At 45.9% G+C, this 55,732-nt stretch carries 65 protein-coding genes, 1 pseudogene and 1 riboswitch (2 of these 67 cut by a window edge); of the genes and pseudogenes, 50 read left to right on the top strand and 16 right to left on the bottom strand.

All coding sequences use genetic code 11. The features are described from left to right. The 4 genes in view from purM to purD are tightly spaced (at most 24 nt apart) and all read left to right on the top strand, a layout consistent with a single transcriptional unit that may run on beyond the window. Positions 1 to 979: the 3' portion of a phosphoribosylformylglycinamidine cyclo-ligase gene (gene purM, locus AS030_RS20035; protein ID WP_061974997.1), read on the top strand. Its footprint begins 62 nt before the window's first position; only the last 979 of its 1,041 coding nucleotides appear in the window; the start codon falls outside the window, past its left edge; its stop codon occupies positions 977 to 979. Further along, the gene (gene purN / locus AS030_RS20030) at positions 976 to 1,566 is read left to right on the top strand and encodes a phosphoribosylglycinamide formyltransferase (RefSeq protein WP_061974996.1); all 591 of its coding nucleotides are present in this window, start codon (positions 976 to 978) and stop codon (positions 1,564 to 1,566) included. Before purM ends, purN begins: the two co-directional genes overlap by 4 nt. After that, positions 1,563 to 3,101: a bifunctional phosphoribosylaminoimidazolecarboxamide formyltransferase/IMP cyclohydrolase gene (gene purH / locus AS030_RS20025; protein WP_061974994.1), complete on the top strand. Its 1,539-nt coding sequence runs from the start codon at positions 1,563 to 1,565 to the stop codon at positions 3,099 to 3,101. Before purN ends, purH begins: the two co-directional genes overlap by 4 nt. A 24-nt stretch (positions 3,102 to 3,125) precedes the next feature. Then, positions 3,126 to 4,394, top strand: coding sequence for a phosphoribosylamine--glycine ligase (gene purD, locus AS030_RS20020; RefSeq protein WP_061974992.1), 1,269 nt, complete (start codon positions 3,126 to 3,128; stop codon positions 4,392 to 4,394). Here purD and AS030_RS24725 read toward each other — a convergent pair. Together AS030_RS24725 and AS030_RS20015 are read right to left on the bottom strand one after the other, a co-directional pair. After that, complete coding sequence (locus AS030_RS24725) at positions 4,372 to 4,473, bottom strand: EYxxD motif small membrane protein (protein ID WP_338082342.1); 102 nt, start codon at positions 4,471 to 4,473, stop codon at positions 4,372 to 4,374. The genes purD and AS030_RS24725 overlap by 23 nt on opposite strands. 427 nt (positions 4,474 to 4,900) lie before the next feature. Beyond that, on the bottom strand, positions 4,901 to 5,161 hold the full coding sequence (locus AS030_RS20015; protein ID WP_061974989.1) for a YgaP family membrane protein: 261 nt from the start codon (positions 5,159 to 5,161) through the stop codon (positions 4,901 to 4,903). A 120-nt stretch (positions 5,162 to 5,281) separates the two neighbouring features. Here AS030_RS20015 and AS030_RS20010 point away from each other — a divergent pair, with 120 nt between their 5' ends. The 7 genes from AS030_RS20010 (at position 5,282) to AS030_RS19975 (ending at position 11,598) form a co-directional block, all read left to right on the top strand. After that, positions 5,282 to 7,024 carry an adenine deaminase C-terminal domain-containing protein gene (locus tag AS030_RS20010; protein WP_061974987.1) on the top strand — a complete coding sequence of 581 codons (1,743 nt, stop codon included), beginning with the start codon at positions 5,282 to 5,284 and terminating at the stop codon, positions 7,022 to 7,024. 62 nt (positions 7,025 to 7,086) lie between these two features. Beyond that, on the top strand, positions 7,087 to 8,124 hold the full coding sequence (locus tag AS030_RS20005; protein WP_061974985.1) for a DUF3048 domain-containing protein: 1,038 nt from the start codon (positions 7,087 to 7,089) through the stop codon (positions 8,122 to 8,124). Positions 8,125 to 8,145: 21 nt separating this feature from the next. Next, on the top strand, positions 8,146 to 8,451 hold the full coding sequence (locus tag AS030_RS20000) for a YerC/YecD family TrpR-related protein (protein ID WP_061974983.1): 306 nt from the start codon (positions 8,146 to 8,148) through the stop codon (positions 8,449 to 8,451). 162 nt (positions 8,452 to 8,613) lie between these two features. After that, positions 8,614 to 9,066, top strand: coding sequence for a MarR family winged helix-turn-helix transcriptional regulator (locus AS030_RS19995; RefSeq protein ID WP_162264567.1), 453 nt, complete (start codon positions 8,614 to 8,616; stop codon positions 9,064 to 9,066). Positions 9,067 to 9,081: 15 nt separating this feature from the next. Continuing rightward, positions 9,082 to 9,639 carry a TVP38/TMEM64 family protein gene (locus AS030_RS19990; RefSeq protein WP_061974978.1) on the top strand — a complete coding sequence of 186 codons (558 nt, stop codon included), beginning with the start codon at positions 9,082 to 9,084 and terminating at the stop codon, positions 9,637 to 9,639. Positions 9,640 to 9,691: 52 nt separating this feature from the next. Continuing rightward, on the top strand, positions 9,692 to 10,525 hold the full coding sequence (asd, locus tag AS030_RS19985) for an archaetidylserine decarboxylase (protein WP_061974976.1): 834 nt from the start codon (positions 9,692 to 9,694) through the stop codon (positions 10,523 to 10,525). 365 nt (positions 10,526 to 10,890) lie between these two features. After that, positions 10,891 to 11,598 (top strand): VC0807 family protein, encoded by a 708-nt coding sequence (locus AS030_RS19975; protein WP_074440618.1) that lies wholly within the window; start codon positions 10,891 to 10,893, stop codon positions 11,596 to 11,598. On the opposite strand, the gene AS030_RS19970 is transcribed toward AS030_RS19975, so the two are convergent. Next, on the bottom strand, positions 11,595 to 12,146 hold the full coding sequence (locus AS030_RS19970; RefSeq protein WP_061974972.1) for a GNAT family N-acetyltransferase: 552 nt from the start codon (positions 12,144 to 12,146) through the stop codon (positions 11,595 to 11,597). The genes AS030_RS19975 and AS030_RS19970 overlap by 4 nt on opposite strands. Positions 12,147 to 12,522: 376 nt before the next feature. Here AS030_RS19970 and pcrB point away from each other — a divergent pair, with 376 nt between their 5' ends. The 5 genes from pcrB to pruA all read left to right on the top strand — a co-directional run bounded on the left by pcrB (position 12,523) and on the right by pruA (position 20,558). Then, the gene (pcrB, locus tag AS030_RS19965; protein WP_061974970.1) at positions 12,523 to 13,212 is read left to right on the top strand and encodes a heptaprenylglyceryl phosphate synthase; all 690 of its coding nucleotides are present in this window, start codon (positions 12,523 to 12,525) and stop codon (positions 13,210 to 13,212) included. Between the two features lie 71 nt (positions 13,213 to 13,283). Then, entirely contained in the window at positions 13,284 to 15,524 is a 2,241-nt protein-coding gene (gene pcrA, locus AS030_RS19960) for a DNA helicase PcrA (protein ID WP_061975073.1), read from the top strand. Between the two features lie 34 nt (positions 15,525 to 15,558). Next, positions 15,559 to 17,568, top strand: coding sequence for an NAD-dependent DNA ligase LigA (gene ligA / locus AS030_RS19955; protein ID WP_061974968.1), 2,010 nt, complete (start codon positions 15,559 to 15,561; stop codon positions 17,566 to 17,568). 44 nt (positions 17,569 to 17,612) lie between these two features. After that, positions 17,613 to 18,812, top strand: a complete 1,200-nt coding sequence (locus AS030_RS19950; protein WP_061974966.1) for a CamS family sex pheromone protein — start codon at positions 17,613 to 17,615, stop codon at positions 18,810 to 18,812. A gap of 198 nt (positions 18,813 to 19,010) precedes the next feature. Continuing rightward, on the top strand, positions 19,011 to 20,558 hold the full coding sequence (gene pruA / locus AS030_RS19945; RefSeq protein ID WP_061974964.1) for an L-glutamate gamma-semialdehyde dehydrogenase: 1,548 nt from the start codon (positions 19,011 to 19,013) through the stop codon (positions 20,556 to 20,558). Positions 20,559 to 20,795: 237 nt separating this feature from the next. Here pruA and AS030_RS19940 read toward each other — a convergent pair whose 3' ends face one another. Then, complete coding sequence (locus AS030_RS19940; RefSeq protein ID WP_061974962.1) at positions 20,796 to 21,491, bottom strand: FHA domain-containing protein; 696 nt, start codon at positions 21,489 to 21,491, stop codon at positions 20,796 to 20,798. A 152-nt stretch (positions 21,492 to 21,643) separates the two neighbouring features. On the opposite strand from AS030_RS19940, the gene bla reads away from it, so the two are divergent. Beyond that, the gene (gene bla, locus AS030_RS19935; protein WP_420889663.1) at positions 21,644 to 22,429 is read left to right on the top strand and encodes a subclass B1 metallo-beta-lactamase; all 786 of its coding nucleotides are present in this window, start codon (positions 21,644 to 21,646) and stop codon (positions 22,427 to 22,429) included. A 49-nt stretch (positions 22,430 to 22,478) separates the two neighbouring features. On the opposite strand, the gene AS030_RS19930 is transcribed toward bla, so the two are convergent. Then, positions 22,479 to 22,877: a DoxX family protein gene (locus AS030_RS19930; protein WP_061974958.1), complete on the bottom strand. Its 399-nt coding sequence runs from the start codon at positions 22,875 to 22,877 to the stop codon at positions 22,479 to 22,481. 441 nt (positions 22,878 to 23,318) lie between these two features. Between AS030_RS19930 and AS030_RS19925 the strand changes: the two genes are divergently transcribed. The 7 genes from AS030_RS19925 (at position 23,319) to AS030_RS19895 (ending at position 29,115) form a co-directional block, all read left to right on the top strand. Beyond that, a complete protein-coding gene (locus AS030_RS19925) occupies positions 23,319 to 23,672 on the top strand; it encodes a DUF3905 domain-containing protein (protein WP_061974957.1) in 354 nt (117 codons plus the stop codon). Between the two features lie 131 nt (positions 23,673 to 23,803). After that, on the top strand, positions 23,804 to 24,091 hold the full coding sequence (gene gatC / locus AS030_RS19920) for an Asp-tRNA(Asn)/Glu-tRNA(Gln) amidotransferase subunit GatC (RefSeq protein WP_061974955.1): 288 nt from the start codon (positions 23,804 to 23,806) through the stop codon (positions 24,089 to 24,091). A gap of 15 nt (positions 24,092 to 24,106) precedes the next feature. Beyond that, positions 24,107 to 25,564: an Asp-tRNA(Asn)/Glu-tRNA(Gln) amidotransferase subunit GatA gene (gatA, locus tag AS030_RS19915; protein WP_061974953.1), complete on the top strand. Its 1,458-nt coding sequence runs from the start codon at positions 24,107 to 24,109 to the stop codon at positions 25,562 to 25,564. Between the two features lie 11 nt (positions 25,565 to 25,575). Further along, on the top strand, positions 25,576 to 27,009 hold the full coding sequence (gene gatB / locus AS030_RS19910) for an Asp-tRNA(Asn)/Glu-tRNA(Gln) amidotransferase subunit GatB (RefSeq protein WP_061974951.1): 1,434 nt from the start codon (positions 25,576 to 25,578) through the stop codon (positions 27,007 to 27,009). Positions 27,010 to 27,380: 371 nt separating this feature from the next. Then, positions 27,381 to 27,929: a hypothetical protein gene (locus AS030_RS19905; protein ID WP_061974949.1), complete on the top strand. Its 549-nt coding sequence runs from the start codon at positions 27,381 to 27,383 to the stop codon at positions 27,927 to 27,929. Positions 27,930 to 27,942: 13 nt separating this feature from the next. Further along, positions 27,943 to 28,419, top strand: coding sequence for a hypothetical protein (locus tag AS030_RS19900; RefSeq protein ID WP_061974947.1), 477 nt, complete (start codon positions 27,943 to 27,945; stop codon positions 28,417 to 28,419). A gap of 93 nt (positions 28,420 to 28,512) precedes the next feature. Then, positions 28,513 to 29,115: an NUDIX hydrolase gene (locus AS030_RS19895; protein ID WP_061974946.1), complete on the top strand. Its 603-nt coding sequence runs from the start codon at positions 28,513 to 28,515 to the stop codon at positions 29,113 to 29,115. A 28-nt stretch (positions 29,116 to 29,143) separates the two neighbouring features. On the opposite strand, the gene AS030_RS19890 is transcribed toward AS030_RS19895, so the two are convergent. Continuing rightward, positions 29,144 to 29,551 (bottom strand): hypothetical protein, encoded by a 408-nt coding sequence (locus AS030_RS19890; RefSeq protein ID WP_061974944.1) that lies wholly within the window; start codon positions 29,549 to 29,551, stop codon positions 29,144 to 29,146. A gap of 115 nt (positions 29,552 to 29,666) precedes the next feature. Between AS030_RS19890 and AS030_RS19885 the strand changes: the two genes are divergently transcribed. Further along, complete coding sequence (locus tag AS030_RS19885) at positions 29,667 to 29,897, top strand: hypothetical protein (RefSeq protein ID WP_162264566.1); 231 nt, start codon at positions 29,667 to 29,669, stop codon at positions 29,895 to 29,897. On the opposite strand, the gene AS030_RS19880 is transcribed toward AS030_RS19885, so the two are convergent. Then, positions 29,894 to 30,388 carry an Hsp20/alpha crystallin family protein gene (locus AS030_RS19880; protein ID WP_061974940.1) on the bottom strand — a complete coding sequence of 165 codons (495 nt, stop codon included), beginning with the start codon at positions 30,386 to 30,388 and terminating at the stop codon, positions 29,894 to 29,896. The genes AS030_RS19885 and AS030_RS19880 overlap by 4 nt on opposite strands. Positions 30,389 to 30,466: 78 nt before the next feature. Between AS030_RS19880 and AS030_RS19875 the strand changes: the two genes are divergently transcribed. From AS030_RS19875 to AS030_RS19835, 9 genes are all read left to right on the top strand, one after another. Then, positions 30,467 to 30,730 (top strand): hypothetical protein, encoded by a 264-nt coding sequence (locus AS030_RS19875; protein ID WP_061974938.1) that lies wholly within the window; start codon positions 30,467 to 30,469, stop codon positions 30,728 to 30,730. A 23-nt stretch (positions 30,731 to 30,753) separates the two neighbouring features. Next, the gene (locus tag AS030_RS19870) at positions 30,754 to 30,987 is read left to right on the top strand and encodes a hypothetical protein (RefSeq protein WP_061975071.1); all 234 of its coding nucleotides are present in this window, start codon (positions 30,754 to 30,756) and stop codon (positions 30,985 to 30,987) included. Between the two features lie 105 nt (positions 30,988 to 31,092). Next, positions 31,093 to 31,863, top strand: coding sequence for a GNAT family N-acetyltransferase (locus tag AS030_RS19865; protein WP_061974936.1), 771 nt, complete (start codon positions 31,093 to 31,095; stop codon positions 31,861 to 31,863). Between the two features lie 131 nt (positions 31,864 to 31,994). After that, positions 31,995 to 32,867, top strand: coding sequence for an SDR family oxidoreductase (locus AS030_RS19860; protein WP_061974934.1), 873 nt, complete (start codon positions 31,995 to 31,997; stop codon positions 32,865 to 32,867). A 120-nt stretch (positions 32,868 to 32,987) separates the two neighbouring features. Beyond that, positions 32,988 to 33,485, top strand: a complete 498-nt coding sequence (locus AS030_RS19855; protein ID WP_061974932.1) for a GNAT family N-acetyltransferase — start codon at positions 32,988 to 32,990, stop codon at positions 33,483 to 33,485. Beyond that, complete coding sequence (locus AS030_RS19850) at positions 33,482 to 33,970, top strand: DinB family protein (RefSeq protein ID WP_061974930.1); 489 nt, start codon at positions 33,482 to 33,484, stop codon at positions 33,968 to 33,970. The genes AS030_RS19855 and AS030_RS19850 overlap by 4 nt, the downstream gene beginning before the upstream one ends. Positions 33,971 to 34,036: 66 nt before the next feature. Further along, positions 34,037 to 34,651 carry a PH domain-containing protein gene (locus tag AS030_RS19845; RefSeq protein WP_061974928.1) on the top strand — a complete coding sequence of 205 codons (615 nt, stop codon included), beginning with the start codon at positions 34,037 to 34,039 and terminating at the stop codon, positions 34,649 to 34,651. Positions 34,652 to 34,791: 140 nt separating this feature from the next. Further along, complete coding sequence (locus tag AS030_RS19840) at positions 34,792 to 35,172, top strand: YkvA family protein (RefSeq protein ID WP_061974926.1); 381 nt, start codon at positions 34,792 to 34,794, stop codon at positions 35,170 to 35,172. Positions 35,173 to 35,182: 10 nt separating this feature from the next. Further along, entirely contained in the window at positions 35,183 to 35,785 is a 603-nt protein-coding gene (locus AS030_RS19835; protein ID WP_061974924.1) for a transglutaminase-like domain-containing protein, read from the top strand. Between the two features lie 134 nt (positions 35,786 to 35,919). Here AS030_RS19835 and AS030_RS19830 read toward each other — a convergent pair whose 3' ends face one another. Then, positions 35,920 to 36,360 carry an Rrf2 family transcriptional regulator gene (locus tag AS030_RS19830; protein ID WP_061974922.1) on the bottom strand — a complete coding sequence of 147 codons (441 nt, stop codon included), beginning with the start codon at positions 36,358 to 36,360 and terminating at the stop codon, positions 35,920 to 35,922. Positions 36,361 to 36,513: 153 nt separating this feature from the next. Between AS030_RS19830 and AS030_RS19825 the strand changes: the two genes are divergently transcribed. Continuing rightward, positions 36,514 to 37,155 carry an NAD(P)-dependent oxidoreductase gene (locus AS030_RS19825; protein ID WP_061975070.1) on the top strand — a complete coding sequence of 214 codons (642 nt, stop codon included), beginning with the start codon at positions 36,514 to 36,516 and terminating at the stop codon, positions 37,153 to 37,155. A gap of 90 nt (positions 37,156 to 37,245) precedes the next feature. Here AS030_RS19825 and AS030_RS23810 read toward each other — a convergent pair whose 3' ends face one another. Further along, positions 37,246 to 37,374 (bottom strand): hypothetical protein, encoded by a 129-nt coding sequence (locus AS030_RS23810; RefSeq protein ID WP_129478166.1) that lies wholly within the window; start codon positions 37,372 to 37,374, stop codon positions 37,246 to 37,248. A gap of 127 nt (positions 37,375 to 37,501) precedes the next feature. Further along, positions 37,502 to 37,645: riboswitch (cyclic di-AMP (ydaO/yuaA leader) on the top strand. A gap of 120 nt (positions 37,646 to 37,765) precedes the next feature. Between AS030_RS23810 and AS030_RS19820 the strand changes: the two genes are divergently transcribed. Beyond that, positions 37,766 to 39,589: an APC family permease gene (locus AS030_RS19820; RefSeq protein ID WP_061974920.1), complete on the top strand. Its 1,824-nt coding sequence runs from the start codon at positions 37,766 to 37,768 to the stop codon at positions 39,587 to 39,589. Between the two features lie 56 nt (positions 39,590 to 39,645). Here AS030_RS19820 and AS030_RS19815 read toward each other — a convergent pair whose 3' ends face one another. Next, positions 39,646 to 40,623, bottom strand: a complete 978-nt coding sequence (locus AS030_RS19815) for an arsenic resistance protein (RefSeq protein WP_061974917.1) — start codon at positions 40,621 to 40,623, stop codon at positions 39,646 to 39,648. Between the two features lie 150 nt (positions 40,624 to 40,773). Between AS030_RS19815 and AS030_RS19810 the strand changes: the two genes are divergently transcribed. The 8 genes from AS030_RS19810 (at position 40,774) to AS030_RS19775 (ending at position 47,941) form a co-directional block, all read left to right on the top strand. After that, positions 40,774 to 41,154, top strand: a complete 381-nt coding sequence (locus AS030_RS19810) for a VOC family protein (protein ID WP_061974915.1) — start codon at positions 40,774 to 40,776, stop codon at positions 41,152 to 41,154. 125 nt (positions 41,155 to 41,279) lie between these two features. Further along, entirely contained in the window at positions 41,280 to 41,858 is a 579-nt protein-coding gene (locus tag AS030_RS19805; protein ID WP_240482419.1) for a dihydrofolate reductase family protein, read from the top strand. A 30-nt stretch (positions 41,859 to 41,888) separates the two neighbouring features. Then, positions 41,889 to 42,344 (top strand): GNAT family N-acetyltransferase, encoded by a 456-nt coding sequence (locus tag AS030_RS19800; protein ID WP_061974912.1) that lies wholly within the window; start codon positions 41,889 to 41,891, stop codon positions 42,342 to 42,344. A 96-nt stretch (positions 42,345 to 42,440) separates the two neighbouring features. Further along, on the top strand, positions 42,441 to 43,526 hold the full coding sequence (locus AS030_RS19795) for a glycerophosphodiester phosphodiesterase family protein (RefSeq protein WP_061974910.1): 1,086 nt from the start codon (positions 42,441 to 42,443) through the stop codon (positions 43,524 to 43,526). A 276-nt stretch (positions 43,527 to 43,802) separates the two neighbouring features. After that, entirely contained in the window at positions 43,803 to 45,113 is a 1,311-nt protein-coding gene (locus AS030_RS19790) for a hemolysin family protein (protein ID WP_061974908.1), read from the top strand. A gap of 315 nt (positions 45,114 to 45,428) precedes the next feature. Then, on the top strand, positions 45,429 to 45,878 hold the full coding sequence (locus tag AS030_RS19785) for an NUDIX hydrolase (RefSeq protein WP_061974906.1): 450 nt from the start codon (positions 45,429 to 45,431) through the stop codon (positions 45,876 to 45,878). Next, positions 45,878 to 46,330 (top strand): GNAT family N-acetyltransferase, encoded by a 453-nt coding sequence (locus AS030_RS19780; protein WP_061974904.1) that lies wholly within the window; start codon positions 45,878 to 45,880, stop codon positions 46,328 to 46,330. The genes AS030_RS19785 and AS030_RS19780 overlap by 1 nt, the downstream gene beginning before the upstream one ends. A gap of 264 nt (positions 46,331 to 46,594) precedes the next feature. Further along, positions 46,595 to 47,941 carry a glycosyltransferase family 2 protein gene (locus AS030_RS19775; protein ID WP_061974902.1) on the top strand — a complete coding sequence of 449 codons (1,347 nt, stop codon included), beginning with the start codon at positions 46,595 to 46,597 and terminating at the stop codon, positions 47,939 to 47,941. A 40-nt stretch (positions 47,942 to 47,981) separates the two neighbouring features. On the opposite strand, the gene AS030_RS19770 is transcribed toward AS030_RS19775, so the two are convergent. Further along, complete coding sequence (locus tag AS030_RS19770) at positions 47,982 to 48,254, bottom strand: excalibur calcium-binding domain-containing protein (RefSeq protein ID WP_061974900.1); 273 nt, start codon at positions 48,252 to 48,254, stop codon at positions 47,982 to 47,984. A 224-nt stretch (positions 48,255 to 48,478) separates the two neighbouring features. Here AS030_RS19770 and AS030_RS19765 point away from each other — a divergent pair, with 224 nt between their 5' ends. Beyond that, positions 48,479 to 49,321 (top strand): aldo/keto reductase, encoded by an 843-nt coding sequence (locus AS030_RS19765; RefSeq protein WP_061974898.1) that lies wholly within the window; start codon positions 48,479 to 48,481, stop codon positions 49,319 to 49,321. A 31-nt stretch (positions 49,322 to 49,352) separates the two neighbouring features. Here AS030_RS19765 and AS030_RS19760 read toward each other — a convergent pair whose 3' ends face one another. Further along, a complete protein-coding gene (locus tag AS030_RS19760; protein WP_061974896.1) occupies positions 49,353 to 49,811 on the bottom strand; it encodes a DinB family protein in 459 nt (152 codons plus the stop codon). A gap of 30 nt (positions 49,812 to 49,841) precedes the next feature. Continuing rightward, positions 49,842 to 50,570 (bottom strand): MOSC domain-containing protein, encoded by a 729-nt coding sequence (locus AS030_RS19755; protein ID WP_061974894.1) that lies wholly within the window; start codon positions 50,568 to 50,570, stop codon positions 49,842 to 49,844. Positions 50,571 to 50,804: 234 nt separating this feature from the next. On the opposite strand from AS030_RS19755, the gene AS030_RS19750 reads away from it, so the two are divergent. The 3 genes and pseudogenes from AS030_RS19750 (at position 50,805) to AS030_RS19740 (ending at position 52,473) form a co-directional block, all read left to right on the top strand. Next, positions 50,805 to 51,569, top strand: a complete 765-nt coding sequence (locus AS030_RS19750; RefSeq protein WP_061974892.1) for an SDR family NAD(P)-dependent oxidoreductase — start codon at positions 50,805 to 50,807, stop codon at positions 51,567 to 51,569. A 16-nt stretch (positions 51,570 to 51,585) separates the two neighbouring features. Continuing rightward, positions 51,586 to 51,702: pseudogene (locus tag AS030_RS24420) on the top strand (PhzF family phenazine biosynthesis protein); the annotation flags it as partial. A gap of 216 nt (positions 51,703 to 51,918) precedes the next feature. Next, positions 51,919 to 52,473, top strand: a complete 555-nt coding sequence (locus AS030_RS19740) for a GNAT family N-acetyltransferase (RefSeq protein WP_061974888.1) — start codon at positions 51,919 to 51,921, stop codon at positions 52,471 to 52,473. Positions 52,474 to 52,511: 38 nt separating this feature from the next. Here AS030_RS19740 and AS030_RS19735 read toward each other — a convergent pair whose 3' ends face one another. Together AS030_RS19735 and AS030_RS19730 are read right to left on the bottom strand one after the other, a co-directional pair. Then, positions 52,512 to 53,048, bottom strand: coding sequence for a sugar O-acetyltransferase (locus AS030_RS19735; protein ID WP_061974886.1), 537 nt, complete (start codon positions 53,046 to 53,048; stop codon positions 52,512 to 52,514). A 26-nt stretch (positions 53,049 to 53,074) separates the two neighbouring features. Next, the gene (locus tag AS030_RS19730; RefSeq protein ID WP_061975068.1) at positions 53,075 to 53,530 is read right to left on the bottom strand and encodes a GNAT family N-acetyltransferase; all 456 of its coding nucleotides are present in this window, start codon (positions 53,528 to 53,530) and stop codon (positions 53,075 to 53,077) included. 130 nt (positions 53,531 to 53,660) lie between these two features. On the opposite strand from AS030_RS19730, the gene AS030_RS19725 reads away from it, so the two are divergent. Both AS030_RS19725 and AS030_RS19720 read left to right on the top strand, forming a co-directional pair. After that, entirely contained in the window at positions 53,661 to 54,122 is a 462-nt protein-coding gene (locus AS030_RS19725) for a GNAT family N-acetyltransferase (protein ID WP_061974884.1), read from the top strand. A gap of 67 nt (positions 54,123 to 54,189) precedes the next feature. After that, entirely contained in the window at positions 54,190 to 54,630 is a 441-nt protein-coding gene (locus AS030_RS19720) for a YybH family protein (protein ID WP_061974882.1), read from the top strand. 123 nt (positions 54,631 to 54,753) lie between these two features. On the opposite strand, the gene pdxR is transcribed toward AS030_RS19720, so the two are convergent. Next, positions 54,754 to 55,732: the 3' portion of a MocR-like pyridoxine biosynthesis transcription factor PdxR gene (gene pdxR, locus AS030_RS19715; protein WP_061975066.1), read on the bottom strand. The gene runs 464 nt beyond the window's last position; only the last 979 of its 1,443 coding nucleotides appear in the window; its start codon lies beyond the right edge, outside the window; its stop codon occupies positions 54,754 to 54,756.

The raw sequence follows: 55,732 nt of genomic DNA, 5'->3' as shown, positions 1-55,732 counted from the left end.
AATCAAGAAGCACGCATTGCGTACACGCCGTCCTGAAGTCATGGCAGGCCTTGGCGGCTTTGGGGCAATGTTTGACTTGTCCAATCTGCCGTACAAGGAGCCGGTTCTGATTTCCGGTACGGACGGAGTGGGCACAAAGCTTATGGTCGCAATCATGATGGATAAACATGATACCATTGGAGTGGACGCTGTGGCGATGTGCGTGAACGATATCGTTGCACAGGGAGCCGAGCCGCTGTACTTCCTGGATTACATCGCATGCGGAAAGCTGGATCCTGTGAAAATTGAGGATATCGTCAAAGGGGTGGCCGACGGATGTGAGCAGGCAGGCTGTGCCCTGATTGGTGGAGAAACGGCAGAAATGCCAGGCATGTACAGCAATGGTGATTATGATCTTGCCGGCTTTTCGGTCGGCGCTGCAGAAAAATCCAAACTCATTCACCCTGACCTTGTAAAAGAAGGAGACGTTCTTATCGGGCTTGCCTCCAATGGCATCCACAGCAACGGCTATTCCCTCGTCCGCAAAGCTCTTCTGGAATCAGGCCAGCTGGATTTGGACGGCAGCTTTGGAACGGATGGAAAAACATTGGGCGAAGAGCTGCTGGCTCCAACACGCATTTATGTAAAACCGTTGCTTAATGTCTTTAAAAACTATCAAGTACACGGCGCAGCTCATATTACGGGCGGCGGATTTGAGGAAAATATTCCGCGTATGCTTCCGGAAGGACTTGCAGCAGAAGTGGATTACGGTTCATGGCCGGTTCCCGCTATCTTTGAAACCATTGAACAAACAGGAAACATCGGAAGAAAAGAAATGTTCACTACGTTCAACATGGGGATTGGGATGGTGCTTGCTGTCGATTATGAGGAATCTTTTGATGTGATCAAGTCACTCGAAAATGACGGGGAAAAGGCGTTTGTCATCGGCCGCGTGAAAACGGGCGAAGGTGTCCACTTTGGCGGCGGTGAGCTGAAATGAAGAAAATCGCTATCTTCGCATCAGGAAGCGGCTCGAATTTCCAGGCGATCATCGACGCCATCAATGAAAAGAAACTGGAAGCGAACGTCTCGCTTCTGGTTTGCGACAAGCCCGGCGCGCGCGTAGTAGAGCGTGCTGAACAGTCAGGAACGGAAACGTTTGCGTTTTATCCAAAAGAGTATGAAACAAAAACAGCGTTCGAAACGGAAATTTTAAAACAGCTGAAGGACAGAAACATAGAATTTATCGTGCTTGCGGGTTACATGCGTCTGATTGGTTCTACATTGCTGTCTGAATATGAAGGGCGTATCGTTAACATCCATCCTTCGCTCTTGCCGGCATTTCCGGGCAAGGATGCGGTCGGACAGGCTCTCGACGCAAAGGCAGAAGTAACCGGTGTAACCGTACATTTCGTGGACAGTGGTATGGATACAGGTCCAATCATCGCACAGAAAACGGTAGCGATTAAAAAAGAGGATACAAGAGAGACACTGCAGGAGCGGATTCAGCAGGTCGAGCATCAATTGTTTCCAAGTGTGCTGCAACAGCTATTCAACCAAGAGAAAGTAGGAGGCGTATCATTTTGAGCATCAAACGAGCATTAGTGTCAGTTTCCAATAAAGAAGGGTTGGTTCCTTTTGTTCAGGCGCTGGCCGAACAAGGCGTGGAAATCATCTCCACTGGGGGAACAAGCAAGGCATTGCAGGAAGCTGGTGTTAAGGTAACCGGTATATCTGAAGTAACAGGCTTTCCGGAAATCATGGACGGACGTGTAAAAACACTTCATCCGATGATTCACGGCGGCCTTCTTGCGGTTCGCGACAATGAGAGCCACGTTCAGCAAATGGAGGAGAACGGCATCTCCCCGATCGATCTTGTTGTGGTTAACCTTTATCCGTTTAAAGAAACCATCGCAAAGGAAAATGTAGCGTTTGAAGATGCCATTGAAAATATTGATATCGGTGGGCCAAGCATGCTTCGCTCGGCTGCGAAAAACCATGCGTATGTAACGGTTGTCGTAGATCCTGCAGATTACTCCAAAGTGCTGGAAGAAGTTCAGCAAAACAATCAGGTGTCGGATGAAACACGCAAAAAGCTTGCGGCAAAGACATTCCGTCACACAGCGGCTTACGACGCGCTGATCGCAGAATACCTCACCAACATGGTGGAAGAGGAGAACCCGGAATCTTTCACGGTTACCTACGAAAAGAAACAGGATCTTCGCTATGGGGAGAACCCACACCAAAAGGCAGCATTTTACAAAGCGCCGCTTGGCACGAAAACATCGATTGCCCAGGCTGAACAGCTTCATGGCAAAGAGCTTTCCTACAACAACATCAATGATGCGGATGCAGCTCTTCAAATCGTTCGCGAATTTTCAGATCCGGCTGTTGTGGCTGTTAAACACATGAATCCGTGCGGAGTCGGCACAGGCAGCTCTGTAGAAGAAGCGTTCGCGAGAGCGTTTGAAGCCGATCCGATCTCTATTTTTGGCGGCATCATCGCATCCAACGTGGAAATCAACGCAGCGGCAGCGCAAAAAATGAGCGAGATTTTCCTTGAAATCGTCATTGCACCATCGTTCAGCACAGAAGCGAAAGAAATTTTAACAAAAAAGAAAAACATCCGTCTCCTTACATTGGAGCTCGGTGAAGATAAAAAGCAGGAGAAAAAGCTGACTACCGTCCGCGGCGGCCTTCTTGTTCAGGACGAGGATGCTTACGGTCTGGATCAAGCCAACATCTCCGTGCCAACGAAGCGTGAGCCGACCGAAAAAGAATGGGAAGATCTAAAACTCGCATGGAAAGTGGTTAAGCACATTAAATCCAATGCGATTGTTCTAACAAAGGATCAAATGACCATCGGTGTCGGTGCCGGACAGATGAACCGTGTCGGCGCGGCAAATATTGCGATTGAACAGGCAGGAGAAAAAGCACAGGGAAGCGCCCTTGGATCAGATGCCTTTTTCCCAATGGACGATACCGTCGAAGCCGCAGCGAAAGCAGGAATCACTGCCATCATCCAGCCAGGCGGATCGGTTAAAGATGAAGATTCCATCAAAAAGGCAGACGAATACGGCATCGCCATGGTATTTACCGGCGTACGCCACTTCAAACATTAAAATCTGTACCAAGGAGGAGACAGCATGAACGTTTTGGTAGTAGGAAAGGGCGGCCGTGAGCATGCCATCGTATGGCGTTTTGCGAAAAGCCCGAGTGTAACAAAAGTGTACGCCGCACCGGGCAATCCGGGAATGGCAGATGTGGCAGAATGCGTAAACATCGAGGAAAGCGATCATGAAGGTCTTATCGCGTTTGCCAAGGAAAATGACATCGCGCTTACCTTCGTGGGAGCTGAAGTCCCTCTTTTAAACGGAATCGTCAATGATTTTCAACAAGAAGGGCTGTCTATTTTCGGTCCGTCAAAGGAAGCCGCATTGATCGAGGGAAGTAAATCATTTGCGAAGGATCTTATGGACAAGCACGGCATCCCGACAGCGAAATCAAAAACGTTTACTTCCTATGAGGAAGCAAGAACGTATTTGAAGGCGCAGGGGGCACCAATCGTTTTAAAAGCGGACGGACTTGCGGCAGGTAAAGGTGTAATTGTGGCCATGACCGAAGAGGAAGCAGAAAACGGCCTTGATGAAATGCTGAACCAGGCCCGTTTTGGAGAAGCAAGCGCTTCTGTCGTGATGGAAGAGTATCTGGAAGGCGAAGAATTTTCTTTCATGGCGTTTGTGAACGAAGAGAACGTGTACCCGATGGTGATTGCTCAGGACCATAAACGTGCCTTCACAGGCGACAAAGGGCCAAACACCGGAGGAATGGGAGCTTACTCACCGGTACCTCAGATTCCGCAAACCGTGGTGGAGGAAGCACGAAAAACGGTTCTTGATCCTGCTGCCCAAGCGATGGTGAAGGAAGGCCGTTCATTTACAGGGATTTTGTACGCAGGTCTCATGCTGACGGCAGACGGTCCGAAGGTCATTGAGTTCAACGCCCGTTTCGGCGATCCGGAAACACAGGTCGTACTGCCAAGGCTGCAGGGTGATTTTGCCCAGATCCTGCTTGGCATTTTACGAAAAGAAGAAGTGGAATTGAATTGGAGTGACGAAGCGGTCATCGGTGTGGTTCTCGCTTCTGGCGGCTATCCTGATCAATATGAGAAGGGCATCGCCATCAATGGGATTGAAAACCTTGATGAGTCTACACTGTTATTCCATGCCGGAACGAAACTGGCAGGAGACCAGCTGGTGACGGATGGCGGACGCATTCTCCTGGCGGCTGTAAAAGGAACAGACTTGGCCAGCGCTCAGGAAAACGTGTATACAGAAATGCGGAAAATCAGCTGCAGCCAGTCCTTTTACCGGACAGACATCGGTACGAAAGCTATTTCACGCGCCGCTTTTTAACCACAGCAAAAAGTATGGCAATGATCCCGCCAATGAGCGTGGCATATACAAAAATCGTATCCATTAAAAATTCCTTCATAGCTGTCCCTCCTTGCAGAAAACTCCCCAATCAAGGGGAGTTTTTTTGTATGCATTTTTAGTTGATGTGGGTAGTTGATTTACGCTACAGGATGCTCGGTTTCCGAGGGCGGGCGCTGAGCCCTACGGCGGAACGCCTTCCTACCGGCGCAAGCGCCTTCCTGCCGGCGCAAGCGCCTTCCTGCCGGCGCAAGCGCCTTCCTGCCGGCGCAAGCGCCTTCCTGCCGGCGCAAGCGCCTTCCTGGTCTCAGCTGTCCCGCTTTTCCCTCAGGACAAGGAACGCTTCAGCAGCGATACATCGCACGAAGAAAATGTGGTGTTCATTTTCGAGGAGTCTCGCACCTTGCACTCCAATCAACTCTTCAATGAAGATTTTTTGCAGGAGACTCTCTAAGCAATAATTTTATAACCGCTTGGGAATGTGAGATTTAGCTCGGGTTAATCGGGTTGCCTTCTTTGGTGATGTCATTGAGGTCCATGTCTTTCAGCTCGGAGCCTTGTTTGACCATTTCGGTGACCGGACAATAGCGGAGGATGCCCTCGGCGACTTTCATGGCGGCAAGGGTCATCATGAATACGTACGAACCTTTCCATGGTTTACGGGTGTATTTGGCAGTTAACATGGCAAGCATGGTTAACCCGCAAACAATGCGGATCATGGCGTTGAGGATTCCGATATTCTGTTTCATAGCAGTGATTTTCCTTTCTGTAATGAATTTCAAGTGTTTGGAGTTATGACACACATTCAGCGCAAATGTATGGTATCCTTGAGAAAATGTAACTTACAGAGAAAAAGGTGAAACAAGCACATGTCTAACCAGATTTTATTTTGGTCAAAGGTGGAATTGCGCCGTCATCAGGCCGTTATTCTCGGCGAATTGGCTCCCACCATGGTACTGAAGAATGCAACGTATTTAAATACTGCCCGGCATTGCTGGACTAAAGCAAATATATGGATCTACGATAACCGCATTGTATATGTGGGGGACAACCTGCCCCAAGAGACCACCGGCACAGAAATGGTGGAGCTGGACGGAAAATATGTTGTGCCCGGATATATTGAACCGCATGCACACCCGTTTCAATTATATAATCCCCAGACGTTGGGTGATTATGCGTCGGTTCGCGGCACAACCACATTCATCTGCGACAACCTCAAACTTTTTTTATCGACGCCAATTACGAAAGCGCTTTCTCTTATGGAGGACATCAATAAACTGCCTTATACCTATTATTGGTGGTGCCGATTTGATTCACAGTCTGAGCTGTTAAATGAAGATGCGCTCTTCTCATTGAGCAATGTGAAAAAAATGCTGTCTTCTCCGTATGTCATTCAGGGGGGAGAACTAACCAGCTGGCCTAAAGTCATGCAGGGAGATGATAACCTGCTGCATTACATGCGTGAAACCCGAAGAGCAGGAAAAAGGGTGGAAGGGCATCTGCCGGGAGCTTCTGAGAAAACCCTCACGCAAATGGCTCTTCTCGGAGTGGATTGTGACCATGAGGCGATGACAGGGGAAGAGGCCATGATGAGACTGAATCTCGGGCTGACCACGTCACTAAGGTATTCATCCATTCGCCCGGATCTTCGTCAAATCCTAAGGGAAATGAAAGAGATTGGTGCGGCTCAATTTGACCGTGTGATTTTTACAACAGATGGCTCCACACCTGCTTTTTATGAAGAGGGTGTGACGGATAAAATGATTTCCATTGCGCTTGAAGAAGGAATTGACCCGATTGATGCTTATAAGATGGCATCCTATAACATAGCAAGATATTACGGCAAGGAGCATATACTCGGAATGGTCGCACCGGGAAGAGTGGCTCATCTTAACATTCTCGACGCTGTGCAGCATCCAAATCCTGAGGCCGTGCTGGCGAAAGGACAATGGATCAAGCGGGACGGCAAAGCTGGGAAGGAGAGATCTTCATTCCCATGGAACGATTATGGAATGGGTCCTCTTGATTTGAACTGGGATTTAACGCTGAAGGATTTTCAGTTCAGCTCACTGGCCGGAATTGATATGGTGAACTCTGTTATTACGAAGCCGTATCATATTTCTCTCAATCCAACGGCTGAAAAGCTCGATGATGATCATGATGAGTGCTTTTTCATGCTGGTGGACAAAAAGGGCAAATGGAGAGTGAACACGCTTCTCAAAGGATTTGCCACGAGTGTATCGGGATTTGCAAGCTCGTACTCCAGCACAGGAGACATCCTTTTAATCGGAAAAAGCAAGCGTGATATGCTTGCAGCTTTCAATCGCATCAAGGAAATGAAAGGCGGCATCGTTCTAGTTGAAGATCGAAGCGTTGTAAGTGAGATCAAGCTCCCCATCGCGGGAGGAATGTCTCCGCTTGCGGTCGAAGAACTAATAGAGGAAGAGAAAAAATTAACATCTGAACTCCGAAAACGCGGCTATGCGTTTGAAGATCCAATCTACAGCCTGCTGTTTTTTTCATCTACACATCTTCCGTATGTCCGCATTACACAGCTTGGATTATACGATGTGAAAAAGAAAGTCATACTCTTTCCTTCGATTATGCGTTAAACTAAAGAAGTAAAGTGTTTGATCACTTCAGGCCGGGGGGCCATAGGGGGCAGGGGTGCCTAATGAGAAAATGGATGCTTGGTATTTGTGCTGCGTTCTTGATTCTTGGAGGAACCGGGTGCCAAAAGGAAGAAAAACCAACGGCGCAGGAAACGAAGCCTGCGCCGCCGGCGGAAAAGCCGGAGAAAAAGGAAGAAAAAAAGGAGCACTTAAATACGTTCCCGCTGACGGGAATAAAAACAAAGAAACCGACCGATGCCAGAGTGTTTTCAGTGATGGTAAATAATCATCAGCGGGCTCGGCCGCAGTCCGGCGTTTATAAGGCTGACCTTGTGTATGAGGTGCTCGCAGAAGGAGAAATCACGCGGTTCCTTGCTGTTTTCCAGAGTGAAAAACCGAACGTGATCGGACCGGTACGCAGTGCACGTGATTATTTTATCGAGCTCAGCCAGGGATATCATTCGTATTATGTCCATCATGGCTGGAGCCCTGATGCAAAGAAGATGCTTTCAGGGAAAAACAGCAAGGTGGACTCGCTGAACGGACTATATTATGACGGGACGCTTTTTCACAGGGCAACATTCCGGCAAGCGCCTCACAATTCGTACATCACCTACGAGGACCTGATGACAGGTTTAAAGAAGAAAGGGTATGACGATAAAGATAAAATAAAGCCGCTTCCTTTTTTGAAACCAAAAGAGGTTAAAGGGCTTACCGGTGACAAAGCGGATCAAGTTCTGATAACATACAGTCAAAATGAGAAAGTTGGTTACAAATTTAACCCGTCTACGAAACGCTATGCCCGGTCAAGCAACGGAACGCCGACAACCGATCTTGAAACGAAGAAACCGGTCGAGGTGAATAATGTGTTTATCGTGGAGATGAAGCACAGGATTATCGACAGCTATGGCCGCAGAGCCATTGATCTTACATCAGGCGGCAAGGGCCTTCTCCTACAGCAGGGAAAAGTGAGAGAAGTGACCTGGAAAAACAAAAACGGCAGAATTATTCCGTCAGGCACCGGATTTGTTCCGGGAAAAACCTGGATTAACATAATTCCGACGCAGCCAGGAATCAGCAAGAGTGTTTCTATTGAATAGAGCAGAAGGAGTGCTAAATCTATGCAAATTGATAAATTAAGGGGTAAAGCGCTGGATCAGCTGTTTGAAGCGGTCCTTTCGCTGAAAAACCTTGAAGAGTGCTACATGTTCTTTGATGATCTGTGCACAATGAACGAAATTCAATCGCTGGCACAGCGTCTCGAAGTGGCACGCATGCTTCGGGAAGGAAAGACCTATCACAAAATCGAGTCTGAGACCGGCGCGAGCACGGCGACTATTTCACGTGTCAAACGCTGTCTGAACTTTGGAAACGACGCCTATCAAATGGCACTTGACCGTGTACATGGTCAAGAAGAAACAAAATAAACTCACAATCACCTTTTGTGAGTGCGGCCCGAATCATGGACTCTCTTGGCTAAGCGTCCGTTATTCGGGTTTTTCGTATGCTTGTTTTTATTGACGGAACGTTGGAAGGATAGTATAGTTTATCTTGTTAAACTGTTTAAGTGGATAAACGAGGTGAAAGAAGTGGAGCAAGGCGAATATATAAAAGAGGCATACGACTTTTTTGATAAAGTGAATGCTCATTTATTGAAGCATTATTTCTCATCGTTAGATTATGAGATTACTCCAAAGCAATTTTTAATCCTGGACCGGGTACATAAGCATCAGCCGGTAAAGGTACAGACGATCGCCGAGCAGCTGAACTTTTCGATGAGCTCCACGAGCCAGCTTGTCAGCAAGCTCGAACAGGAAAGCTATGTTGTTCGAAGCATAAATCCCCAAAACCGGCGAGAAATTTTTTTGACGCTTGGAGAAAAGGGAAATGAATATTATGATGAATACGATCTGATAGACCAGTTTGTGATCGATAGGTTCTTTTCCCAATTGACAGTAGAAGAAACAAAGCAATTAAGGGACATTGCCGAAAAACTCCATACCATCGTTACGGAGGAGAAAAAGGCCATCACCCATGAATAAAAAGGTTCATATCCAATGACGGTGCTAAAGGATACCGTCATTGATTGGCTGGTATCGTACGGGCAGGTCGCCGTTATCATCAGCATCTATTTGAATGTTGTGATCAGTGTGCTCGGAATCGTACCGAGTGTTTTTTTGACTGCTGCCAACCTGGCTGTTTTCGGCCTCTGGCCAGGCATGGCTGTATCGTTGGCGGGAGAAGCAATCGGTGCCGTCGTGTCCTTTGTTCTGTACAGAAAAGGGTTCCGGAAAGCAGCGGAATGGAAGGCTATGCATCATCCCAAAATAAAACAATTGCTCGAAGCAAAGGGCAAGGAGGCGTTTATGCTGATTTTGGCGCTCCGGATTTTGCCCTTCATGCCTTCGGGTGTAGTTACATTTGTGGCGGCTGTCGGCAAATCCTCGCTTTTGTTGTTTGTGCTGGCCAGCTCCATCGGAAAAATCCCTGCGATTTTAATCGAAGGATATTCGGTTTACCAGCTCATCCAATGGACATGGGAAGGAAAGCTTGTGGCTACCGTCATGGCGGTTCTTCTATTGCTGTGGTGCTGGAAGAAGCTTAGAACACCGTGACAAACACCGTGACTGCAGGATGTGTCAGTCGTGAAAGGATTGTAGAATAAACATGATAAACTCTGTACTAAAGCATGTAATCAGGCTTTTGCCGCAAAATGCAATTTCCCGAACGGCGGGGAAATGGGGACATTCGTCCCTCAGCCGGCACATCATTAAACCTTACAGCGCGCTATATAAAATTGACAAAGAAGAGATCGAGAAACCTCTGGAAGAATACCCGACGTTTACCGCGTTTTTCACAAGAAAGCTGAAAGAGGACGCACGTCCGATCTCATCGGGCATCGATACACTAGTCAGCCCTGTCGATGGAAAAGTGGCACAGTTTGGCACCATTACAGAAGGAGCACTTATTCAGGCTAAAGGCATCAATTATACGGTTGAGCAGCTTTTGGGATGCACGTCCGAGATCTCGGATAAGTATGAAGGAGGCACGTTCCTCACCATCTATCTCAGCCCGAGTGACTATCACCGTATCCACATGCCTTTGCCGGGCAAGCTGACCAAGGCGACTTACCTTCCAGGCCGGTTGTTTCCGGTGAACCGGATCGGGGTGGAGCACGTCCAAGGCCTGTTTACCAAAAACGAGAGGCTCATCACGTATGCTGATACACCGGCGGGTGAAATGGCGCTCGTCAAAGTCGGCGCGTTCGTAGTCGGAAGCGTGCGTGTGCCGTATGGCGAGCACTCGACCAATGTAAAAAACGGGCGTGCCTATTCCACCGAGCTTCCGGATGTTCCTTTTGAAAAAGGGGAAGAAGTCGGATTGTTCGAATTCGGCTCCACCGTCGTCCTGTTGTTTGAAAAAGATCACATTTTTTTGAGTGATAAAATACAGCCCGATGCTCATCTGAAATACGGAGAGGCCATCGGCACGTTTCGTTGATAAGAGCCTGTACCGCCTGGGGTGGTGCGGGTTTTTGTATTGTTGTTTATGAAAATGATGTGTTTGGTGAGTAACTGTTCAAAAACGGTGAGTAAAGTGCGTTTTTGCGTGAGTAAAGCCCATAAAACGGTGAGTAAACAGAAGATTCCCGTGAGTAAACAAAGAAAAACCGAGAGTAAACGCCAAGCATACCTGCCAGCGACATTAAAAAAAGCCGCCCAGGGACTCGAGTGGCTCTCAAAATCAGTTTTTTACGCAAATGATGATAATATTTTCCAATCGTGGTATCATTTCAATAGCATGTCCGAAAAGGACGGGGAACGGCCGAACACTATAGTCAAGGATTGCCAGAAGGATGACCCTCAATGGCAAAAGAACGAACCAATTCAAAACGGGAAGTGAAAAACTTGAAGAAAAGTATCGTCGTTTTTGATTTGCTGTTTTATTTGATTATACCGTACCTGATCTGGAACCAGGGAAGAGACATGCTTGGCGACTATTACGCCATTCTTCTTTCGTCAGTTCCGGGTTTTATCTATACCATTTACCGGTTTGTGAAGGAAAAGCAGTTCAATGTCACAGGGATGTTTATCCTGTTTTCCCTTTTTGCCGGAACAACGATTGACCTCTTGTCCGGATCGGCCGGAAGAATGCTCTGGAACCAGGTGTTCTTCGGTATCTTCATGGGACTGCTTATTTTCTCAACCATTTTCATTAAACAGCCGCTCGGCATGCACTTTGCCGTGGACATCGCCTACCTTCAGGGGGAGCCGCGCAACGAAACCCAGGCGTTGTACCGGAAGCCGGAGTTTTACAAGCACTTTGTCTGGCTGACGGCCCTGTTTGCATTTCGCAGTCTGTTTCAGGCCGGGTTAAAATCCTACCTGCTGATGGAATACGGCGTGAAAAAGTATGACTTTATTTTATTTGCGATGAAGATTTCAGGCTGGATTTTTGGCGCCCTGATCACAGCAGGATTTGTATTCATTTCAGTCAAAATCTATAACTATCATGAGAAGAAAAAAGGACCGGAGGAACCGGGCAGCAACATTCGGACCGAACCCAAGATTTAAGTTTTGGGAAATGCCCAGTCCTCTGCCAGCATGCCGTACAGCGCGACATCCACAAAGTGATCGTGCAGCCATTCGGCCTGCCGGAGCTCTCCTTCCTGCTTAAAACCAAGCCGTTCGGCCACCGAGCGGCTTCTTTTGTTTGCCAGGGCTGCCTTTAATTCCAGGCGGTTCAAACCGAGCGTGCCAAACGAATAATCCACCATAGCACCGCACGAACGGGTCATAATTCCCTTCCCTTCAAAGTCCTTGCCCAGCCAATAGCCAATGTTTGCAGAATAATTATTCCACTTGATATCATACAGGGCCAGGGAACCCGCCGGGATGCCTCGGTACCAGACCATGGTAACGAGATCCGTGGAATCAACGTATTTTTGATTGGCAAGCTTGATGAATGTTTTGGTATCCTTGAGCGTTCGCGAGTAATCAACCCATCCCAGCCAGTTCCGGAGATGATCCCTGGAATGTTCCGTGAGCTGAAAGAGGAGCTGGGCATCTCTTTTTTCGAGCAGCTTTAAGGAAATTTCCTCATCGACTTGTAAAAAAAACATACACATTCTCCTGTTCCTTGCGTGTCGTAGCAAAGCGTAAGATTTAATTTTGGTGTAAGCGTTGTTTCACAGTGTGAAAGATGAGTAGCCCTATAATTTTTGATATAATGGCAAAAGGTATAAAGAGAGAAAACCAGCCGGGAAATCCGGATATAAAAATATATGAGTTTAAGTTTGGTATCATCCAGCTTCAACGCTCAAAAGCTCGGCCGTTTTTAAACGAGCGTTTCAGCTTTAGCCATCATCCAGCTTCAGCAGCCAGAGCCTCGATCGTTTCACTCTTCCACCTCAACACAAAAATCGTGTTGCTGTGTAAGAGTTCCAACGCTTTTCGGCCCTGAACGGCTGCTTCAGCTTTAGTTAACTAGGAGGATTTATGAATTTTGATTATCGGGTTTGGAAGCATGTGTTTAAGCTGGATCCCAATAAGGAAATTTCCGATGCTGATCTTGAAGCGATCTGCGAGTCGGGTACAGATGCGATTTTTGTGGGCGGGAGTGACGGAGTAACACTTAATAATACTCTTGATCTGATGTCCCGTGTGCGCAAGTATGCTGTTCCCTGTGTCCTGGAGGTGACCACGATTGAATCCCTCACACCGGGCTTTGATCTGTATTACATTCCCACGGTATTAAATAGCAAGGATGCGAGCTTTATTGTTGGCCTTCAGCATGACGCTGTGAAGGAATACGGCGATCTGATGAACTGGGATGAGGTTGTGACAGAAGGCTATTGCATTGCCAATCCCGATTGCAAGGCTGCTGACTATTCAAACGCCAATGCCAGTCTTTCATTGGAAGATGTTGTAGCTTATGCGCGCATGTCGGAAAAAATGTTCCGGCTTCCCATCTTTTATCTTGAGTACAGCGGAACATACGGAGATATCGAAGTGGTAAAAGAGGTCAGAAAAGTTCTCGACCGCACGAGGTTTTATTATGGAGGCGGCATTCAAAGCGCCGGGCAGGCCAGGGAAATGGCCATGTTTGCCGATACCGTTGTGGTTGGAAACATTATTTATGATAATGTACAGGCAGCAATAGAAACGGTAAAAGCTGCAAAAGGATAATTGAATACAGCTTGGGAATCCTTTATGATAGAAATAAGAACAAACGTTTGGGTGGTGAAGTATAAATGAGTATGCATCAAATGATAGAACAGTTGCTGACAGGGCTTAATCCTGAACAAAAGGCAGCTGTAAAACATACAGAAGGACCGCTATTGATTATGGCGGGAGCGGGAAGCGGAAAGACGCGGGTGCTGACCCACCGCATCGCGTATTTAATGATGGATAAAGAAGTGGCGCCGTGGAACATTCTTGCGATCACGTTTACGAACAAGGCAGCGCGTGAGATGAAGGACAGGGTGGCGGCCATTACCGGACCAGTCGCGGAGGACATCTGGATTTCCACGTTCCACTCCATGTGTGTGCGGATCTTGCGCCGTGACATCGACCGGATCGGCATCAGCCGGAACTTTTCGATTCTTGATTCTACCGATCAGCTTTCGGTGATCAAAAATATTTTAAAAGACAAGAACATTGATCCGAAAAAGTTTGAACCTCGAAGCATTCTGGGCTCCATTTCATCATTGAAAAATGAATTGAAGACGAGCGGCGATTTTGCAAAAACGATGAACGGACCGTATGACACAGTAGTGCATGAGGTATACAAAGAATATGAAAAACGTTTGAAAAAGAACTCTGCTCTCGATTTTGATGATTTAATTATGACAACGATTCATTTATTCAAGCGTGTGCCGGAAGTGCTGCAATTCTATCAGCGCAAATTCCAATACATTCATGTGGATGAGTATCAGGATACGAACCGTGCGCAGTATATGCTCGTGAATATGCTGGCTGACCGGTTCCGCAACCTTTGTGTGGTCGGGGACTCCGACCAGTCCATTTACGGCTGGCGTGGCGCGGACATCGCCAACATTCTTTCCTTTGAAAAGGATTATAACGACGCCAAGGTCATTCTTCTTGAACAAAACTACCGATCCACGAAAACCATTCTTGATGCAGCGAACAAGGTGATCGAAAACAACTTTAACCGCAAGCCCAAGAATCTGTGGACCGATAAAACCGGGGGCCGGAATATCACATACTACCAGGGGGATAATGAGCACGATGAAGGCCATTATATTGCTGGGAAAATCCGTGAAATGACAGCTGGCGGCCCGCGCAAATGCTCGGACATCGCTATTCTCTATCGGACGAACGCACAGTCCCGTGTAATGGAGGAAATTTTGATCAAGTCGAATATTCCTTATAATATCGTCGGCGGCATCAAGTTCTATGACAGAAAAGAAATCAAGGATATCCTTGCGTACCTGCGGCTGATCGCAAATCCTGATGATGACATCAGCATGATGCGGATCATCAATGTTCCAAAACGCGGAATTGGTGCATCGACCGTTGATAAAATTTTGCATTATGGTGCAGATAACGACCTTTCTATGTACCAGGCGCTTCAGGAAGTGGAGCAGATCGGCCTGTCACCTCGCTTTACCAATGTATTGCGTGAGTTTTCCGAGCTGATTACGAACTGGAACCGGATGCAGGAATTCCTTTCCGTAACCGAGCTTGTAGAAGAAGTTATCGATAAAACTGGCTACCGCGACATGCTGAAGGCGGATAAATCGCTTGAAGCAGAGAGCCGCCTGGAGAACATCGACGAATTTCTTTCCGTTACCCAGGATTTTGAAAAGAATCAGGACGACAAAAGCCTTGTGGCCTTCCTGACGGATCTTGCCCTCGTAGCGGACATTGACCGTCTGGATGAGGATGAAGGCGACAAACCGAAGGAATCCGTTGTGCTTATGACCCTTCACTCTGCCAAAGGGCTGGAGTTTCCGGTCGTGTTCCTGATGGGTCTGGAAGAAGGAGTTTTCCCTCACAGCCGGGCGCTGTTTGAAGAAAGCGAAATGGAAGAAGAGCGCCGTCTGGCTTACGTGGGAATTACCCGTGCCGAGGAGGAGCTGTTTATAACCAACGCACGGATGCGCACGCTCTTCGGCCGTACGAACATGAACCCGGTTTCCCGCTTTATCGGTGAAATTCCGGAAGAACTCTTGGAATCTGAGCAAAAGGAAAAAGAGGCATCTCCAAGCTGGGGCAGACCTTCACGTTCCCATGCGGCACCGTCCTTCATGAGACAGCAGCCGGGAGTGAAGAAAACATCACCGGTCTTTACATCACCCGGCAGTGAAAATGCAGACTGGAAAGTTAGCGACAAGGTAAAACACCGCAAATGGGGCACCGGAGTAGTCGTCAGCATGAAGGGCGAAGGCGACTCTATTGAACTGGATATCGCATTTCCTCAGCCGGTGGGGCTTAAGCGTCTGCTTGCCAAGTTCGCACCAATTGAAAAAGTTTAGAGTTTAACGTGAATGATTGAAGGAGTTGAAGGATTTGAACGAAGAGCATGCCAGCCAACGGGTGAATGAATTACGTGAACTCCTTGAAACATACAGTTATGAATATTACGTCCTCGACAAGCCAACCGTGCCCGATTCCGAGTATGACAGGCTGCTGAAGGAACTGATTGAACTTGAAAACAACCATCCGGAACTTCGGGACGAGCATTCCCCGACTGTCCGGGTGGGGGGTCAGGTTCTTGACTATTTCAGGAAAGTGCAGCACAAGGTGCCAATGCTCAGCCTTGCCAATGCCTTTAATGAAGAAGATTTACGCGACTTTGACCGAAGGGTGCGAAATGGCGTCGGCGACAATGTTACTTATGTTGCCGAGCTGAAGATCGATGGCCTTGCTGTGTCCCTGACGTATGAACAGGGGCGCTTTGTGCTGGGCGCGACCCGCGGCGATGGAACGACGGGTGAAGATATCACGAATAACCTGAAAACGATACGGGCCATTCCTCTGCGCATCAAGGACAAGGATGTGTCCCTTGAGGTACGCGGGGAAGCTTACATGCCGAAGCGCTCCTTTCAAAAGCTGAACGAATCTCGCCAGGAAGAGGGACAGGAGCTTTTCGCCAATCCGCGGAATGCAGCAGCAGGCTCTCTCCGTCAGCTGGATCCAAACATAGCCGGCAAGAGGAATCTGTCCATTTTCGTTTACGGTATTGGTCAGCTTTCAGGCCATTCGGTTGATTCCCACAGTGAGAGTCTGAAATTTTTGCAGAGCCTTGGCTTCAAAACCAATCCGGAATGGCACCACTGCCAAAATATCGATGAAGTCGTTGAGTTTGTCAGAGGCTGGGGAGAACGCCGGCCGAATCTTGACTATGAAATTGACGGCATCGTTATTAAGGTTGACTCTCTCCATCAGCAAGAGGAGCTTGGTTTTACAGCGAAAAGTCCCCGTTGGGCCATCGCCTACAAGTTTCCGGCAGAAGAGGTTGTCACCCAGCTGGAAGGCATTGAGCTTAATGTCGGACGGACCGGTGTGGTTACACCGACCGCTCTTTTATCTCCGGTAACGGTTGCTGGTACAACCGTCAAACGGGCTTCATTGCATAACGAAGACTTGATCCGCGAGAAGGACATTAAGATCGGCGATTTTGTGGTCGTGAAGAAAGCGGGAGACATCATCCCTGAGGTGGTCAATGTGATCGTTGACCGCCGTACCGGGGAGGAAAAGGACTTCCACATGCCGACCCATTGTCCCGAATGTGAAAGCGAACTGGAACGGCTGGACGGAGAGGTTGCGCTGCGCTGCCTGAATCCGCAGTGCCCGGCTCAGATCCGTGAAGGGCTAATCCACTTTGTTTCCAGAAATGCCATGAACATCGATGGGCTTGGTGAAAAAGTGATTGCCCAGCTTTTCAGGGAAAATCTGATCCAGGATGTAGCCGATCTGTATACATTGAATAAGGAAGAACTGCTGAACCTTGAGAGAATGGGTGAAAAGTCGGTTGACAACCTGCTTGAAGCTATAGAAAAATCGAAAGAGAATTCGCTCGAGAAGCTGTTGTTCGGCCTTGGCGTCCGACATGTCGGAGCAAAAGCAGCCAAAACGGTCGCCCAGGTGTTTGAAACGATGGACCGTTTAATGGCGGCCACGAAGGAAGAACTGATCGCGATTGATGAGGTCGGCGACAAAATGGCCGATTCCATTGAAACGTATTTTAATAAACCGGAAGTTGCAGAGCTCATCTCCGAGCTGAAGGAATATGGCGTTAATATGGAATATAAGGGACCGAGGGTCATCCGTGCGGAAGATGTGGATTCGGTTTTTGCAGGAAAAACGATCGTTCTGACCGGAAAACTTTCCATCTTAAACCGGAACGAAGCGAAAGAAAGACTCGAAGCGCTCGGCGGAAAAGTCACCGGCAGCGTTTCTAAGAATACCGACCTGCTGATTGCGGGGGAAGACGCGGGCTCCAAACTGGATAAAGCGCAATCCCTAGGTGTGGAGGTTTGGACGGAACAGCGATTTATTGAGGAGCTTGAAAAATAAAGAATAGCTCTGTTCCATCAAGTTATATGGAGGAGTGTTTTACCATGATAAAACGGATCAGTCTGATCCTGTTAAGCTCCCTTTTGCTCCTGACCGGCTGTCTGAACAGAGACAAGCTGCAAAAGGAAGAGGAAGTTGTGAAGAAAAAAGGGAAGACCGAAGAAAAAGCAATCATTACTGGGGAAATCAAGACCGGGGAAAAATACTACCGAAGCATCGTGCCCTTTGAACCCGGGGGGGCCCGCGGCCTGATCAAGTATGGCGTGGACAACCGTCTGGACATCAACGAATTTGAATTGGGTCTTATGCGGATCGCACAGGATGATTTCAGCACAGACAAGTATTATTATCAGGAAGGGCAGTATCTGTCTTCTACAACCGTCAATAACTGGCTGAAGCGTGCTGATGAAAAAGTGGAAAAAAACAGCAAGACAGACATGACGCAAAAAGGTCTGAACCCGGCCCTTGGCGTGAAAAAGGATGCGCCGTACAAGCAAGTGCTGGATGCTGAAGATAAGCATCCGAAATACTTATCTTACGTTCTAGAACAAAACTATCTGGTGCAAAGCGGGAACGACAAAGTAAAGCTGGGCGGCCTGGTGGTAGGTCTGTCGTTTAACTCTACCTATTACTACAAAGCAACAGACAGCTCCGGCTTGATTTACAATGGATCCAAAAAACTTCAGGCAAGCGATGTTGCCCAGGAAGCAAGACAAATGGGTCAGCAGGTGGTGAAACGCCTGCGCCAAAATAGTTCTCTGAAGAATGTGCCTATCACGATCGCTCTATATCAGGAAGCCGAGAAGGAATCGGTTACTCCGGGACACTTTTTTGCAAAAGCGGAGGCTGGAGCAGGCAGCACCCAGTTGGGCAGCTGGGACAAGATCGATGAGAAATACTATCTGTTCCCATCGAAAGAAGCCACAGCGAATAAACGGGATGATGCGGAGAAGTTTAATAACTTCAAATCCAAAATTCAGGATTACTTCCCGAACTACGTGGGTGTCATTGGTAAGGCACATTACCATGATGGCAGCCTCGACCGGCTGGATATCGATATTCCGATGCAGTTTCAAGGGAAAGCCGAAGTTATTTCCTTTACACAGTATGTAACGTCTTCCGTTATGAAGGAACTTCCAAACGTACCGGTGACGATTAACATCCAATCGGCCGTCAATGAACCGGAAGCTTTGATTGTCCGGGATGATGGCAGCGGCGAACCAAACGTGCATATTTATAGATAATTAATGAGACAGACCTTTGAACCTTCAAGGGTCTGTCTTCTTCTATTTGCATACTTATGAAAACCCTTGCAAACAAAGGGTTTTTTATTTATTTCAAATAATTCCGACTATTTTCCATAGTTTGAACTGTGGCACGAGTTTAGGGTAGAATAGACATGTTGCATAATGAAAACGCTTAAGGGCATAGGAGGGGACAAAATGATTCGAGAATACAAACACGAACCATTTACGGATTTTTCAGTTAAAGAAAACAAGAAAGCTTTTGAGGAAGCTTTAGATCTTGTTAATTCCCAGCTAGGCAAAGAGTATCCTCTTGTCATTGGCGGAGAGCGCATCACGACTGATGAAAAAATTGTTTCTATCAATCCGGCCAATAAAACAGAAGTAATTGGTACGGTTTCTAAAGCAAATAAAGATTTGGCTGAAAAAGCCATGCAAACCGCAGTTTCCACCTTTGAAACATGGAAAAAGTGGTCTCCAGAATCACGTGCCAACATTCTTTACCGCGCGGCTGCCATCTTGCGCCGCCGAAAGCATGAATTCTCGGCATATCTCGTAAAAGAAGGCGGAAAGCCATGGAAGGAAGCAGATGCAGATACGGCAGAAGCGATTGACTTCCTTGAATTCTATGCGCGCCAAATGGAACTTTTGAAAAACGGCGTACCGGTCAAAAGCCGTGAAGGCGAGATCAACCAGTTCAACTACATCCCATTGGGTGTGGGAATTGTTATCTCTCCATTCAACTTCCCGCTTGCAATCATGGCAGGTACTACAGTGGCTGCGATTGTGGGAGGAAACACTGTTCTTCTTAAGCCGGCAAACAACACACCGGTTGTGGCAGCGAAATTTGCAGAGGTTATGGAGCAAGCCGGACTTCCAGAGGGTGTCCTGAACTTCATCCCTGGAAGCGGAGCTGAAGTGGGAGACTATCTTGTTGACCATCCGAAAACTCGTTTTGTATCTTTCACAGGTTCCCGTGAAGTGGGCTGCCGCATTTATGAGCGCGCAGCAAAAGTACAACCTGGTCAAATCTGGCTGAAGCGTGTAATCGCTGAAATGGGCGGAAAAGACACCATGGTTATCGATAACAACGTAGATACAGACATGGCGGCATCTGCAATAGTATTCTCGGCGTTTGGCTTCTCCGGACAAAAATGTTCTGCCGGATCCCGTGCGGTAGTGCATCAGGACGTATACGATGAAGTGCTTGAAAAGGCGGTTGCCCTTACCAAGTCCCTTCGCGTAGGAAATCCTGAAGATTTCGGAAACTACATGGGCCCTGTAATCGACCAGGCTGCTTTTGACAAAATCATGAGCTACATCGAAATCGGAAGAACAGAAGGAAAAGTTGTGACAGGCGGAGAAGGCGACGACTCCAAAGGCTTCTTCATCCAGCCGACGATTGTGGCAGATGTGGATGAAAAAGCACGCTTAATGCAGGAAGAAATCTTCGGGCCGGTTGTGGCGTTCTGCAAGGCGCGCGACTTCGACCACATGATGGAAATCGCAAACAACACAGAGTACGGCTTAACAGGTGCACTTGTTACGAATAACCGTGAACACATCGAGCGTGCGAAGGAAGAATTCCATGTTGGAAACCTTTACTTCAACCGCGGATGTACAGGAGCGATCGTTGGATACCAGCCGTTTGGCGGATTCAACATGTCCGGTACCGACTCTAAAGCGGGCGGTCCTGACTACCTTCTTCTTCACATGCAGGCAAAAACAACTTCAGAGTTGCTATAAAACAGAAAATCCCCCTTTTGGCTTTAGCCGAAGGGGGATTTTTTTTGAGAAAATGATGTGTTTGGTGAGTAACTGTTTAAAAATGGTGAGTAACATCCCAATTTTCGTGAGTAAAGTCCCCGAAACCGTGAGTAAACGGAATGTTTCCGGGAGTAAACACAGGAAAACGGTGAGTAAGCTCCGATCACCTCACCTTGCACCATGTCAGAGAGCCGTCCGGGAACTCGGCGGCTTTCTTTACAGATTATTATCAGCTTCAAGAGCGGACATCACAAAGCCTTTACGGAGAACCGATTCAATTTGAAGCCAGGGGGACAGCTTTTTTCGTACCCGGTAAATCAAGGAATTCAATTCATCTGATCCTACATCAGGCACACGGCCATCGATCCAGGCCCGCTCATTCCAGACGTGCCGTTTCATTTCTTCCTTTGAAACAAACTGTCCAAGGGAAGCGTAAAGGAGCTGAAAACACTGAAACTCCTTATGGGAGAAATGAATGTCAGTTTCCCTCAAACGTACCTTTTGCAGCACCTCATATACCTCAATAAAGTTGGCAGATGGGCGGCTGACCGGCGTTACAGGATCATAATCGAGCGTCTCAAACGAGTTGGTTACCATATACTTCATGGAAATCATGCCATTGACGAGCGTGATCTGGTCCCCATGATTCAACGAATAGTTTTTATTTGGAACGAGCGGAATGCCGTTCAGACACGTCCCATGCTTGCTTCCAAGGTCCATCAATTGGGGCGCAGAGGTGTCACAGTCGATGACACAATGCTGTCTGGAGACGAGCGGGATATGAAAAGCAATCCCGGGAGCAGGACTTGCCCCAAATCGTCCAATCGATAATTTGCGTTTCAAATAAATAAATTCACTTTCATATGGCTGGCCCCGTTCAATCAATAAATGGCGCTTTTCTAAAACGTCCATTTCCTTCACCTTCATTTATCTGATTTTTCTGATAGTTATTAGAGAATTGTCAGTCTTGTTCCATTGATGATAAGAATGAGAAAGAATACCATCAATACCATAGCAGGAAATTTCAAGGAATGAAAGGTAGGATGGTCATGGATAAAAAGAAAATGGGAAAAGCATTAGTATGTGGGATGATGGCAGCGGGACTCCTGGCTGCACCGTTCGTCACCGGAGCTCATGCTCAAGTGCCAACAACAGAGATTAGCCATCATCAAAATACAATCACAAATGAAAGCGGGACAGTGACCCTCACTCAGATCAAGCCCCATGTATGGGTACATACAACCATAGGAGAGTTTAAAGGAGTGGCGGTCCCTTCCAACGGTCTTCTAGTGGAAACGTCAAAAGGGCTTTTGCTTGTCGATTCCTCATGGGATGATCCGAAGACTGATGAACTGCTGGATGTCATTGATCAGCATTTTAAAAAACCGATTAAGAATGCGATCATCACCCATTGGCATTCCGACCGGATGGGCGGGATCAAAACGCTGAAAGATAGAGGAATTCGTGTATATACCACGGAGATGACAGCGACACTCGGTATGCAAAATGGATATGAAGGACCGGACCGGCTGCTCGACCCCGTTTTGACGGAGTTAAAGTTTGGTGATGTGAAGGCGGAAACGTTCTATCCGGGAAAGGGACACACTGAGGACAACATTACGGTTTATTTCCCTCAGTATAAGCTGCTTGTCGGAGGCTGTCTGATCAAAGACCAGAAGGCTGAAGATCTTGGGAACACAGCTGACGGGGATGTACAGGCCTGGCCGGCCTCTGTGCAGCGGGTGATTGACCGCTATCCAAAAGCAAGAACAGTTGTACCGGGGCATGGAAATGTGGGAGGGAATTCCCTTCTTTATCACACGATCGAACTGCTTGAGGAAAACCAATAAAAAAAACAGGCAGGAACCTAAGTTCCTGCCTGTTTTCTTGTGTATTGGATTAGAACCAAAGTGCATCAAGAGAGTACGCGCCTGCGCCTGTAAATGCCACACCAAGTGCGACTGCGATCAAAACGAGGTTATACTCATAACCGCCAGCAGTAGACCATAAGCCGTTAGCACCGTGAACTTTCACAATGGCCATCAGCATGGTAACAATAATCGCTGCAGCTCCAAGCCATGTCACAAGTCCTGCTGCGAACAACAAGCCACCGCCGAACTCTGCAAGTGCTGCAAACACGGCCATAGTGTAGCCAGGTTTAACGCCAATGGACTCGAGCCAGCCGGCTGTTCCTTTCAAACCGTGGCCACCGAACCACCCAAACAACTTTTGCGCGCCGTGGCCGACGAACAACAGACCTACAACAATACGAATAATAAGAAGACCTAAATCTAACATACTGTTCAACACCCCTTATATAAAATTAGTTAATTACTTACTTTATGTTAGTATTATATAATGAACTCTTACTTTTGTAAAGTATCTTTTAAAACATTTTATTCAAATGGTTTGTACCCTATTCCAAGACATTGATTTTTTAATTGTAGTGACGCTCGCTGAAATATAAAACAACACTCCTTAATACATTGAAAAGTGGAAAACGAAGTTAAGGGAGGAGTTGCCATGAGCCAGCCGCCTGGTCCCCAGCTCCCATGGCACGTAAGCTCTGAACAGTTCAATCAAATGCTTCAGCCGCCAGAACTTTTTGCATTCAAAAATGAACAACGGTAGACCCTCCATGCATCGGTGGAGGGTATTTTTTCGGAAGTAAAGCAACATAAAAAATGATGATATGGAGAAATTAGGAGTAAACGTTTTTTGCGATTGGAGGACGTGCAAATGCCGGATAAGAAGAAAGAAGAGAAGCTGGATTCCCCCATTCTCGATGAAACCCTGCCCCATCAAGCCAACTCTCCCTCTTTTAAAGGCTCTGGTATGAAAATGGAGGCTCCTTTTGTAAACGATTATGGCGTGGTGATCGGAGATAGCCTGTACAACTCGGAAAACTCGCCGCTCAATAATTGGAGCGAGGACTCTGACCCAAGCATTATGGCTGGAGAACAGTGGGTGCATCCCACAAATGACATTGGCTGGAACACGGAAGAAAACCGGGAATTAATCGAAAAGAAGATCAAGCCCAAGGGGGTTCCTTTTACGCATCCGACTAAAGATACGAGCTACAGGAAGGATTAAGAGCAGAAGACCGGCAGATTTGTCGGTCTTTTTTGCTTTAACGTAAAAAAAACCCCGCTTTGTTGCTCATGGGCCTTGATGTTTGGTATCATCAATATATTGTGAAACGTACTGTTATGGAGGTGGCAAGCTTGTCTCAAATTTCAAAAGATGAGGTAAAACACGTGGCGAATCTGGCTCGCCTTTCACTGAGTGAAGAGGAAGTGGACATGTTCACGGAACAGCTGGATGCGATTATCGGTTTTGCCGAGCAATTGAATGAACTGGATACAGAAAATATCGAACCAACAACCCACGTGCTGGAGCTGAAAAATGTGCTGCGCGACGATCAGGCAAGAGAATCCGTACCACGTGAAGAAGCATTAAAAAATGCTCCTGACGAGCGCGATGGACAGTTTAAAGTACCGAAGACGTTTTAGAGTAGGAGGCAGCACATGTCATTATTAGAGAAGAAAGTCTCAGAACTGCACGACCTGTTACATAAGAAAGAAATCAATGTGACGGACCTGGTTGATGCATCGTATGACCGAATTTCACAGGTGGAAGGCAAAGTCCAGGCGTTCCTTAGCCTGAATGAGGAACAAGCACGCCGTATGGCGAAAGAGCTGGACGATGTGCTTGCAGGGTATCCCGGAGAGCGGACCCTGGCAGGACTTCCGATTGCCTTGAAAGATAACATTTCCACAAAAGGACTCCGTACCACCAGCGGAAGCAAGATCCTAGATAACTTCAACCCTATTTATGACGCAACGGTCGCTAACCGTCTGTATAAAGCAGGGGCGGTCACGATCGGAAAACTGAACATGGATGAGTTTGCGATGGGTTCTTCCAATGAAAACTCAGGATTTCATGTGACTAAAAACCCTTGGAACACAGATTATGTTCCCGGAGGATCCAGCGGTGGCTCAGCGGCATCTGTAGCAGCGAGCGAAGTGCTGTTTTCTTTAGGTTCTGATACCGGCGGATCCATTCGCCAGCCTGCGGCGTACTGTGGTGTGGTTGGCCTGAAGCCAACGTACGGACTTGTTTCCCGCTTTGGCTTGATCGCATTCGCGTCTTCTCTTGACCAGATTGGACCGATTACTCGCACAGTCGAAGATAACGCTTATCTTTTACAAGCGATTGCCGGCCATGACCCGATGGATTCCACTTCAGCGAACGTTGACGTTCCTGATTATCTGTCTTCATTGACAGGGGACATCAAAGGACTGCGTATAGCGGTGCCTAAGGAGTATTTGGCAGAAGGCGTGAATCCTGAGGTAAAAGAAAAAGTGATTGAAGCCTTGAAGGTGCTTGAAGCACAGGGTGCAACATGGGAGGAAGTATCTCTTCCGCATTCCAAGTATGCATTGGCAACGTACTATCTGTTGTCTTCATCTGAAGCATCTGCCAACCTTTCACGTTTTGACGGCGTTCGTTACGGCGTTCGCTCAGACAATGCGGAAAATCTTCTTGAGCTTTATAAAAACTCCAGAAGCGAAGGCTTTGGGGATGAAGTGAAGCGCCGTATCATGCTCGGAACATTCGCGCTCAGCTCGGGCTACTATGATGCGTATTATAAAAAAGCGCAAAAAGTCCGCACGCTGATCAAGAACGATTTTGAACAAGTGTTTAATGACTTTGATGTGATCATCGGGCCGACCACACCGACGACTGCGTTTAAAATCGGTGAAAAGACGGATGATCCGTTAACGATGTATGCCAACGATATTCTAACCATTCCTGTTAACCTAGCGGGTGTGCCAGCCATTTCCGTTCCGTGCGGCTTCTCGAACGGTCTGCCGGTCGGATTACAGATCATCGGAAAACACTTTGACGAACGCACGATTTACCGTGTCGCTTCGGTCTATGAACAGGCAACGGAACACCATAAAGCGAAACCGCAATTGTAGGAGGTGCAGGGATGAGCAATTTTGAAACGATCATTGGATTAGAAGTCCACGTTGAACTGAAAACCAATTCTAAAATATTCTGCGGCTGCTCCACCGACTTTGGAGCACCGCCCAACAGCCATACATGCCCGATCTGTCTTGGACATCCCGGGGTTCTGCCGGTATTGAACAAGCAGGCCGTGGAATTTTCCATGCGTGCGGCGATGGCGTTGAACTGTGAAATCAACCGCGAACAATATTTCGACCGTAAAAACTACTTTTACCCCGACAACCCGAAAGCTTACCAGATTTCCCAGCTGGACAAGCCGATCGGTGAGCACGGCTGGATTGAAATCGAAGTAAACGGCGAAAAGAAAAAAATTGGCATCACGCGCCTTCATTTGGAAGAGGATGCAGGGAAATTGACTCATGCGGCAGACGGATCTTCTCTTGTAGACTTGAACCGTCAGGGCACACCGCTTATGGAGATCGTTTCCGAGCCGGACATTCGCACACCGGAAGAAGCGTATGCCTATTTGGAAAAATTAAAAGCCATCATTCAATACACCGGGGTTTCTGACTGTAAGATGGAAGAGGGGTCCTTGCGCTGTGACGCCAATATCTCCATCCGTCCTGTCGGTCAGAAGGAATTTGGTACGAAAACCGAGCTGAAGAACCTGAACTCGTTTGCTTTTGTGCAAAAAGGACTGGAATATGAGGAAAAGCGCCAGGAGGAGGAAATTCTGAACGGTGGCGAAATTCTTCAGGAAACTCGCCGTTTTGATGAGAAAACGAATAAGACCATTTTGATGCGTGTAAAAGAGGGTTCCGATGATTACCGCTACTTTCCGGATCCGGACCTTGTGCAGCTCAGTGTGTCTGAAGAGTGGATTGAGCGTGTGCGCGCCGAGATTCCAGAGCTTCCGGATGCGCGTAAAGAACGCTATGTTTCTGAGTTCGGGCTTCCGGCTTATGATGCAGGCGTGCTGACGGCATCCATCAAGATGGCTGATTTCTTTGAAAAAGGTATTCAGGAGGAAGCCGATCCGAAAATGCTTTCCAACTGGCTGATGGGTGAAGTGAGCGCCTACTTGAACAATGCCTCCAGAGAAATCGATGAAACGCCATTAACGCCAGTTAACCTGGCGAAAATGATCAAGCTCATTGAAGACGGCACGATCTCTTCCAAGATCGCCAAGAAAGTCTTCAAGGAAATGATCGAAAATGGCGGCGATCCGGAAACGATCGTTAAAGAGAAAGGCCTTGTCCAGATTTCGGATGAAGGCGCAATCCGCGAGTTTGTAGTGGCTGTTCTTGACCGCAATCCGCAGTCCATCGAGGACTTTAAGAACGGAAAAGACAAAGCCATCGGATTCCTCGTTGGCCAGGTCATGAAAGAGACCAAAGGGAAGGCAAATCCTCCATTGGTTAACAAATTGATCGCTGAAGAATTGAAAAATCGTTAATTAGTGGGCTGCCGGACGTGTTCCGGCAGCTTTTTTGTGGCGTTGAGGGGGCTTGTAAGGTGAAATTGGGTGGGAATCGAGGTTAATTGGGCGAAATGTCGCGTTAATTGAGCATTATTTAAATTAATTGGGCGAAAAACCGCAGGAATTGAGCATAACTGAGAATTCAGACTTCTTCCCCACGGAATCATTTTATTAATTTTCTCCAACTTCTTTAGAAAAAATCGACAAACCAACTAAAACCCTCTCCGCACAACGCGTGAGAGGGCTTTTTTACATGCACAAAAAACGTCGAAACTTGCGTACGATTGCCTGTCCGGAAGACCCTGGAAAAATGGTATGATTCAGGTAACAGAATCGGGGGTGGGGCATTGAGAAAGGCAGGGGCAGTTGCAGCGGCATTGCTTGTAACCGTGTTAACTTCATGTCAGGGTTCCATGCTGGCGGATGGCGAACTCAAGCTGGAAACGCATTCGAAAGGTCATTATCCACGGTCATACAAACCGGTTTCCATTGATAAAAGCGAGAATGTTCTACCGTTTAAGGCACCCCTTCCACAATACATTCCATACAAGTACAAAAAGCCCAAAGTGGTGATTACCGATTGGGGAAAAAAAGAAAAACTTCAGCTGGAGATGCAGTACATAAGGAAAGACGAAAATACGCAAAAAGGCTTTATTGCGATTAAAATTTTCAACCATAAAAATTTAGTGAGTGATTTGATCAAGCAAAATAAATATGAAGAAACGCTAAAGCTGGCTGATGGGACAAAAGCATACTTTGCCTATTTTGGAAACTATGCCGAGCTGTTTTGGGTTCGGGATGGGGAGGAGTATGATCTTCGGCACATGTTTGCCTCAGAATACACCCAAAAACAGCTAAAAAAAGAGCTTTTGGGAATTGCTAATTCTATTGAATAGAAGGGGACAGCTTATGAAAATGCTAAAAAGTGTTTCATTCATTTTTGCCTTGCTTCTGGCAGTTCAATTTTTTTCAGGAAGTCATGTTTCAGCCAGTTGGACCTATCCTTTTGTGGTCTGGGATCATTACACATATTCAATTAGTGAGGAATATGTGGATCAAGTAGGGAAAGAGATCGGTGAGGTGACAAAGTATTCCGACCAGGAAGGAGCATACACTGGAAACTTCTCCAATCAATATAAAAAAGGAACAAAGTATTTCGAGATCAAAGGCATCAGCACTGACAAAGCGATTGCCGTTCAGGAGCCTGGCGGAAAATATATAAAGGCCATCCGGGAACACAAATATCAAGAAGCCAGCCTGGTGGGGAATTTTATGAGGGAGGCCGAAGCCAATCCATGGATAAGTTTTCTGGTATTGGTGGGAGCTGCGTCTGTTTTGATTGTTTCATGCAAGTCACTAAAAGACAAATTTCATATAGAAGACTGAAAATGAGGCTGGCTCTCTGGGAGTCGGTCTATTAATGTTATAAACTGATACAATGAAATGGATACTAGACCACTTTTGAAGGAGCCATAAAATATGAGCAGTGAGGTTGTAAGAATATTTGATGATCAGATGAAGTGTGTTGGACAGAAAACAAGAGAACATGTACATAGAGACGGGGTATGGCATGAAACGTTTCATTGCTGGTTTACTTTGTTGGAAGATTCAGAGCGTTATATTTTGCTCCAAAAACGAGCAGAAGTGAAAAAGGATTATCCGAACCTGTTGGATATTACTTCGGCCGGACATTTAATGGCTGATGAACGGGTTCACGATGGGACAAGGGAGATTGAGGAGGAACTTGGCGTTTCCGTTTCTTTTGAAGAGCTCATTCCACTTGGAATCATTAAAACGGAAATCAAACAGGATGCTATGTGGGACCGTGAATTTTGCCATGTTTATTTGTACAATTGCGACCGGATGCCGGCCTTTACTCTTCAAAAAGAAGAAGTCGATGCCATTTATAAAATCAGGCTGCAGGATGGTGTTGATCTGTTCAAGGGGAACAAACAGGAAATCGAAGCTGTTGAGGTTTATCCGGATCAACAGAAAACGCGAGTGGACAAAGCAGACTTCGTGGATCAAGTGGATTATTATACTGACGTATTTGAGCGGATACAGGAAACGATAAGGAAATGAACAAAATAAGGACTGAATAGCACGAGAACTATTCAGTCCCTTTATGTGAAGGACGGCCTTTGATCGAATAGCTCGGTCCGTCCTTTTTTTGTTTGATTTTTTCTTTTTTCTCGGTCATTTTTTTCATGACGTTCCGGGCGTTTTTGGATTCGTCACTGTCCGATTGCAGGCTCATTCCCTGGCCATAGTTGGCCCCGATGTTCAATTTGCCGTTCAGATCCTTGATGCCAAGGTTGGCAAAATTATTGGTCAGGTCGTATTTATCAATTCTCAGGGTTTCAATATTGATATGTTCTATGACAACAGGCGGCGTGCTGTCGTTGTCCTTTTTTAATTCCGAAAGCTCGGCCTGCAGCTGTTTAAGGTGCAGGTGAATTTCTTCCATGTTTTTATCATGATTTGTAATGGCGTTGAGTATGGTTTTAAAAAAAGGCATAGGCTACCCCGCGCTTCCGTTAGCATTGATGATCGGCTTGTACTCTAGTCTATGAATATAAAAGGAGAACATGTCTGTTTTCTCCGTTATCCAAAAAGAGAAAGGAAGGATACAAATGAAATTTTCCTCATCTAAAGTGAATCTTGGGTTTCTCGATCTGAACAAAATGGGTAACAATTGCTTGCTTTCGTTTGGCCAGACGGTTCGAAGCCGGGTCTATAATACGACGAAAAAGAATTCGGCTTTTGGCGAGAGCAATGGGGATTTTCCTCAGCATACGGGTGAGACATACAGAACGAACGATAATGATGTGATTGATAGTGACGCGAAAAACAATCACTGCTAATCAATCCGGATATTCCGTTCAGGCGCCAGGTTGCGCATGATCCTTACTTCCAGCACCCCATTGAAAAATCGGGCAGCCGTACGGGTCTCATTGATCAGCTCGGGAAGTTGAATGGTCCGCTCAAAATGACCGGTTGGCCGTTCCGCTTTAACCACTGTAGCATCCTTGTAGGGAGAGTGAAGCACTCCTTTGATCGTCAGGTTGTTGGCAGACATGGAGAGATTCACATCTTCCTTCCGGATGCCGGGCAGATCCACCACAACCATCCATTCCCGGTTGTTCGTATAAATATCGACCTTAGGAAATTCCGCCTCAGAGGACGGTGCACTCTGGTTGGGCTGGTAATGGTTATACCGGTGCCGTGCATCCTGCTGGTTATTGACCTGGGCAATTTGTCCGCCAGGCGGGCCATCAAAGATACTGTTCCAAAAATCGTTTCCCTGTACCTTTTGCGCCAGCTCCAGCCACTGTTTCAGTTTATCGACGTCCATTCGTTGCCACCTCCGGATTCAAGCAAACATATTTACAGGGAACAAACATATATTTAGGGGAAAAGGAGGGAGAAATTAGTGGGTTCACCTTCTATTGTTATAAATATTTTTCTTTTTAAAATTAATTCCTTTGAAAATGCGTCGGCGGTTAATATCGGAGAGAATTACTTGTCTGACTGGCACAATTCAGATAAAAAAAATCAGGGGTTTGGCCAAAGCTTTGGGGATGATGCGAGGTTTATTGGAAACGACAATTCAGTGGATGACCGTGATGCCGTCGATTCACCGGTTACGCAATCATCCTACGGGCGGGAAATTCCATCGCTGATTGAGAAGGTCTGACAAAAGAGCAGGAGGTTCACATGGTGCTGTTTTCACCCATGGTCGTCAACATGCTTGGGTTTAAAGTCAATACAATGGACCGCTCAGCCACTCTTGGCTTTGGGCCGGTCCAGCAGCTAGACCTGTTCAGCTCAAACAAAATCAATCAAGGATTCGGGGAGGACAACGGTGACCTTACTGTAGTTAACCTGCCGATCATCTGGGTGGCTGATCAGGATGTCATCGATTCAAACTCTGTGAAGAACAGTGTGCTGTAGCATAAGGGCCGTCCTTGAACGGCTCTTTTTTTTCCATTCAGCTCGGAGAAGGAATTCCGTAAGAGCCGGAGAAGGATTCAGCAGAAGATGATAGGGAGGCAGAACATGAATCCTTTTAAAGAATGCAACAGGGATGATGTAAAAGAGTTAATGGAAGAATACATACAAACTTTAAGCTCGCCCATCGATTCCTTTTTAGAAAATCATATTTTGAAATCGAAGTTTTATCAGATTTCCGCCGGCTCCTTCATGATTGGGTATTTTGCCATTCATAATAACGAAAAGATGACCCAGTTTTATATCCGGCAATCACACCTTCATCTTGCGCAGGATACGTTTAAACAAGTGCTGGAGTGCTATTTTATTCGTTCATTATTTGTTCCAACATGTGACGAACTCTTTTTGGGTTTGGCGTTGGATCAGGATTTTAAGATCGAAAAGCAGGCCTATTTCTTTCAGGACAGTAAACAACAGAGAGCGTCAGAAAGTCTTTATTCCGGCGGGGAGTTCCGGCTGGCAAGAGAAGAGGATGTTCCTGGAATCATAGCGATTTCCGCCGATTTTTTTCAGCAGGCAGATGAAATGGCAGAAAAAGAAGAACTGTTTACCTTCACGAAGGACGATACTCTGCTTGGAGTCGGAGTCTTTGAACGCAGCAAGCTCCTCAACGGATATGCCAGCATCGGTATGTTCACTAACGAATCTTATCGTCAGCAGGGAGTCGGTCAAACCATCATCAATCATTTGAAACAATGGTGCTATGAACATCACATGATTCCTATTTGCGGCTGCTGGTACTACAATACCAACTCCAAAAAGACGCTGGAACGGGCGGGGATGGTAACCAAAACAAGACTATTAAACTTTGTCAGATGACCGGGGAATGTACCGAAACTAAAAAATAATGGAAGAAAAAACAAGAGAAAATAACGAACTGTGGTTTATCTCCCCGCAGGATGTGGAAAAGTACATTGTTAAATTTTCCAATCAGACAGGGAGGCTACATTATGGACCAGGATCAACACCGTTATCCAACCGATACACCACCCGAACAGCAAAACCGGCTGCCGGGCATTGAAGAGAACATGTATTTGCGTCCGCAATTCGACCGTGCGGAATATAAGGGATCAGGCAAATTAAAGGATAAAGTGGCACTGATTACCGGAGGCGACAGCGGGATCGGACGGGCTGTCGCTTCGTTATATGCGAAGGAAGGCGCCCATGTGGTTATCGTATATTACGACGAGCACCGGGATGCCGAGTTTACAAAAGAAGAGGTGGAAAAAGAAGGAGTAGAATGTCTTCTTATTCCGGGAGATTTGCGGAAGGAAGCGTTCGCCAAGGAAGCGATTCAGAAGACGATTGAGAAATTCGGCAAGCTCGATATTCTCGTCAGCAATGCCGCTACAGCAATCTTGAAGGACCAGATTGAGGATGTTCATTGTGAGGACTTTGTCACCACCTTTGAAACAAATGTGTTTGGCGCGTTCTACATCACCAAAGAGGCCGTACCGCATTTGAAAGAAGGCAGTACCATTATCTTCACGACCTCCGACTCGGCCTACAAGGGGCAGAAGAACGGGTTGGATTATGCATCCTCCAAGGCGGCTGTTCTTGGCTTTATGAGATCACTCTCGCTTCAGCTTGTCGACCGGGGCATCCGGGTAAATGGAATTTCGCCGGGACCGATTTGGACACCACTTATTCCGGCGAGCCAGCCAAGATCTACGGTGGATACCTTTGGCCAGGAAACTCCCATGAAACGGGTTGGTCAGCCGGAGGAGCTGGCACCGGGCTATGTGCTTTTGGCTTCAGAAGATTCTTCTTACATGTCGGGACAAGTGATTCATATTAATGGCGGCATGGTCGTCAACGGTTAAACGATTTCAGACAGGCAGCTTTTTTGCTGCCTGTCTTTTTTCATGCGTGAAAAAGGATTCCAAACAGCAGAAGAGAATGTAATGGATGGGGAAATATGACGCCCGGAGGAGGGATGCCCAATGGAACTGATACTTGAAAAAGCAACTCTGAAAAAAAAGAATGTACTAAAGCAAATGCTGGAGCTGTACCGCTATGATTTTAGTGAATTTGATAGCTCGGATCTAAATGAAAACGGTCAGTATGGCTATGCCTATTTGGATGAATACTGGCGAGAGGAAGGGCGTTATCCCTTTTTTATAAAAGTGGACACCCGGTATGCGGGATTTGTGCTTGTCCGCAAAATCAGAGATACGTATGCGATCGCTGAGTTTTTTGTTATGAAGAAGTACCGCAAAATGGGGATTGGCCGACAAGCGGCCTTCCTTACGTTTGACCGGTTTCCGGGCAAATGGGATGTGGCGCAGATTCCAAAGAACAAACCGGCACAATCCTTTTGGGTCCGGATCATTGATGACTATACAAACGGAGAATTTACCGATCAGTTTTCTGAAACCGATCAGGTTCGGTATCAGACCTTTACAACATCCAAATCAGTTACCAGGGAGGCCGTAAAATGAATGCAAAAGAAGTGCTGCTCGAACAGCTGGATGCGTTAGAAAACAATCACTGGTTCGTATCGTTGAAAAACTCTCTCGTGGGGCTGACCGATGAGCAGGCGGCGTGGAAAGAAACGGCGGAAAGCAATTCGATTCGCGAAATCGCCAATCATCTCATTTATTGGAATGAACTTTATTTAAACCGCTTTCGCAGTGCGGAACCAGCAACGGGTGTGAGCCTGGAGAATGATGATACATTTCAGGATCACGAAGAGCTGGACTGGAAGCAGACGGTGGATAAGCTGAATAATCTTACCGCGCAGTGGTATAAAGCAGTGGAAGAGGCGGACGAAGCGCGGTTTGACGAGAATGCCTATCGAAACCGGGAAGCAGCATGGGGCAGTGTCATCGCTAACCTCACCATTCATGTGGCCTATCATACCGGCCAGATTTTGTTCGCCCGTAAAAAGCAGGGCAGCTGGAATCCGGAAAACGGTGTCCACTAAACACTGAAACTTTTTAAAATGTGATATCGTATATAGGATAGACCGTAACAAGGAGAGGAAGAAAACATGTTAAAGCGCCTAGCTTCAGATGCATTGGGATTAAGTGATGTCGGGAGTGTGATCAAGCCGGCCGATTACGACAAGGTGGACGCCGATGATTACGTCTTTCATGAGGACAATGAGAAGATTTATTTTCTGATCAAGTCAAAAACAGATGAATACTGCTTTACGAACCGCGCGCTCATCCATCTGGATGGAACAAGCGCCGTCAGCAAAAAACGAATGCTCCACCGGTACAGCTACAGCGAGAACACGATTTCCAACGTTTCTTTGGAAACTGCGGGAACGGTGGACCTCGACGTGGAGATCAAGTTTGTAATTGGATCGGTTCCATTTTCCATCGATGTGCACAAGAAACACATTGAAGAGTTAAAAGATTTGTATAAATCCCTAAGTAAAATTGCGGAGATCGCTCATGAGAACGAGTTTGCCCTGCAATATGCCCAGCAGAGCATCAATGTGGCATCCACGACGCTCAGCCGCGTCCAAAGCAAGGAGAATGAATTGGTGGAAAGCTTCAACCAGTTGAACGATGCCGCTTTTACGTGGCTAATGGAAAGCCGCAAAGAGTACCATGTGAAAGATTACGGCTATGTATTTGAAAAGTATATTAATAACTAAGTAAGGCAGGCTGCATACAGCGGCCTGTTTTTTTATGCAAAAGAGTTTAAGCGGTTTTCTTTAGCAATGGAATATATTTGAAAAAGGATTTAGTCTGGCTAGTGAAGAAGCAAAGGAAATCACCCATGTATGGAGGACCTATGAATAAATTAAAATCCTGGGCCAGAAAACTGAAACGACAGATTTATATTTTGTACTTTGCCTGCAGAGATAACAGGGTCTCTTGGTATGCTAAAGCATTTACCGCAATGGTGGTAGCTTATGCTTTCAGCCCGATTGATCTTATTCCTGACTTTATACCGGTTCTTGGGTTATTGGATGATATCATCCTGGTACCTGCTGGGATCTGGCTGGCTTTGAAAATGATACCCAATCATGTTCTGAACGATTGTGAGGAAAGGGCAGAAGAACTGATCAGACAGAAAAAGCCGAAGAACTGGATGGCAGGCGGACTCATTCTGCTGGTTTGGGCTTTGATTTTTGTATGGATTATTGTAAAGGCCGTAAAAATTTATACATAAGGAGTTAGGCATGATTAGTGAGTCAGAACAGCTAGATGATTATTTACGCGAAACGGAAGTCATAGATTTTCCCCATCCTGCTATTGCTGCATTGGCGGACAGGCTTTTTCACCCCTCTCAAACTGAGCTGGAAAAGGTAAAAATAGCGTTTGAATACGTCCGCGATGAGATCGCACACTCGTGGGATATCCAAAGCAGGAGGGTCACCTGTTCCGCGTCTGAAGTTCTTACACATAAAGAGGGAATTTGCTATGCCAAATCCAATCTGTTGGCTGCACTGTTGAGAAGGGAAGGAATACCGGTGGGTTTCTGTTATCAACGGCTGATGCTTTTTGATACACCAGATAAAGGATATTGTATTCATGCATTAAATGGGGTTTATTTAAAATCCCTGAAGAAGTGGGTCCGTCTGGACGGGAGAGGCAATAAAGAGGGAGTGTCTGCGGAGTTTTCCGTTGATCAAGAAAAGCTGGCATTTGGAGTTCAACCAGAGCAGGGCGAAAAGGATTATCCAGTGATTTATACCGCTCCGCATTCCAAAACCATTGCGGTACTGAAGGAAAATGACGATGCACTTGATATGTATCTTAATGGTTTGCCAGAAGATTTGTAAACGGAAGGGCGAAAAAGAGTGGTATACATAAAGTTTGGATACGAAGTAATCTTTGCTCTCCAAAATTCCTCTAAAATGACTCGAATAACCAAATAAACCAATTTAAAAGGCATCCATTATCAGGATGCCTTTTATCACTTACTGTTTATTTTTTCTTTCTCTTCAATATCCTTTACCACATCCGAGATCGTTACGCTGCCCAATGCTTTTTCGAGTGCGCTTTGAGCGATGGAGAGAATAGGAGTGATGGTTTCCTGAATATTGCGGCCAACCATACACTCAGGATTAGGGTGGTCATGCACACTGAACAGTTCATTTTCCTGGACGACGTTGACGGCCTTATACACATCCAGAAGTGTGATTTCATCGAGGTTCTTCGCAAGTTCTGCGCCAGCTACTCCGGGCCTGACGTTGACGAGCCCTGCATTTTTTAGCATTCCCATAATTTTGCGGATAACCGCGGGATTGGTATTTACACTTCCTGCGATAAACTCAGATGATTTTGTTTCATTTTTATAGATCTCTAAGAGAGAGAGTATATGAACGCCTACAGAAAATCGGCTGCTGATGGACAAATTGGTCACCTTCTTATAGTAGCGGATAACGTTTAACCTATAGTACTATTATAGCGCAAATCCATCCTGTTGACAAAATGGTTACATGTAATTACAATGATTACATGTAAACGAAATGATTACAGCATAATTTTGTAATGGAGGGAACAGATGATGAAAATTGGAGTTATTGGTGCGACTGGTAAAGTTGGAAGTCTTATTATCAATGAAGCGATAGAAAGGGGACATGAGGCGACGGCCATTGTCCGGAATGCCGGCAAGGTCAAAAATGAGAAAGCAGATGTACTGGAAAAGAATATCTTCGACCTGAAGACGGAAGATTTAAAAGCCTTCGATGTGGTTGTTAATGCGTTTAATGCACCACCAGGAGAGGAGCATCAACACGTTGAAGTTGGCCATCTTTTAATCGAGGCTCTAAAAGGGTCTTCACAAACCAAGCTTTTTGTTGTGGGAGGCGCAGGCAGCCTGTTTGTAGATGAGGCACAAACGACCCGCATGTTGGAAACTCCTGACTTTCCAGAAGCGTATTACCCAACTGCTTCAAAGGCGGCTGAAAATTTGAAGGAATTGCAAGGTTCAGACGGGATCAACTGGACATATCTTAGTCCCGCCGCCTTTTTCAATCCAAATGGCAAACGTACCGGTTCTTATCAAAAGGGGAAAGATCAGATGATTCTGAATTCTGAAGGTGAGAGCTATATCAGCTATGCTGATTATGCGATTGCAGTGCTGGATGAAATTGAAAAGCCACAGCATGAAAATCAGCGTTTTACAGTCGTTGGCGAAAAAGAATAACGATACGATCAAATACCATTAGTGAAAAGCTAATGGTATTTTTTATTTTAGAAAGCATTACTTTGTACAACCTAGTAACATGAGCTGTTTTTAATCTGCTTCCATTTTCTCAGAAGCATCTCCTTGTTCAAAAGCAGGACCGCCATACAGATCATTGATTTCCCTTTTCAGCGTATCCAGAAATTCATCAGATAAAAGGGGTTCTTTCTTTTCCATCATGACATACTCTCCTCTCAAAAATAATTAGATTTTCGAAGGTTTTATAAATAAGATTACCGATTAATAAAGGTTTTAATCTTTTTATTTACAATTGCCGAAAGCAGGAGTATGATATACGAAGTTTCAATTTCTTAAATCGCTGAAACCTTAGTGTGCGGGGGAACCATCTGGATGCATAAATCCATCCACGGGGTGAATCCTTTTAAAGGTAGGGCTACTCTTGAGGCCCGAATCCGACAGCTAACCTCGTAAGCGTTTTTAGAGGCAAGAAGGTGAAGCTTGTGCGACTAAAATTATAATGTCCACAGGTCTATTTACGTCGGCTTGTGGGCTTTTTTAATACCTTTTTATAGTCATCAAGAGATCAATTTTAAATGGTGGTGAATTCAATATGTTAAATTCCTTGAAGAGGTTATTGATCGGAAGACCCCTCAAATCAACTGAGCTGGGTGAACAGAAGCTGAATAAAACGAAGGCTTTGGCGATTCTTTCTTCCGATGCTTTATCATCAGTCGCCTACGGGCCTGAACAAATATTGATTGTTTTATTTACCATAAGTGCAGCTGCCTTCTGGTATTCCATTCCGATTGCCGTTGGTGTACTCATTCTGCTTACTGCTCTCATCTTATCCTATCGGCAAATCATCTACGCCTACCCGCATGGCGGAGGAGCTTATGTGGTTTCCAGGGACAATCTCGGGAAAAATCCGGGATTAATTGCAGGCGGATCGCTGCTGGTGGATTACATATTAACGGTAGCCGTTAGTGTTTCAGCGGGTGCGGATGCGATTACTTCTGCGTTCCCTGGTCTGCATCCCTATAATCTGCCAATTTCAATTGTGTTTGTTCTGTTTCTGACTACCCTGAACTTGAGGGGAGTCACCGAGTCAGCCTCCATTCTGGCTTATCCGGTTTACTTATTTGTTGTGGCCCTGATTGTCATGATCGGAGTTGGTGCGTACAACATTGTTACCGGTCATGTGCCTGAAAACTTACACACACCGGTCGGTACACCAGTTGCCGGTATCAGCCTCTTCCTGCTGCTGAAAGCTTTTGCTTCAGGAAGTTCCGCCCTTACCGGTGTTGAAGCAATTTCAAATGCTATTCCAAACTTTAAGGATCCTGCACCAAGAAATGCCTCGCGAACGCTTATGGCAATGGGAGGACTATTGGCCATCCTGTTCTCGGGGATTGTATTCCTTGCCTATTATTACGGCATCACCCCGAATGCCACAGAAACGGTTGTCTCCCAAATTGCGGATGACACGTTTGGCAGAACCTTTATGTATTTCTTTATTCAAGGTACAACTGCATTAATCCTTGTTTTGGCTGCAAATACTGGTTATTCGGCCTTTCCGCTTCTGGCGGTAAACCTGGCGAAGGATAAATTCATCCCGCGCATGTTTACGATTCGCGGTGACCGGCTCGGATACTCCAACGGTATTATTACGCTTGGGGTGGCGGCGATCCTTCTTCTTCTTGTGTTCAACGGGAAGACAGAGCATCTTATCCCGCTGTATGCGGTTGGTGTGTTTATCCCGTTCACTCTGTCCCAGACAGGGATGATCTTGAAATGGATGAGGGAAAAGCCACAAGGCTGGGTGCTTAAACTGATTACCAATGCTACGGGAGCACTCATTAGTTTCATCGTCACCATCATGTTCTTTTTAACCAAATTTCCGCAAGTGTGGCCGGTGCTCGTTTTCCTGCCGCTTATCGTTCTGCTGTTTCACCGAATCAAAACGCACTATGATCTTGTGGGTGAGCAGCTGCGCATCAATCCGAATCAGCCGCCAAAACTTGTTGAAGGAAATGTAATTATTGTTCCTGTAGCAGGAATTACGAAGGTCGTAGAAAACTCAATTAACTTTGCCACTTCACTCACAGATCAGGTTATTGCTGTTTATGTGGCATTTGAGCGGGAAGATGAACATGCGTTTGAAGAGAAATGGAAAAAGTGGCAGCCAAATGTGCGGCTCGTTACTCTGCATTCCTCCTACCGAAGCATCATTATGCCGCTTACGAAATTTATTGATACAGTTCAAAACAAAGCGGAAGAAAACAATTATCGGGTAACGGTATTGATTCCGCAGTTCATCACCAAAAAGAACTGGCATAACATTCTGCATAACCAGTCGAGCCTGCTCATCCGGGCCTATCTGCTGTTTAAGCGGGATGTCGTGGTGGCTACGGTTCCGTTCCGTTTTAAAAAATAATACGGAATACAAAAAAACCAACTTTGAGGAGTTGGTTTTTTGTTTTGTATCTGAAATTAAGGTGCTTCCTTACGTTCGCGTAAAAGGATATTGGGAACGAATCGGATATAAATGAGTTCACCGGCAAGCTCCACGATGGTTTGTGTTACGATGATGGCCGCTACCAATGTGCTCAATTGACCCGGTAGGGATAATGCCAGAGGAAGCACGACAAGCGAATTGCGTGTAGAACCGCTGAAAATCAGGGCGCGGCCAGATCCAATATCAAGCTTGAACCACTTGACCATTAACCTGGAAATGAACGGCATGATGATCATAAAAGCAATATAGACAGGAATGACTTTGATAATCAGGTCCATATTGGTTGATAATTTGCCGATTTGAGAAGATACAACAACAAAAAGCGTAAGAGCCATGAATGGAACAGGAAACCACGCTGAGGTATCTATGATTTTACTTCCGACTGATGACTTTCTTGCAAATAGCTGCAGGATCACAGCAAGTCCTAAAGGGATAACAATGAGAAAAATAAAGGCTTCAAGGAATGGACGGGGGTCTACGATTTCAGCCGCCTCATTTCCAATCAACAGCCATAAATACAGTGGCAACAGCAGCATCTGTGTAATGAAGAGTATAGGCGTAGAAGTAAGGATGATCTTTTCGTTTCCTCTTCCCAGAGCGGTAAAAACAATCACATAATCAATACAAGGTGTAAGTAATACCAGATAAACTCCAAGCAATAACGGCGGATAGTCGGGCAGTAACTTTGATAGAAGCCATACCACAATAGGAACAGCGAGATAGTTCACCGTTAATAAAGCCCAAATAAAACGGCGATTTGCCAATGACTCTTTTAAAGAAGTAAATGGAATCTGTGAAACCATGCTATACATCAGGATAGCGATGACAAAAGAAATGGTGGCATCTAATTTGGCCCCAATATCAGGAGCGGTTAATCCTAGTCCGGATGCGGAGATCAGTACAATCACATACAGCCAAACTTGGTTGTTTTCTAATCTTTCTCTGGAAATCATTAATTTTGTTTCCCCTTTTTCGTATTCTGCATCTTTTTCTAGTCCTTACGCTACCATTTCGATTGGTTAAAAATCAATAATAACCTTTGTAGAAAAAGGAAATAAAGGCTTGTTCTTGAAAATTTATTTATGTAGAAAGGAGAGGATACGATGCAGAAGGTAACTCCGTTTTTGTTGTTTGAGGGAAAAGCGGAAGAGGCGATCCGTTTTTATACGTCCACGTTCAAGGATTCGGAAGTTGGAAACATTCTGTACCAGGAAAATGGGATGGTGCTGTATGCGACGTTTACGATTAAAGGGCAAAAACTGATGGCCATTGACAGCATGATCGAGCATGGTTTTACGTTCACTCCCGCTCTTTCATTATTTATAGAATATGATTCCGGTGAGGAGCTGGAGGAAATGCACCACAAACTGTCGGATAACGGGAAGGTGCTTATGCCGATTGCCGATACACCAATCAGTGAAAAGTTCTCCTGGGTCGAGGACCGCTATGGGGTCTCCTGGCAGCTGAACATGATGAAGAAATAGGAGAGATGAATACAAGCAAAGCTGGTCAATGATACATTTTTGGCCGCGGCAAAAAAATGGGGTGAATGAAAAATACTTAATCGACTTCAGTAGCGGCAGTGTTTATATCTTGGAAAGGATGATGAATGATGCGGAAAATTACGGTGCTGAACCGAGTATCAGTGGACGGGTATTTTGCGAGTCTGAATGAAGCCGCGTTTGGAATGGATTGGTTCATTCAGGATCCGGAAGTGGACAAAGCGGTCCGGAGTGATGAAGAAGAAGTATCAGCCTTCATCTTCGGTGCAGATACGTATAGAGGGTTTGAACGAAGCTGGGTGCCCATGCTCAACGATCCCAACACTCCGCAGTATTTAAAGGATGTTGCCCAGGTACTCACTGATAATACCAAAATTGTTTTTTCAACAACTATTAAAAAAGCCACATGGGAAAATACCGAGCTGTACAGGAGTGACCCGGTAGAGGTAATTACAAGGGTTAAGCAGGAAGAAGGCGCCAATATTTTGATTTTTGGAAGCGGATCAATCGTGCAGCAGTTGGGAAATGCAGGCCTAATTGATGAATACATGCTGATTATGACGCCTGTCATTGCGGGCGAAGGGAAGGCGATGTATCAGGGGATGAAACAAACCGCTCTGACACTGATAAGAACCCAGGCGTTTGAATCTGGCAATGTGTTATTACATTATCAGACCGCTAAATAGAAATAGATTTTGGGTGGGGAGGAATCGAAAGTGGTTATAAGAGAAGACGATTTAACAGGAACCGAAATCAGGTCACTGATTGGGGAGCACCTTCAGGGAATGCAGCTGCATTCGCCCCCGGAAAGCATTCATGCCTTGAATCTGGACGGCTTACGGAAGCCGGATATCACGTTTTGGAGTGTATGGACGGACGGCGAGCTTATGGGCTGTGGCGCATTAAAGGAACTGGACGCCCGGCATGGAGAAATCAAATCCATGCGCACGGCAACCTCCCATTTGAGAAAAGGAGTAGCGCAGAAGCTTCTCCAACATATCATTGCCGAAGCGAAACATCGGGGCTATGAGCGGCTGAGTCTTGAAACCGGCTCCATGGAAGCCTTTGAACCGGCGAGAAGGCTTTACACTCGTTTCGGATTTGAGGAGTGTAGGCCGTTTGCTCATTATACCAACGATCCGAACAGTGTGTTTATGACAATGAAACTCTAACCATATGTTTTCTTAACATTTGCTTCAATAAGGGTTTATAAAGGCCCTTTATACTTGAAACGTATTCTACTATAGCGTTTAAGGGGAGAAAAGCAGATGAAAAAGAAGGTTATAGGGACGGTTATTTCAACAATCATGATCAGTTCACTGGCTGTTTTTGGAGCGGGGCCAACGGTTTCAGCAGCTGATAAAGGCCATCAATCTTTTGGGAAAAGGGGGTTTGATCTGGAAGCCCACCGCGGAGGAATCGGGCTTACGGTGGAATCCACCATCGCTTCCTTTTCCCGTGCTCTGGAGCTTGGGGTGAGCACGCTGGAGCTGGATGTGCAAATTACAGAAGACCACCAGGCAGTTGTTACGCATGACCGGCAAATTTCGGGGGCCAAATGCCGGGATACAAAGCCCGCTTTTGCAGGCGATCCGGAATACCCGTATGTTGGCAAATACATAAAAAATCTGACACTGAGTCAGATTCGGACGTTGGACTGTGGTTCCTCTACGCTGCCCCAGTTTCCGGGACAGGTGGCAAGCCATGGTGCCAAAATGCCGCTCTTGACGGATATTTTTGATCTGGTGAAACGGTACAAAGCGAAAAAGGTATGGATGAACATAGAAACAAAAGTAGAGGCCGGTGCTCCGGAAGAGACGGCTCCGCGTGAAGAATTTGTACAAATCGTCGCCCGCCAGGTTCGTGAAGCCGGAATGCTCAACCGTGTTTCGATTCAAAGCTTTGACTGGGGATCTCTTATGCGGATGCGTGAAGTCGAACCCCGTCTTCCGATTGTGGCGCTGACAAACGGACCGCAATTCCTGCAGCCTGGACAGCCAGGCGCCTCCCCATGGCTTGGCGGCATTGATATTGACGACTTTAATGGTGACCTTGTGGCGGCCGCCCACTCGTTTGGGGCAGATGCGATCTCACCTGTTCATGGTTTCCCGCAGGATGGAAAGATTACCGATGAAAACTATGAGCCCTACGTGACCAAGCAAATGGTAGATGAAGCCCATAAGGCAGGGATGAAAGTCATTCCTTGGACGGTGGATGATAAGCCAACCATGAACAAGCTCATTAATGACGGAGTCGACGGCTTGATCACCGATTATCCTGACCGTTTGCGCCAGGTGATGGCCCAGCATGGGTTTAAGCTTCCGAAACCATATAAAGCACCAAAGCATGTTTAAAATAACAGGACAAGACGGCCGGCCGAAGAGCCTGCCGTCTTTTATGTGTCCAATTAACGAACGATAGACAAATATTGAAACTTAACGGCCTTTGTTTCGTATTAGATATGGAGATGACTGAAGAATTTGATTATGGGGAGATCAAATGTAGGAAACAATTTCATGAAATGGTATTGAGAACGGACAATTAGCGTAATTTAATACAAAGGAAAAAGATCAATTATTTTTTACCTGGGAGGTGGAACCTCTTTATCCTTTGGGATGGAGAGGATCTTATTGGACATATTTAATTTATTCATGGTTGCGGTACTGATCCTTCTTACTGCGTTCTTCGTAGCTGCAGAATTCTCGATCATCCGTGTGCGTATTACCCGGATTGATCAGCTGGTGGCGGAAGGGAACCGAAATGCAGTTGCAGCCAAAAAAGTCATAACCAACCTTGATGGATCTCTGTCAGCCTGTCAGCTGGGGATTACGATTACGGCACTCGGCCTGGGGTGGCTCGGTGAACCAACGGTCGAACACTTGCTTCACCCCTTGTTTGTGAACCTGGAGCTTTCAGCAGCTTTGGCGAAGACTATCTCGTTTATCATTGCGTTTGCTTCCATTACCTTCTTGCATGTCGTGCTGGGTGAGCTGGCGCCAAAAACCATTGCCATTCAAAAAGCGGAAAGTGTCAGTTTGCTGTTATCCCGTCCGCTTCTCTTCTTTTACCAAATCATGTACCCTTTCATCTGGGCATTGAACGGAAGCGCCCAGCTGTTTGTAAAATTGTTTGGATTTCAAGCAGCCTCCGAGCATGAAATGGCACACTCAGAAGAAGAACTGCGTTCCATTTTAAGTGAAAGCTATAAAAGCGGAGAGATCAATAAATCAGAATTCAGCTATGTGAACAATGTATTTGAGTTTGATAATCGGCTCGCCAAAGAAATCATGGTGCCCCGAACGGAAATTGTTACTCTTCAGGCGGGCCAAAGCCTGGACGAAGCTTTTGAAACCATCATTCAGGAGCAATTTACCCGCTATCCCGTTGTCGGTGAGGATAAAGACGAGATTTTGGGAATGATCAACTCGAAGGAATTGTTCCATGGCGTCATGAAAGGAAAACAGGCGGTGCCGCTCGAGGAGTATACCCGTCCGGTTTTGAGCGTGTTTGAGAACATTCCTATTCAAGAGCTGTTAACCAAAATGCAGAAGAAACGCGCCCATATGGCCATCCTGATGGATGAGTACGGCGGAACATCAGGTCTGGTCACGATTGAGGATATTTTGGAAGAGCTGGTCGGTGAAATCCGGGATGAATTTGACCAGGATGAATCCCCAATGATCCTGAATGTGAACGCCAAAACGAGAATGCTCGACGGCAAAGTGCTGATCGAAGACGTTAATGATATGTATGCCCTGGATATCGATGAAACCGATCTGGACACAATCGGCGGCTGGATACTTTCCATGAACTCAGACATTCAGACAGGCGATATAGTCCGGCATGAAAAATATGAATTTAAAGTAGTAGGAATGGATGGCCACCAGATCAAAAAGATTCAGGTACGTGAAATGGAAGAACAGCCATCTGAAGCGAATTAACATAGGTCTAGCGATGGATGAACCGCTCGTATCCTAGTAAAAGAATACGTCGAAATTAGTCGAAATGCATTAGGGTTAATCCGTTTGAGAATATTTCACCCAAATTTGAGAATAAAGTGACCTAGTTCGAGAATAAAAAAGTTTTTTTGAGAATAAATGAAGGCTTTTTGAGAGTAAGTTAAATTATGGGTAAAATAAACGATATAAAAACAGCAAAGTCAGGCATTAGCCTGGCTTTTTTTGTCCTAATAAAAGGAAAAAACAGCTTTATGAAGTATAAATAGAGTTGGAATTAAGTTTAAGGGGGAGGATTATATGTTTGTCGTAAACGTAGAAGCCGCAGTATACAAAGATGATCAATGGCTAATTATTGAACGCAGCTTAAAAGAAGACCATGCAGGAGGACTGCTTGCCTTCGTGGGCGGAAAGGTGGACCCGGCAGGGGAGTCTGTCAATAATCTGGAGGCGAGCGTAAAAAGAGAGCTTTTTGAAGAGGTCGGAGCGACAGTAAAAGGCGAGCTTCAATATGTCCGCAGCACGATGTTTACGCTTGAGGACGGCCGAGAAGTTATTGATCTGGTTTTCTTATGTGAACTGGATGACTGTACGCCGTTTGTAAAAAGTCCCGATGAGGTTGAGTCGTTGCACTGGCTTTCTGAAGAGGAAATACTAAATCATCCTAAAACGCCGATCTGGCTCACTGAAAGTATTAAGGAAGCCGAAACGCTGCGTAAACAAAAACAAGCCATCCCAGCAGCCCAGTAATGGAACAATTCACCGTTAAACAAATGGATAACCTGAATGAGGAGGAACTCACTCATTTGGTTGAGGAGAGTAAACGGGAAGGCTTTCGTTTTCTCGACCGGTTAATCCGTGATTACAAGAACGGCAGTAATGCCTTTGACCAGCGAGGGGAGTCCCTGTGGGGTGTATTTGATCAAGACGGTCAATGTGTGGCCATTGGCGGGCTTAATCGTGATCCCTATGCAACCGAGACATCAGTTGGGAGATTAAGAAGATTTTATGTATCCTCCACGTTTCGAAGGATGGGTATCGGAAAGCTTTTGCTGAAAAGGATCATCCATGAGGCCAACCTCCATTTTCACGTACTGGTGCTGAATACGGATACAGAGCGGGGAGACAAATTCTACACTTCATTCGGGTTCATTCAAGAATCAAGATATCCCCAATCTACCCATTGGTTGAGATTGAAATGATATTAGCCTGAGACAAGATAGTAATATATTTTTAAAAGAATTTGCAGATGCTTAAGTTCTACTAATAAACTTTTTACCCTTCATAGGTCATTTGCTTTTTGAATAAAGTATCATTTAGTAATACTGAATAATATTTGAGTTTGGCATATAATGACCTAATCCTTGAATCGTTCAACGACCCACTAAAAAACCTTTTTAAGTTCCAATTATTATAGTTATATCATTTTAATTTATGGGTTTAGGAGGATTTGAGTTGGACTATTTGTGGTATTTTTTCATTTTTATATCGATCGCATTTCCTTTCTGCACTCTGTTCATTGCCTGCCCCTGTTCAGACGGGACAGCCTTGAGCGGAAAAGAAGAACATTGGAAGAAAAGGGAGTCAGTATACTTATTCCGTGCTATAACGAAGAAGGAATCATTGAGACGTCAGTCAGCAGCATGAAGACACTTTCCTATGCGAAGACGGAAATTCTTTATATTAATGACGGTTCTTCAGACAAGACGTTTGCCAGGCTCGATTCGTTGTTAAACTTAACGCCCTGCATGAAGGCTCATACCCTGCATTTGCAGCACAGGAACGTAAAGGGCGTGTACCAATCGGAATATTATCCACACATCTTTGTGCTGGATAAGGTAAATGGGGGAAAGGCAGATGCATTGAACGCCGGCATCGAATATTCCAGCCAGCCGCTCGTTGTCACCCTTGATGCGGATACAATCTTAACGGATGAGGCGTTACCTGCAGTAAACCAGGCGTTTTCGGATGAAAATGTCATTGCGGCGGGCGGAGTTGTGCACGTGCTTCAAACAAAAGTCCAAAAGCCTATGGAAGGCCTGTCTCTAAAGAGTGCCAATATGCTGATACGGGCGCAGGCACTAGACTTTATGAAGGCATTTTATGTCAATAAAGTTTCATTGGCACGTTTCAAAGCACTGGCTGTCATATCCGGTGCTTTTGGAATTTTTACAAAGAAAGCCTTACTTGATGTAGGCGGTTACCGATCGACCGTCGGTGAGGATATTGATATTACGCTGAAGATGCATAAATACATGGCCAAGCATAAGAAGAGTAAAGTGCTGCTTATACGGGATGCGGTATGTTACACAGAGTTGCCGGAGAACTGGAAAGACCTTTTCAAGCAAAGAGTGCGCTGGCAAAAAGCCTTTGTGGATTGCCTTTTTTATTTTGGACCGTTTTTACTTAAAACGCTGTTCACCAAACCGGTGTCCTTTTTCTATTTGTTTGAAGGGTTCTTTGCCGGTACAATGGCGGTTTATATTATGACAGGCGTATTGGTTATGGATGGTCTGGACGGAAAGCTGTTCTCATGGACCTTCCTTTTACTATATGTGGCTTATATTTTGGGTGTCGGCCTGGTTTATGATATGGTCGCCATTGGCATGAGCGAGAGGCATGGCTATGCTTTTCAGGAAAAGGATACGTATCCTTTGCTGATGGTGATTATCTTTGATATTTTCTTCTATCGCTTCATCACTATGTTTGCTGTTATTTTTGGCACGGTGGACTATTTCTTCAACCGAAAGGCCTGGAATAAGGTGGCTAGAACGGGGCGGCATTATGAAACTGGGGAAGAAACAGCGGCATAAAGTAAAAACAGACTTTCAGGATTTCTGAAAGTCTGTTTTTTTATTGTTCACAAGCGATAAGATCTTTGTCTCTGTCGCTTTTTTTATTTGCATCATAAAGCGCCTTGGATACATGAGGCTTATATCTGGTTTTGCCGCCTTTGTTCCTAACGTTTTTGGCGCGGGATACTCCACCTTTGTAATCCTTATGCATCTCCGTGCAGTTTTTATAGGTTTTTACTTTGGCAACAGATGTTTTGGCTTCTGCAGAGAGACCACTGGATAAACTAACCACGAGCCCGAAGGTTAAAAGAACGGCGCTGACTTTTTTCATTTGTACACTTCCTTTTTATGTATGTAGTTCTATTTTATAACCGGCACTTATTACCTGCAACTATTTTCCTGGTTAAAAACCAAACTTTTCTATAGTACAGGCACTAAAAAGTTCCCATAAAACCTTTAGGTGCCTACGATACTGAAAAGTGCGTACTTCTCAATACCTTCATTATGGGAAATAATAGACCTTGTTTGATAAGCTCAAGCATAGGAGGAATTAGTGTGGCCAATCATTTACAGGATACAACCACTTTGCATAATGGAGTAAAAATGCCCTGGTTCGGACTTGGGGTGTTTAAAGTAGAGGAAGGACCGGAGCTTGTGAATGCTGTGAAAGCAGCCATCAAAAACGGTTACCGCAGCATCGATACTGCAGCGATTTACGAAAATGAAGAAGGCGTCGGAACCGGGATCAAGGAAGGACTTGCGGAAGCAGGACTTTCCAGGGAAGATTTGTTCGTGACCTCCAAGGTATGGAACTCTGAACTGGGATATGAAAAAACAATCGCCGCGTACGAGGAAAGCTTGAGAAAGCTCGATCTTGAATATCTCGATTTGTACCTCATACACTGGCCGGTGGAAGGCAAGTTTAAAGATGCTTGGAGAGCTCTTGAAATGCTTTATAAACAAGGCAAAGTAAAAGCGATCGGTGTAAGTAATTTTCAAATTCACCATCTCGAAGAATTAATGAAGGATGCCGAAATCAAACCGATGATCAACCAGGTGGAATATCATCCAAAGCTCACGCAAAAAGAGCTTCAAGAGTTCTGCAAGTCTCAAGGTATTCAGCTGGAAGCGTGGTCTCCGCTTATGCAGGGACAATTGCTGGATCACCCGGTACTGAAGGAAATTGCTGACGCTCACCATAAGAGTGTAGCTCAAGTGATTTTACGCTGGGATCTGCAAAATGGTGTAGTTACCATTCCAAAATCCACAAAAGAACACCGCATTATCCAAAACTCGGAAGTCTTTGATTTTGAATTAACAACAGAAGAAATGAATCAAATTGACGCGTTGAACGAAAACCTGCGGGTAGGACCAGATCCGGACAATTTTGATTTTTAATACAAAAAAGGGCCGGTATTGGTCCTTTTTTTTATGCTTTATTTCTGGTTAGAATTTGATTGTTTATATGATGTTCCATATGTACAAGATAATCGTTGATTAGCCACTCGAAGGTTTCCTGTTGATGACTTCCAATATTACAAAGGTATGATAATTTCTCTTTTGGAACGCTTGAAAGAATTGTTATAATTTGCTGATTAAAGACAATAAAAAGGGTTAGTATCTTTTCAAGCGTCTGTTCCTGATAATGTTGTTCCGACACCCATTGGTCCTGATCATACGTTTGGATTACATAGGGCTGTTCCTCGTACTGTATCTTAATGAATCGGGTCATATTATTGATTGCCGAATCACATAAATGCCCCACAATCTCCTTTTTGGACCATTTATTTGGCGCAGGACGATGAGATGTTTCTGTTTCAGACATCTGTCCCAGCGCTCGCGGCAATTCAAGTATCCAATGGTTTATTCCACTGATCACATGTTCCATGGACAATTTCCTCTCATTTTTAAAAGTTTTTTAAACAACTAGATAGGCTGCATCACCCACACGCACTGTACCGGTTTTGATGACAGAAGCATAAACACCAAAGTGATTCTGTCGTTCTTTCGCTACTGTTTTTAGTAAAGAAGCATCCCGTTCGGCATTTTCAGGATGATACGTGATGATGGAACACCGTTCACAATGCCGCAGTAACTGAATTTCTACGTCGTCTCCGATTTTCATTCGTTTTCCAAACCAGGTTTCCTCAACGAATGGATTTTTTTCGATAAGTGATAGGTATAGATTGGGGCGAAACCGCCGGTGCTCTATCATTTGTTTTCCTGCCAGTTCCTTCAATTTGTCCAGGGAAGCGTCGGTTACCAATTGCAGATGTTCTTCCTCAATCGGACCTAAAGGGACATGCGTTGGAGTATAGGAAACGGGTAACAGCTTTCGTTGTGATCGTTCTTCCAGTTCCTTTATAAGCTCCTCATCTCCCCACGCTACCACACTGCCCTTGGGTGTAGTGATCTCAACACTCGGATAACGGTCCAAGGACTCTGCTCCTGAAAATCTCGCTTTGTACCGGACCATCTCAGGAAATTGCGTGATGGTTAAAAACTTGTTCTTTCGTGTTTCATCCCAAAAAGCATGGCTGCGGTCACCGTACAACCCATAATCCATGATCCGCGTCTCCTGTACGCTTTCGCCGAAGAACGATTTCACAGGATGGCGAACCAGTTCTTTGATGTGGCCAACTAACATATTACCGCCTCCTTTAGTATCCTCCTATAGGTTCGATGAAAGCTGGGAAATTCCTCTCATCACATTACCGCAGCCTGCTTGTAGGGGTGATATACTAATCATAGATCTTTTAACCCCATGAGATTCCTTTCCTTACTTCACCTATCAATCTCTTCATCATTATTGTCTTTGCTTTCTCCATCATTACATCAGGATTAACCTTCATGTGAAAAAGTTTGAACGGGAGGATTAATTATGTTACTGGAAAACAAGAATGCAGTGGTTTACGGGGCAGCCGGATCGATCGGTCGTGCGGTTGCCAGGGCTTTTGCGAGGGAAGGAGCACAAGTGTTTTTGGCCGGACGAACCCTCAGTTCTCTTCAAAAAGTGGTAGAAGAAATGAAAAGCGAAGGCGGAACAGCTGAAGCGGCACCAGTTGATGCGCTGAATCAGGAGGCTATCGAGAAGCATTTGAATGAGGTTGTACAAAAAGCAGGGCGGATTGATATTTCATTTAACGCCGTATGGATTCGGGGCGACCTGCAGGGGACACCGCTGCTGGATATGCCTGCCGAGGATTTTACGGTGCCTGTTCTGACAGGAATCAAAACGCATTTCCTTACAGGAACAGCGGCGGCCCGCCACATGGTACAGCAAAAATCCGGGGTTATTTTGACGCTTTCTTCTTCGTCATCTGTACTGTCAGGACGCGACCGCAGATACCATTTGACCGGAGGCTTCTCTACCGCATGTGCTGCGATAGAAGCATTTTCCCGCAGCCTGGCAGGCGAAATTGGCCCGGCGGGTGTGCGTGTGGTTTGTATGCGGCCGGATGCCATCCCGGAAACATGGAGCGGTGATGTTGCCAACGTGAAGGCTTACATGGAAGACGGGACAGTACTCGGCCGGTTGCCACAGTTGAATGAAGTAGCCAATGCCGCTTGTTTGATGGCCTCTGACCATGCCAGTGCGATGACCGGATCCATTGCCAATTTGACCTGCGGCTCTTTTATGGAATAAGAGGAGGACCGAAAACATGAAGACAGTTAAGGTGTATCATTACGAAGCGTTCAGCAAGGTGCCTCATAAAGGCAATCCGGCAGGCGTTGTACTGAACGGCGATGAGCTGACTGAGGAAGAGATGCAGGAAATCGACCGAATGGAAATCCAAATCACCGGAACAGCTGTCAAAGTGGATGAATTTGAAGTCGCTTTTTAGAAACAGCAGGGAATCTTTTCTGAAATAAGAATAAGAAAGAAATAGGGAATTTATTTTTCTGAAGGGATGTGACGCTTATGGTACGCATGAATCGTGTTTATGACCCGATCACCATTTGTAAAAAACGATTAAAAGGACGGGATGTTATTCATGATGACTGGACAGAAGACCGAACTGCGGCCGGTGTCACTTGGCGATTATAAACGAACCTATGATTGGCGGAATGATGAGGAAACGGCGCGGTTCGAAGCCGGTACAGGTTTCTTTCGCCTCAGCAATGTGCCAATGGAAAAAATTGAAGCGGACTATGAGCAATCGATCATCAAACTGGATAAACGGGAAGAAGGAGAGTTTTCCATTTATACCGTGGAAGATACTCCGGAACATATTGGATCCATTGGCTACCGGGAACTGAACATGATTGCCAGGCGCTGCACGGTGGGAATCGGGATCGGCCACAAAGAGTATTGGGGCAAAGGCTATGGGACAGATGCGATGAAAATCTTGATCCGCTTTTTATTCCAAACGATGAATTTGGAACGCATTCAACTCGACACCTGGAGCGGAAACAAGAGAGCGATCCGCTCATATGAAAAGTGCCGATTTGAAGTGGAAGGGCGCTTAAGAAACCATTCTTATATTAACGGGAAGTATTACGATACGATCGTGATGGGATTGTTGAGGGAAGACTTTCAATGTGAATAGACCATTGGAAAAGGCAGCTAAATGCGCTGCCTTTTTTGTTATATAGATTTAATTACTTTTGCTGGGTTTCCAGCCACAACCGTATCTGGGGGAACATCTTTCGTCACAACAGAACCCGCTGCCACAATGGAATGGTCACCAATCGTCACACCGGCCAGAATGACACAGCTTCCGCCAATCCATACGTCATTCCCGATGGTAATGGGAATGGCATATCCAGTCTTATTCCGGTCTTTCGGTGTAATGGAATGGCCTGCCGTATAGATTCCCACATTGGGACCGATCATGCAATTGTTTCCCACTCTGACTTCTGCCATATCCAAAATGGTGCAGTTATAGCCCGCATAGAAGTTGTCACCAACATGAATATTGTAGCCAAGGTCACATTGGAAATTAGCTTCAAGGCTGGGCTTTTCGCCGGCGCTTCCAAACAGTTCCCTAACGATTTCGTCTTTCTTTTCCTCGTCTTCGATGTCACAATGATTCAATTCCCGTACCAGTTTTTGAGCAACCGTCGTTTTTAATTTCAGTTCCTCTGTTCCGCGTTCATAAAAAATCTTTTCTTTCTCACCCAAAATACATTCCTCCTTTCAATTAACCTCTATCCTTCCAACGAACCTTCTGAAATCAATTCTTTTGTCATCAAAAGATGGGGAATGCCGTCCTCCATAAAAACATCGGAGGACGTCTGATAGCCGAGTTTGTGGTAAAAGCCTTCTGCCTGTGTTTGGCCGTGCAGCTTAACCCGGCTTGATCCTTGTTCAGCTGCGATATCTTCCAATCCCTTAATGATGACTTTTCCCAGTCCAAATTTACGGAAGGATTCCAGAACGCAGATTCTCTCGAGCTTTCCGACGCCTTCTACCCAACGGATGCGTCCCGTACCTGCCGGCTGGTCTTCATAGTAAGCCAGGATATGCTCGCAGCGGCCGTCCAACTGGTCAAACTCATCAAACTCGTCCGTCAACGGAACACCCTGTTCTTCAACAAACACCGTTTTTCGGATGGAGAATGCCTGCTCCAGCTCTTGATTTGTTGTAATTCTTTTCGCGTTCAATGATGCTTCCCCTTTCCTGTTATGTAAATAGCTATTCATAACGTATAGCATTTTCGCCTGATTTGCAAAAGGAGAAAATGGAAGGGATTTGAACAACTTTCCAGAATGTAAATGGCTGGGAGGTGGTTCCATGAAAATCGTTAACGTCCAAAAACGGATGGACTTGTTTGATCATGCAGTCAACACGTATTGGGAGCAGTGGGGCAATCAAGATAATTTTGTTTTTTATCAGGACTGCATCAAACATTCCTGCAAGACGGAGGAAGATTTGCCGAGATTCTACATAGGGTTAGTCGATGATCAGATCGTCGGGACAGTTGCTTTGCTGCGGAATGATCTCAACAGCCGCCAAGACTTAACCCCATGGCTCGCCTGTTTATATGTATCATCAGAATATAGAGGAAAAGGGTTAGGCGCACAGCTCCTTGATCATGCCGTAAAGGAAACGCGCAGAAAGGAATATCCTCATCTTTATCTAGCAACCGATCTTCAAAACTATTATGAACGGTATGGATGGTCCCAACATGGGGAAGTTTATGGACCGGACGGCGGGTCGCTAAAGATTTACAGGATGCCTACAGGTCAACAATAGGCAAAAGGATTATCGGATAGTATATCGAAAGTATTAAATAAATATAGCCTTTTTAGGAGATGAATGTATGACAGTGAGTATGAGTGTTGTTCAGGACGTTTTCGATAATTACAAATCGGCGGTTTATGAAAAAGATGTGGAGAGGTTTCTATCCAGCTATGATCCAGACGTTCATATTTATGATTGCTGGGGAAAATGGGAGAGCAGAGGGATTGCTCCATGGAAAGAAAGCGTCACCGAGTGGTTCAATGGTTTAGCAGCCGATGGAGTTTACCTCAACGTTGATTTTAACGATCTGGTTGTGGAGGAAAATTCAAATCTAGCATTCATCCATTGCGCGGTTACTTTTGCAGCTCACCAGGAAGAGTCAGGAGAAAAGCTTCGTCAAATCACCAATCGCTTTACCTTCGGCTTACGAAAAGAAAAGGACTCCTGGTTAATCACCCATGAACATTCCTCTCTGCCAATAGACATGAACACAGGAAAAGGTATGTTTAACTTAAAGTAAAAAAACGATAAAAGGATTGCAGCCGCCGCAATCCTTTTATTTTACCTTACTACTCTCTTTAAACCATTTCCGCAATTGGTTAATATGTGCCTGATGATATCGGCTATGACATTCAATTGCTCCCTATCCTTCTTTGATCATCTCCGCCACCCGCACCAAACCCTTTTCCAATTGGGGAAGTGAGGCATACGCATACGACAGGCGGAGGTGCTGCTGGTCGCTTCGGTCATACACAGTTCCTGGATTCAGCAAAATGCCCTCCTGCAAGGATTTTTTAAATAGTTTTTCCGTTGAGAGGCTTGCTGTCAGCTTCAGCCAGATGAAGAAACCGCCAGTTGGAACCGTCCACGTGGCGATGTCTTTGAAATGGGTATTCAGGATTTCAAGCGTAAAATTTCGTCGGTTTTTCAAATTCTGCCGGATGTCTTTGATATAGTTTTCATACTGCCCGCTCGCGAGCCACTGGGATACCGCATATTGCGAGAGGGAGGAGGAGCCATAATCCGTCTGCATTTTGATATCGGCCAGCCGGTTAATTACGGGCTCCGGTCCGACCACCCAGCCGATTCGAAGACCTGGCCCCAGCGTTTTGGACATGCTCCCCATATACAAAATCAGTCCCTGGCTGTCTTTCGATTTCAGCGGCGGGGGTGGCGGTTCTTCAAAATATAAATCTCCGTACACATCATCCTCAATGATCGGCAGCTTTTCACTCGTACAGATGTTCAGCACTTCGTTTCGCCGGGTTTCAGACATCAGAACTCCTGTTGGGTTATGAAAAGAAGGAGTGGTGTAAAGCAGCGACCCATTGTACATCTTTTTCAGCCGGGAGATGTAGTTGCTCACCATCCCCTGATCATCCACCGGTATGCCATGCAGGTTCATGCCTGCTGACTGGAAGACGTGGACGGAATTCAAATACGACGGGTTTTCGTGAAAAATAGTAGAGTCCCGGTGCAGCAAACCCAACGAAATCAGCTGCAGTCCCTGAAGTCCGCCGGATACAATCAAGATGGATGAAGGCGAAGCTTCAATGCCCTTTTTCTTTAAGTACATACTTACTAATTCTCGTAAATGAGGATCGCCTTTCGGCTGCGGGTAT

Source organism: Fictibacillus enclensis (assembly GCF_001457035.1).
Classification (GTDB): domain Bacteria; phylum Bacillota; class Bacilli; order Bacillales; family Fictibacillaceae; genus Fictibacillus_C; species Fictibacillus_C enclensis.
Note: the sequence above shows the minus strand (reverse complement) of the source record. Positions and strands in the feature narration are given on the sequence as shown.

Coding starts and splice junctions, on each gene's coding strand:
- AS030_RS19825 (WP_061975070.1), top strand. CDS start 36,514: ATGAAAATTGGAGTTATTGGTGCGACTGGTAAAGTTGGAAGTCTTATT.
- AS030_RS20015 (WP_061974989.1), bottom strand. CDS start 5,161: ATGAAACAGAATATCGGAATCCTCAACGCCATGATCCGCATTGTTTGC.
- AS030_RS19770 (WP_061974900.1), bottom strand. CDS start 48,254: ATGAAAAAAGTCAGCGCCGTTCTTTTAACCTTCGGGCTCGTGGTTAGT.
- AS030_RS19815 (WP_061974917.1), bottom strand. CDS start 40,623: ATGATTTCCAGAGAAAGATTAGAAAACAACCAAGTTTGGCTGTATGTG.
- AS030_RS19950 (WP_061974966.1), top strand. CDS start 17,613: ATGATAAAACGGATCAGTCTGATCCTGTTAAGCTCCCTTTTGCTCCTG.
- AS030_RS19895 (WP_061974946.1), top strand. CDS start 28,513: ATGAGCAGTGAGGTTGTAAGAATATTTGATGATCAGATGAAGTGTGTT.
- AS030_RS19880 (WP_061974940.1), bottom strand. CDS start 30,388: ATGGACGTCGATAAACTGAAACAGTGGCTGGAGCTGGCGCAAAAGGTA.
- AS030_RS19845 (WP_061974928.1), top strand. CDS start 34,037: ATGTTAAAGCGCCTAGCTTCAGATGCATTGGGATTAAGTGATGTCGGG.
- AS030_RS19850 (WP_061974930.1), top strand. CDS start 33,482: ATGAATGCAAAAGAAGTGCTGCTCGAACAGCTGGATGCGTTAGAAAAC.
- AS030_RS19940 (WP_061974962.1), bottom strand. CDS start 21,491: ATGGACGTTTTAGAAAAGCGCCATTTATTGATTGAACGGGGCCAGCCA.
- gatA (WP_061974953.1), top strand. CDS start 24,107: ATGTCATTATTAGAGAAGAAAGTCTCAGAACTGCACGACCTGTTACAT.
- pruA (WP_061974964.1), top strand. CDS start 19,011: ATGATTCGAGAATACAAACACGAACCATTTACGGATTTTTCAGTTAAA.
- AS030_RS19810 (WP_061974915.1), top strand. CDS start 40,774: ATGCAGAAGGTAACTCCGTTTTTGTTGTTTGAGGGAAAAGCGGAAGAG.
- AS030_RS19925 (WP_061974957.1), top strand. CDS start 23,319: ATGCCGGATAAGAAGAAAGAAGAGAAGCTGGATTCCCCCATTCTCGAT.
- AS030_RS19975 (WP_074440618.1), top strand. CDS start 10,891: ATGGCAAAAGAACGAACCAATTCAAAACGGGAAGTGAAAAACTTGAAG.
- purN (WP_061974996.1), top strand. CDS start 976: ATGAAGAAAATCGCTATCTTCGCATCAGGAAGCGGCTCGAATTTCCAG.
- AS030_RS19780 (WP_061974904.1), top strand. CDS start 45,878: ATGGAACAATTCACCGTTAAACAAATGGATAACCTGAATGAGGAGGAA.
- AS030_RS19900 (WP_061974947.1), top strand. CDS start 27,943: ATGAAAATGCTAAAAAGTGTTTCATTCATTTTTGCCTTGCTTCTGGCA.
- AS030_RS19840 (WP_061974926.1), top strand. CDS start 34,792: ATGAATAAATTAAAATCCTGGGCCAGAAAACTGAAACGACAGATTTAT.
- AS030_RS19750 (WP_061974892.1), top strand. CDS start 50,805: ATGTTACTGGAAAACAAGAATGCAGTGGTTTACGGGGCAGCCGGATCG.
- pcrB (WP_061974970.1), top strand. CDS start 12,523: ATGAATTTTGATTATCGGGTTTGGAAGCATGTGTTTAAGCTGGATCCC.
- AS030_RS19855 (WP_061974932.1), top strand. CDS start 32,988: ATGGAACTGATACTTGAAAAAGCAACTCTGAAAAAAAAGAATGTACTA.
- AS030_RS24725 (WP_338082342.1), bottom strand. CDS start 4,473: ATGAAGGAATTTTTAATGGATACGATTTTTGTATATGCCACGCTCATT.
- AS030_RS19890 (WP_061974944.1), bottom strand. CDS start 29,551: ATGCCTTTTTTTAAAACCATACTCAACGCCATTACAAATCATGATAAA.
- AS030_RS19860 (WP_061974934.1), top strand. CDS start 31,995: ATGGACCAGGATCAACACCGTTATCCAACCGATACACCACCCGAACAG.
- AS030_RS19720 (WP_061974882.1), top strand. CDS start 54,190: ATGACAGTGAGTATGAGTGTTGTTCAGGACGTTTTCGATAATTACAAA.
- gatB (WP_061974951.1), top strand. CDS start 25,576: ATGAGCAATTTTGAAACGATCATTGGATTAGAAGTCCACGTTGAACTG.
- AS030_RS19805 (WP_240482419.1), top strand. CDS start 41,280: ATGATGCGGAAAATTACGGTGCTGAACCGAGTATCAGTGGACGGGTAT.
- AS030_RS19725 (WP_061974884.1), top strand. CDS start 53,661: ATGAAAATCGTTAACGTCCAAAAACGGATGGACTTGTTTGATCATGCA.
- bla (WP_420889663.1), top strand. CDS start 21,644: ATGGGAAAAGCATTAGTATGTGGGATGATGGCAGCGGGACTCCTGGCT.
- AS030_RS19740 (WP_061974888.1), top strand. CDS start 51,919: ATGATGACTGGACAGAAGACCGAACTGCGGCCGGTGTCACTTGGCGAT.
- purD (WP_061974992.1), top strand. CDS start 3,126: ATGAACGTTTTGGTAGTAGGAAAGGGCGGCCGTGAGCATGCCATCGTA.
- AS030_RS19885 (WP_162264566.1), top strand. CDS start 29,667: ATGAAATTTTCCTCATCTAAAGTGAATCTTGGGTTTCTCGATCTGAAC.
- AS030_RS19760 (WP_061974896.1), bottom strand. CDS start 49,811: ATGGAACATGTGATCAGTGGAATAAACCATTGGATACTTGAATTGCCG.
- pcrA (WP_061975073.1), top strand. CDS start 13,284: ATGCATCAAATGATAGAACAGTTGCTGACAGGGCTTAATCCTGAACAA.
- AS030_RS19820 (WP_061974920.1), top strand. CDS start 37,766: ATGTTAAATTCCTTGAAGAGGTTATTGATCGGAAGACCCCTCAAATCA.
- AS030_RS20010 (WP_061974987.1), top strand. CDS start 5,282: ATGTCTAACCAGATTTTATTTTGGTCAAAGGTGGAATTGCGCCGTCAT.
- AS030_RS19835 (WP_061974924.1), top strand. CDS start 35,183: ATGATTAGTGAGTCAGAACAGCTAGATGATTATTTACGCGAAACGGAA.
- AS030_RS20005 (WP_061974985.1), top strand. CDS start 7,087: ATGAGAAAATGGATGCTTGGTATTTGTGCTGCGTTCTTGATTCTTGGA.
- AS030_RS19795 (WP_061974910.1), top strand. CDS start 42,441: ATGAAAAAGAAGGTTATAGGGACGGTTATTTCAACAATCATGATCAGT.
- AS030_RS23810 (WP_129478166.1), bottom strand. CDS start 37,374: ATGATGGAAAAGAAAGAACCCCTTTTATCTGATGAATTTCTGGATACG.
- AS030_RS19755 (WP_061974894.1), bottom strand. CDS start 50,570: ATGTTAGTTGGCCACATCAAAGAACTGGTTCGCCATCCTGTGAAATCG.
- AS030_RS19930 (WP_061974958.1), bottom strand. CDS start 22,877: ATGTTAGATTTAGGTCTTCTTATTATTCGTATTGTTGTAGGTCTGTTG.
- AS030_RS19990 (WP_061974978.1), top strand. CDS start 9,082: ATGACGGTGCTAAAGGATACCGTCATTGATTGGCTGGTATCGTACGGG.
- AS030_RS19785 (WP_061974906.1), top strand. CDS start 45,429: ATGTTTGTCGTAAACGTAGAAGCCGCAGTATACAAAGATGATCAATGG.
- AS030_RS20000 (WP_061974983.1), top strand. CDS start 8,146: ATGCAAATTGATAAATTAAGGGGTAAAGCGCTGGATCAGCTGTTTGAA.
- AS030_RS19970 (WP_061974972.1), bottom strand. CDS start 12,146: ATGTTTTTTTTACAAGTCGATGAGGAAATTTCCTTAAAGCTGCTCGAA.
- asd (WP_061974976.1), top strand. CDS start 9,692: ATGATAAACTCTGTACTAAAGCATGTAATCAGGCTTTTGCCGCAAAAT.
- AS030_RS19865 (WP_061974936.1), top strand. CDS start 31,093: ATGAATCCTTTTAAAGAATGCAACAGGGATGATGTAAAAGAGTTAATG.